Here is a 57,671-nt window from a genome sequence, read left to right as displayed (position 1 = left end):
CGGTAAATACACCTGTTTTATCCTTCGCTAAATCCGTACGCTCTAAATCACTTTTAGTCTTCACTTTATCTAAATAAGCAGCAACTGCCTCTTTTTGATCTTCAGTTGCAATTTTATCAACGAAAGGATGCTCAGGCGCTAGGACTGCATATGTTGCACCAAATAATGTATCTGGACGTGTTGTAAATACAGTGAATGTATCATCATGCCCGTCAATATTGAAGGTAACATGTGCTCCTTCACTTTTGCCAATCCAGTTTCGTTGCATTTCCTTTAAGCTATCAGGCCAATCAAGCTCCTCTAAGTCTTCAAGTAAACGATCTGCATATTTAGTGATTTTCAACACCCATTGTCTCATTGGACGACGCTCTACTGGATGACCACCACGTTCACTCTTACCATCAATGACTTCTTCATTCGCAAGGACAGTTCCTAAAGCTGGACACCAGTTAACTGCTACTTCATCTACATAAGCCAAGCCCTTTTCATATAGCTTAGTGAAAATCCATTGTGTCCATTTATAATACTTAGGATCGGTTGTATTCACTTCACGATCCCAGTCATAAGAGAAGCCAAGCTCTTTAATTTGACGGCGGAATGTGTTGATATTCATTTCCGTAAATTCAGCTGGATCATTTCCTGTATCTAATGCGTATTGCTCAGCTGGTAATCCGAAAGCATCCCAGCCCATTGGGTGAAGTACATTATACCCTTGCATTCTCTTCATTCTTGATAAAATATCTGTTGCAGTATAACCTTCAGGGTGACCAACATGTAGCCCCGCTCCTGATGGATATGGGAACATATCTAACGCGTAGAATTTACGCTTCCCTTTGTCTTCAGTCGTACGAAATGTTTTATTTTGTTCCCAATATTGCTGCCACTTTTTTTCAATATCCTGGTGTTTGTAACTCATCTTAATCCTCCTCGAACATCATGTTCAAAACTTAACTGAATATAATGGCTATTTTCGAATAAATTGTTGTTATAAAATCCGCAGCCTGAATACACTCCGCGTCCTGTGGGGTGAGCGGTGAGCCTCCTCGTCGCGGTGCTCCTGCGGGGTCTCACTTTTGCTCACGCATCCCACGGGAGTCTCCGTGTATCCAGTCTGCTAAAAACTTCACTTTCAATTAATTCATGTCTGAAAACAACAAACTTTGAAAAAACAACCAATATAAAAAACCCCTCATCCCATAAGAGGGACGAGAGGATTATGTATAGAATCTCCCGCGGTACCACCCACATTAGTGTCATCACGCCATAAGGCATGCTACACTCGCTTCATTCATCCATAACGCGGACCATACGACAAGTATTAATTAACGTAGAAACGTATTTCACACTTGTGACTCCAAGGCGAGTTCATGAACAACTAATGATTGACTTGCACCACCCGTCAACTCTCTAAACACAGTTCTTCATTACTACTCCTTATCAATGCTTTTCGCTTATTCATTATAATGTGTATTGTATAGAATTTGTCAAAAAACTGCAAGTAGTATCAAGAAAAATAGGCTTGCTCGAAATCATTTTCACCAAAATCATCCTTATTCATACTACTTTCACACCATTTTATTCCATTAGTATGATAAAATCCATACATCATACCTATTTAGGAGGCATACCATGGATTTTACATTCGATTTTTCATACAATCTCGTTTCGACAATAACAACATTATTTTCATGGGCTATCATTTTATTTCTTTTTATTATCTATTATAAAAAAAGTGAAAAACCGCCAGTTTGGAAAGCGATTATTATTTTGATTCTAGGAAGATTTTCGTTTAATTTCAATTTGAATGTCAATATGCTCATAAGCATACCGATTCTTCCGCTCGGCGTATGGATCGCTTATTGGATATTGAAAAGAAACAACCAACAAGAACGTTGGAAACGATATCGAACCTTTGCATGGCTTGGTTTTTTCAGCAATTTTGTCTTTCTTCTTATTTCGCTATTAAACGGACCTATGCAGCAGCTAATCTATCCAAACAATTCCCTTTCCACTTTTGTTTCTGATATAGATAATGCGCAGGTGATGGTGATTCATCCTTCAGGTACCGAAGTCACCCTCCAGTCTACTTATCTATTAAAGGATATTGAGAGTGGAAGTATGACTGAATTCAATGCACAACAATGGTATAACGATACGACCATGACAGGATGGGAATCCGAATCAAATGAAATGGTTGAAAAATTTCCATATCAACTTATCGGCACTAAACCAAAATCGGGAAGTGGCTTACAGACAGTAATCTACATTGAGCAGGATGGTAAAGGTCTTTTAATATCCACCCCAAAAGAACAATTGTATTATCGATTACCAAACGCAATTATTGAAGTAAAGGAGGGCTTGTAAAATGAATAGAAAAACGATGGCCCTTATAGGAATCTTGGTAATTGCAATGATTATGCTTCTTTATTGGTTCTATCCTAGTAAAGCAAAGTCTTTTTTGACTGACGAAGAACTCATTAATGAAATAAATCCCCACTTCTTAAGTGTAAAGGTAAGTGAAATTCAAGATATAGTGTACTTAGATGACAACCATGTTTTTGTTCCTTACATTACAACTGAAGGTGATTATGCGATTAGCTATTGGATCTATGAAAAGCGTAAGTGGCAAAATGCATATACAGGAACATTAGGGTCTCCACTTCATGTGAAGGTCCATTCAGAGCAGTATTTCTTATTGAACTACGATCCTCTGCAAGACTTACAGAGACTCGATTTTTATTTAATAAAAGACCGAAGCTTTCTTGTTTCAGACGGAATTCAATCCTATCAGCCAAGAATTCAATTAAAACATTCTGTTCAAGTTGCCGACTTCCCCCATTCTTATTCTGCAATAAAGCTTCCAGAGAATTGGATTGATTTAATCGGAGAATATGAACAACTCATTCAGTATAATCAGCCTGACCCGTTCTTTGGTGATATGTTCCTCCCCCCTACTGTTCAATTCGGTGTGATCGCCTATGATGAAAAAGGCGAACAAACCTACCCAGGACCTGAGAATGGTAGCGGCTATGGAGGAGGAAATAGTTCAGACGTTATAAATTATCTAGATCCGAGCCAGTTAGAGGCAGCAAAATAATAATACAAGGCTGTTTTCGTATATATTGTTGCTTTTGATACCGCAGCCTGAATACAATCCGCGTCCTGTGGGAGCCAACTAGTCCCACGGGAGTCCCCCGTGTATTCAGTATGCTAGAAATCTATTCTCAATTAATTCACTTCAAAAAACAACAAACTTTGAGAAAACAGCCTAATACAAAAAAGAGTCCAGATTGGGATGATTTCATCCTTATCTGGACTCTTTTTATAAATTAAATCTTCATGACTCCACCTGTATTAGCAGATGTAACAAGCTTGGAATAACGAGCAAGATAGCCTGTTTTCACCTTTGGCTCAAAGCCTTTCCAATTTGCCTTACGTTGTTCCCATTCTTCTTCTGGTACAACTACATCCATTGTGCGATTCTCAATATCTATTACAACATGGTCTCCGTTTTCTACAAAGGCAAGTGGTCCGCCTTCAGCTGCTTCTGGTGAAGCATGCCCAATTGAAAGTCCTCGTGAAGCTCCGGAGAAACGACCATCTGTTACAAGAGCTACCTTTGGCCCTAGTCCCATTCCTACAATCATCGATGTTGGAGAAAGCATTTCAGGCATTCCCGGTCCACCTTTAGGACCTTCATAACGGATGATGACTACATCGCCCGCTTTTACTTCGCCAGAGGAAATCCCTTTTACCGCTTCTTCTTGTGATTCGTAGACAACTGCTGGTCCTTCATGACTTGTAATCCCATTTTGAACCCCACCAGTTTTAATGATCGCACCATCTGGAGCAAGATTTCCGAATAATACAGCCAATCCGCCTTTTACAGTATGAGGATCATCTATTGGTCTGATGACATTATGATCTTGAACTTCACATCCTGCAACATTTTCACCAAGCGTTTTCCCAGTCACTGTTAGTGTATCAAGGTGAAGGGCTCCTTCTTTTTTCGATAACTCATATAACGCTGCAGAAACCCCACCTGCTTCATGCAAATCTTCAATATGGTGATCAGAGGCTGGTGCAAGCTTTGATAGATGTGGTACACGTGCAGCCACCTCGTTAATACGCTCAATTGGATAGTCAATTTCTGCCTCATGTGCAAGAGCTAATGTGTGTAGTACTGTATTTGTTGATCCACCTAAAGCCATATCAAGGGCAAATGCGTTATCAATCGCTTTTTCAGTGACGATATCACGTGGCTTAATGTCATCCTTGATTAATTCCATTAATTGAGTCGCAGACTTTTTGACGAAATCTCTACGCTCAGGTGCAACAGCTAGGATTGTTCCATTTCCAGGTAAAGCAAGTCCTAAGGCTTCTGCTAAACAATTCATTGAGTTTGCAGTAAACATTCCAGAGCAAGATCCACAGGTTGGGCAGCCAAATGCTTCTAATTCCTGAAGACCTTTTTCATCAATTTTACCAGCTTGATAGGCACCCACACCTTCAAATACGGATGATAATGAAATCTTTCTTCCATCACTTGTTGTGCCAGCCTTCATTGGTCCACCACTAACAAAAATAGTTGGAATATTGACTCGAAGTGCTGCCATCATCATTCCGGGTGTGATTTTATCACAGTTTGGAATACAGACCATACCATCAAACCAGTGAGCAGAAACCACTGTTTCAATTGAATCTGCAATAATTTCACGACTTGGTAGAGAGTAACGCATTCCAATATGCCCCATAGCAATTCCATCATCTACCCCAATTGTGTTAAATTCAAATGGAACTCCACCCGCTTCACGAATTGCATCTTTGACAATCTTTCCGAATTCTTGTAAGTGTACATGTCCTGGAACAATATCAATATATGAATTACAGACTGCGATAAAAGGCTTATCAAAGTCCTCCTCTTTTACCCCTGCTGCTCGAAGCAAGCTTCGATGTGGTGCACGATCAAAACCTTTTTTGATCATATTACTACGTAATTCTGCCATTGTTAGATTCCCCTTACCTTCAAGTAAATGAGCAATCTCTTTTTATGCTTCATTTACCATATTTTATTTTTCTAATAATATTGAATTTTGTTATTATTCGATATTACCATATTGTTCATGATTTTTCATGCTTTAAATCTCTAAAATAAAAAAGAAACCTCGAGAGCATCTCCCAAGGTTTTCATTTTATCTATGATCCAGTAACAACTACTGTTTCTTCTTTTGTTATATTTTGTTTTAACTTACGATCGTATAAGAGTGTTGTAACAACAGAGATTGCTAACAGGACAATCAAAACTCCATATAGCATACTCATCCCATGAAAGTCTACTAGAATACCACCCACAACTGGGCCTAGCATTCTACCACCGGTTGCCATACTATTAACGATTCCTTGATAAAAGCCTTCTCTCCCTTTTGGAGCTAGGTCATTTGCGATTGTTGGCACTGCTGGCCACACAAACATTTCACCGATAGTTAATATCACCATCGCAATAATAAAGCCAGTAAATTGGGTTGTATTTAAGACCACCACAAATGAGACGATGAAAATGATGATTCCAATCACGATTTGTGACTTAAGTGTTTTTGCAAAGAAACGAACCAATGCACTAACCAACGGTTGACCCAATACAATAAGTAAACCATTAATTGTCCATAGCAAACTGTATTGCTTCATACTAATCCCTAGACCTTGAGTATGAGAGGCAATCGTGGATGCCCATTGTGAATAAGCTAACCAGCATAATAAATATCCAATCGAAACAATCAGAAGAGCTGTTAGTTTCGTATAATTCTTAATCGTTTTCTTTTGTTCCAATACATTTTGTTGACTTGATTGATCAACTTTGATCGAACGGTATCCAAACACTGCTAATAATAAAAAGAAGATATACAAGACTGCGTTTGCTGTGAAAACGTATTGGAAAGAATAAGAAGCGACATATCCACCTAAAGCAGCACCTAATGCAACACCAACATTTGAACCGACATACATGGCATTAAATGCTTTTCTTCCACCTTCGGGCCATACCGAACCAGCCATTGCATACATCGCTGGGAAGACAATCCCAGAACCAAATCCGACTACTATTAATAGCAGCACATAATATGGCCATTCATTGAAAAAGACGAGTCCACCTATTGCTACCATTGAGATGAGGATTCCAATTAAGATTGATTTATATCCTCCAACCTTGTCAAATAGCGTTCCACCAACAAGGTTTCCTATCACACTAGCTCCAGAATTCAACATGAGAACAAATCCCGCTACTGTTAACGATTTTCCGAGCTGATCATGAATGTAGATTGTATTTAATGGCCACAAAAAAGAAGATCCTGTTACATTAATAATCATTCCAATCACTAACACCCAAAGCGTTCGAGGCATATTCACTCCCCCTTTTCCTACATATATATAAAAAAATGATTTCCGTTTTATTTTTGCTCCAAAAATCATTCTATTCCTTTCTTATCTATTTATCAATACAGTTGCTAATCCACATAATTTTTAGAACTTTATAGTAATAGGACATGCTTTTTTACAGACAAAAAGAGTGTGAAATCCACACTCTTTTCTTATCATTCAGGATGTTGTTTTGATTTAATTGGTTGACCTTTATTCGCATTTTTCTTTTTCACTTTTTCAACTGCACTTAGTTCTTGTCCGAACTCACTGTTATGCCCATTCTGTGTTTTTTGCTCAGGGTTATTTTGCTTTGAACGTTTTTTCATCACATATCCCCCTATTTATATTCCTGGATGATATTTTCATCTAATGTTAAATCATTTTGTAGCTGTTGAAGCTGTAATCTCATTCGATGTAATTGTTCACGTTGCTGGCCATTACAGCTAAGTGCTAAGTGAGCTAAATCATTTGTGCGTTCTTCGATCATATGAAGGGCATCTGTGTACTCAGTAGCATTATAATGCTCTTGCTGTCTTCCAGTCGTGATTTGCTCTTGTGCATAACGAATTGTATCTTCACATTGTGCTAAGAAATCTTCAACTGATTTACGAGTGGCCATTTTGTACCCCTCCTCTATTCTTTGTGAAGCAATGCCTCATCACTTGATAGTGTGTACACTGACGGTCCTATTATGTCTTATTAATGACTTCCAATTCTGTACACATTTTTTACATTTGTGAATGGTGAATTAATCATGCTACAATCGTTTAATGGACTATTTTTATAATAAAGGAGAAACCTGATTTGGATCAGAATAACCCATTTTTATACGCGTCAGATAACAAGCGTTACCATACATGGAATTATCATTTAAGACAGCATTTCGGACATAAGGTATTTAAGGTTGCACTAGATGGTGGCTTTGACTGCCCTAACCGTGATGGTACCGTAGCTCACGGCGGTTGTACGTTTTGTAGTGCAGCAGGTTCTGGTGATTTCGCTGGAGACCGTACAGAAGATCTTATTACACAATTTAATACGATCAAGGAAAAAATGCATACGAAGTGGAAAGATGGTAAATATATGGTTTACTTTCAAGCCTATACGAATACACATGCCCCAGTTGAGGTGCTACGTGAGAAATTTGAATCAGTACTCAATCAAGAAGGGGTAGTTGGAATTTCTATTGCCACTCGTCCCGATTGCTTGCCTGATGATGTGGTTGAGTATTTGGCTGAACTTAATGAACGAACCTATTTATGGGTAGAGCTTGGATTGCAAACCGTTCATGAACGAACTGCCTTATTAATAAATCGTGCTCATGATTTTCAGTGCTATATTGACGGAGTTGAGAAGCTAAGAAAGCACAATATCCGTATTTGTTCTCATCTCATTAATGGCTTACCACTTGAGACGCCTGAAATGATGATGCAAACTGCTCGAGAGGTAGCAAAGTTAGATGTACAAGGGATCAAAATTCATTTATTGCATTTATTAAAAGGTACCCCCATGGTCAAACAATATGAAAAAGGGTTGCTTGAATTTATGTCACTTGATGATTATGTATCATTAGTATGTGATCAATTAGAGGTTTTACCCCCTGAAATGATTGTTCACCGAATTACTGGAGATGGACCCATTGATTTAATGATTGGACCGATGTGGAGTGTAAATAAGTGGGAAGTGTTAAATAGCATCGACGCTGAACTTAAACGTCGCAATAGCTATCAAGGGAAGTTTTTTAAGAAGGAAGTTGAAAAGGTATGAAGCTTGATCGAATTCTCCCCTTTGCAAGAAAGCTTCTAGAATCAGCTCTATCTCCAGGAGATATGGCAGTGGATGCGACTGTTGGAAATGGTCATGACACTCTTTACTTAGCCAATTTAGTTGGAGAACGAGGGCATGTGTTTGGATTTGATATACAACATGCAGCGATCGCTCAAACCAATACAAAGCTGAGTGAACAAAAACTTCTATCTAGAGTCACATTGTTTGAAGCAAGCCACGATAAGATGAGTGAAGTACTCCCAGCAAGTGTTAATCAACGTATAAAAGCTGCCATCTTTAATTTAGGCTATTTACCTGGTGGAGACAAAGGCATCGTCACAAAACCTGACTCAACCATTTCAGCAGTAGAACAATTATTAACAGTGATGCCATCTGAAGGAATCATTATTCTCGTTGTTTATCATGGACATGAAGAAGGTGCATATGAACGAGATCAGCTTCTAAGTTATGTAACAACTATTGATCAGCAATACGCTCATGTATTAAATTATCGATTTATGAATCAACAAAACAATCCACCATTTATCATTGCTATCGAAAAAAGATAGGTGTCTGGCACCATTATCGGAACGTTTTTTGTCCCGCTGGTGGTGCCTGGCACCTTTTTTTTAGCGCCCAAAGGCTAAAGAAACTTTTTGAAAGGTTCGATATGCTCGACCATTCATGTAAAAGAATAGCGATGTTCCGCCTCCACATCTAATCATTTCTTTTGCGATTTGAGATACCTTCTTTTGTTTTCTTACTTTCTCATCAGATAAGTAGATACCGAGCAAGCCTCGATTGATTAATTTATGAAATTTTTCATTTGGCAGCCCTTTGATATGCTTGTCTGCTTCAGAAACAAAGTGCTTTAAGCGTGCAATTAGCTTCTCCTCATGTGGATAATAGAAGCAAAAATTCAAATCTCCACCCTTAATGTCCTCTTCTTGATCAATTAAATAATCTAACATGATATGAAGCCCTTGGATATAGGGGAAGTAACCACTTCTTATCCTCCCAGCCACTTCTTCATCAAATTCTGATTGGAAAGCATGAGCGACCAAACAGAAGATCCCTAGAGTAGAACCAGAACAAGCCGAAAACTCGTACCACTCCATCTCTGGTAATAATGATTTGTGATTCTCAAACCATTGCTCTAATCGAGGGACTCGTTCTTCCACTTGAACATGCTTATGAACCTGTAGGTCACAATAATAGCCAACCAGTTCATGTAAATGAGCGACGATCTTATCATAATGCTTAGCATTAGCTAAGGATTCCTGGCATGCATATACCAAATCACTTAAATAGCCACCATCATCCTGCTCATCACGATACCGATAATAATTAGTCGTCTGTTGACCAATTGTTAGTGCATGTGGCATTGATTCATGTAGAGCCCGGAAGTCAGTTGGATCTAATGATGTACTCCTGTCACAAAGATTATCCAGATAATCACTAATCGTTTGATAGGCAACAATAAATTTAATACATTCCTCCAACTCGTCATGTGCGAGGATCGCCATAATTGAACCACCTTCACAATGAAAGGATTTGGAATCGATGCTTGCTAATGCTTGATTGCGAAGCTCTTCATTTGGAATCTGTTCTGCTTTTTCACGCCAATAGGCTAAATATTTATGTACTGTTGGCAGAACTTCATTATAAACCTTCCCCATTAATGGAAAGGGATGTGTTGGTACCTTCAAAAAAATCACCACATTTCATGTTGTATTACTATATTATATTCTTTACAAATTGTAGGGCATAACGAAACACTTCATCTCTTTCTGGTTCATTAAATACCTCATGGAAAAGCTCAGGATATTCCTTATACACTTTTTCCTTATTATTTACTAAATTAAACCAGTATAGTACCGATTTCTTATTAACGATTTTATCATCTCCACCTTGAAGCACCAATAATGGGATATCAGGTAGCTTTTTAACTTGTTTATGTGCCATTTTCATTGCATGATTTAGCTCTCGATACCATCTAACTGACACTTTCTTTACATAAAGAGGGTCGATGTTTTCACTCAGTAAAACATCATTTCTAGTAGCCTTATCAATCGAAACTCCACTATCTACCCTTAATTTTGGAATGGTGATATTCAGAAATTTTGTTAAGACATCTAATCCAAATGAAGGTGGGTCGACTAATCCCAAACATGGAGAAGAAAGAATAACGCCATGTACCGGCAATTTTCTTTCTTGGAGGGTACGAATTGAAATTAATCCACCCATACTATGTCCAAGAAGAAAAGTCGGTAAATGGTAAGTAAATGCTTCCTTTACCCACTTCTCAATCTCATCAAGATACTCTTCAAAACGTTCAATATGGCCACGTTGTTTCTTAGTTACCTCTCCTTGTCCAGGAAGGTCTCCAATTAATACATGAAACCCATTATCCACCCATTGCTTTGTTAACCATTTATATCTCCCATGATGTTCATTTGCACCATGAATAATAACGACTACACCAACCGCATTTTCAGCTTCCCATTTCCACATCTGAAAAAACCTCCTTCTTTATTTGAAAATCTTTTAAATGGACAAATAAAAAAGTGATAAACTTAACTTAGATGATTTTTATTAATAATTCAACTAAAAGAGGTGGAGTTCATGATTTATCCATATAAAGATAAACACCCTACTATTTCTGACTCAGCTTTTATTGCTGACTTTGTTACCATTTCTGGAGATGTGACGATTGGAGACGAAAGCTCAATCTGGTTCAACACCGTTATTCGGGGAGATGTTGCACCAACTGTTATAGGAAATAGAGTCAATATCCAAGACAACTCTTGTCTGCATCAAAGTCCAAATAAGACTCTTCTGATTGAGGATGACGTCACGATTGGACATCAAGTAATACTACATAGTTCTATTATAAGAAAAGAAGCATTAATCGGCATGGGCTCAATTATTCTTGATGGAGCTGAAATTGGAGAAGGAGCCTTTATTGGAGCAGGAAGTCTTGTTCCTCCTGGAAAAAAGATTCCCCCTCACTCTCTAGCTCTTGGAAGACCCGCGAAAGTCGTCCGGTCATTAACAGAAGAGGATAAAAAAGATATGGATCGTATTCGTTCTGAATATGTCGAAAAGGGACAATATTATAAGTCATTACAACAATAGATTAGTTTGAATGGAGTGGGTGAAAGCTCACTCTTCCACTCATCCTATATTTTACCTTAACTTTACATCACTTTATTATTTCTTCAATATGGCTCTAGTACAATTGGGATTAAATCAACGAATTGTTTGGGGGCTAGGGAATATGTTAAGTAAATTGCTTCTTACCTGCTATACTGCAGAATGCCAGATGTTTCGCATGGTTAACAAGCATTATGATGTAAAGGGGTTAAACCTATTTTTCCGAACATTAACACATGCTGGAGGGGCTACATTTACAATCATCACATGTCTTATCATCCTTTTCCTATCAACTGATCAGCTCCGCATCACTGGTATTGGATGTGCAATTTCTTTAAGTGTAAGTCACATCCCTGTCATGATTATTAAAAAGCTATATCCCCGAACTCGACCTTATTTGACCTTAGAAAGGGCTAAGCATCAAAAGAATCCTTTAAAGGATCATTCATTTCCTTCAGGTCACACTACTGCAATCTTTTCATTAATTATTCCTATCATTTTAAGTTATCCAGTAACAACTATTTTCTTACTTCCGCTCGCATGCTTAGTTGGGATTTCTAGAGTATATCTAGGTTTACATTACCCTTCAGATGTACTAGCCGGAAGCTTACTCGGTACATCAATTGGATTTCTAGCAAATTCCTTCATCATTTCTTACCCAACTATTTTCTCGGTCTAACAACGACTTTCTTAGGAGGGGGACAATGAAAAAAATCGCGATTTTCACAGACACATTTGCTCCTGATGTTAATGGGGTGGCAAGAACATTAAAACGCTTAACAGATTATTTGGATTCTAAAGGAATTGAATATCGAGTTTTTGCACCTGAGAGTACGAATAAACCATTATTCGAGCAGCAAATCCTCCGTTTTACAAGTCTGCCATTTTTCTTGTACCCTGACTGTAGAATGGGACTACCGAATCTACCTTCCATCAAATCCGAGCTGCAAAAATTCAAACCTGATTTAATTCACATTGCAACTCCATTTAATTTAGGCTTGACTGGTTTACATTTTTCAAAAAAACTCAACATTCCGGTTGTCGGTTCTTACCATACTGATTTTGATCAATATTTAGATTTTTATGACCTGCAATTCCTCTCAAAGCTATTATGGAAATATATGCACTGGTTTCATAGGTCATTCAAAAGAATATTCGTACCTTCTAAGGAAACATTGAATCAATTAAAAAAGCATGGGTTCCTCCACTTAAGTATCTGGCCAAGAGGAATCGATTGTAATCAATTTCAACCAAAGGACACTAAATCCTTGATTTCTCAAAAGTATCATATTAACGCTCCTTACATTCTGACGTATGTAGGTCGATTAGCTCCTGAAAAAGACGTTAAGACATTGATGAAGATTACACACTCACTACCAAATTCAATCCAAAGTAAGGTTCACTGGTTGATTGTGGGTGATGGCCCATCAAAGGAAGAAATGATGAAAGACGCTCCAGCGAATATGACCTTTGCCGGGTTCTTAAACGGAGAGGAATTAGCAAATGTGTACTCAGGATCTGACGTATTCGTATTCCCATCTACAACTGAAACATTTGGCAATGTCGTTCTTGAAGCACTGGCATCTGGTACACCTGTCATCGCCGCAAATGCTGGAGGTGTGAAAAGCATTGTCCGTCACGAGACAAATGGCTTTCTTTGTACACCAGCTGAAGTTGACGAATTTTGTGTTGCAATAAGTACACTTATTAACAACGAGCAATTACGATATAAGATGGGAACTGCTGGAAGAGACTATGCACTGACACAATCATGGGAAGTCATTTTTGATGAATTATTATTGCAATACGATGATGTTATTCATTCCGAAGAAGCAATGAAATATGCGTAATTTAACTGCTAGTGCTACCTTTAAAAGGAAGCACTTTTTTTGATTGTTAAGATCGAAATCATGGTAAGATATAAGAGAACTATACCAATAAGGAGTAGTAGAATGACAATTGCTTTAGTTCTTTTATCAGGGCTCGTGACAGTAGCTCTAATTATATATATTTTAACCCAAAAAGGGACTAAGCGATTCACACGCTTGGCAACCATCTACACGATATTGTTCTTTGGGTTATTCAGTAGTCTTTTCGTCCGAAATATGGACTGGCAGTTACTCAGTACAAGCATTAACAAAAGCGGCACTCAAGTGCACGTCATTGAACCAATTGAAGCTGTCGTAGCGCACGCTGAAGCTAGAGAATCTCAGATAAAAAAATCAGTGTTGATTGATGCACCTGTCATTAAACAATTTCCTGAGCTTCCTCGCGGATGTGAAGTGACAAGCTTAGCGATGTTACTTCAACATGCAGGAGTAAAGATTGATAAAATGACACTTGCTAAGGAAGTAAAAAAGGACCCAACTCCTTATAAAAAGGAGAATGGGAAGATCTATTTTGGCAATCCTAATTTTGGCTTTGTTGGTGATATGTATTCATTTAATAATCCTGGTTTTGGAGTCTATCATCGCCCCATCGCAGTATTAGCAAATGTTTACCTACCAGATCGAATCATCGATTTAACTGGAAAGGATTTTGAAGAGGTACAAAAGCATCTTTCTGATGAAAAGCCTGTATGGGTGATTACAAATGTTCATTATAAAGAGCTTCCGTCATCACTTTTTCAAACCTGGCATACAAATGACGGTGTCATTGACATTACGTATAAAGAGCATTCAGTGTTAATTACTGGATACGATGAACATTATATCTATTTTAATGATCCACAAAAAGGGACTAAAAACAAAAAAGCACCCAAGGATGATTTCATCAAATCATGGGTGCAAATGGGAAGACAAGCAATCACGTACTATGATTAGTACGTGATTTTTTAATTGGCTTTTTGAATTTGGCTGTCAAAGATTGTTGTATTAGACATAAATAAATTGATGCATCTAGCAGATTGAATACACGGAGACTCCCGCGGGATGCGTGGCCAAAGTGAGACCCCACAGGAGCTTTAGCGACGAGGAGGCTCACCGGTCACCCCGCAGGACGCGGAGTGTATTCAATCTGCGGCTTTGCAATTAGTTATTTCATACGCCTGCTGGTGCTTTTGTTTCTTTATAGATGTCTGTGAAGTCATAGACCTTTTCGATATACACCTGATGCCAAATCATGAAGATAAGAACTGTCCATATTTTACGGCTATGGTCAAACTTTCCTTTACAATGTTCGTCTAACAGGTTTAAAATGACATTTTTATTAAACAAGTGAGAGGTATCACTTTGATTTATAATGTTCACTGCCCAATCATGCATTTCGTTTTTCAACCAATGTCTAATAGGAACAGGGAATCCAAGCTTCTTACGATCTAGCACATGATCTGGGACAATCCCTTCAACAGCTTTTCGAAGAATATACTTAGTCGTATTATTTGCTGTTTTCAACTCCGGTGCTATCTTTGATGCTACATCGAACACAGCTTTATCTAAGAAAGGAACTCGGAGCTCTAAGGAGTGGGCCATTGTCATTTTATCAGCTTTTAATAGAATATCACCTCGTAACCATGTATGAATATCGATATATTGCATCCGATTTACAGGCTCATAACCTCTTGTTTCTTGATAAAACGGAGCTGTAATATTCGTATAATCCAAACCATCCTTATATGACTTAAGTAGTTGTTTCTTTTCCTCTTCATTGAACATTTTGGCGTTCCCAATGTAACGTTCTTCCATTGGAGTAACACCACGTTCAATAAAGCTCTTACCTCTTACACCTTCAGGTAACATTCTAGCAATTTGGCGAAGCATTGCCTTACCTGGTGTGGGTATTTTGTTAAATACATCTAGTGACTGAGGTTCACGGTATATATTATACCCACCAAACAATTCATCTGCTCCTTCTCCTGAAAGAACAACTGTTACATGCTTTCTTGCTTCCCTTGCGACAAAATAGAGTGGTACTGCTGCAGGGTCTGCAAGTGGATCATCCATATGCCAAATGATTTTCGGTAATTCCTTCATATACTCTTCAGGAGTGATGTTGTAGCTAATATTCTCAACTCCTAATTTACTAGCAGTTTCTTTAGCCACATCAATTTCACTAAATCCATCACGTTCAAATCCAACGGAGAACGTTTTAATACTTGGATGGAATTCCTTCGCAATCGAAACAATGATTGACGAATCAATCCCTCCAGATAGGAATGAACCAACAGGAACATCACTTCTCATATGAATTTTCACAGAATCATAGAGGGCTTCTCGAATCTCTTTGATCAATTGAGTTTCACTTGTTTGCTTTGGCTGAAACGAAGCCTTCCAATAAGTCTTGATTTCAAGCTTTTGACCAAGTTTTTTCGTGAAATAATGACCGGGCTCTAGCTTCTTAATTCCATCTGACATGGTTTCAGGTTCTGGTACAAATTGATAAGTTAAGTAATATTGTAGAGAATCATAATTTAAGATGTCGTTTTCTAAGGCTAACAATATGCTTTTCTTTTCAGAACCAAAGTATGTCTTCCCATCGGTTTCATAATAAAAGAAAGGCTTAATTCCAAAGGGATCACGAGCTCCAAACAGAGTTTTCTCCTGTTTATCCCAAATAACAAACCCAAACATTCCTCTTAATCTCTCTACAGCTTTTTCTTTAATGTCACTATATAACGCAATGATAACTTCTGTATCACAGTGTGTAGCAAATTCAAAGCCTTTGTCGACTAGTTCTTGTCTTAGCTCGAGATAGTTGTAGATTTCACCATTGAAGATGATCCAATATCGCTCATTTTCATATGTTAATGGCTGATGTCCAGCCTCTATATCTATAATACTTAAGCGCCTAAATCCGAATTGAATATGCTCATCATTATAGTATCCCGCATCATCCGGACCACGATGAGTGATGATTGTATTCATATCTTCGAATTGTACTTTTTTCTTTTCATCAATGACAGTTTCTTGATCGTGTATACACCCTATGAAACCACACATGTTGGACTTCACCTTCTTTGTCAAAATATCATTAGTTCACATACTAATTACTTATTATTACAGTGTAACCAAGAGTAAATTGTATCATAACCAATACTAAATAAGACGAATTATTCTACAAAAAGTTACAAAAAATCTTCAACTTCTTTTATAAAAAAAGGTTGTTTTCTCAAAGTTTGTTGTTGTTTTGAGATGAATTATTGAGAATGAGATTTCTAGCAGACTGAATACACTTAAGACTCCCCTGGGATGCGTGTGTCCCCACAGGACGCGGAGTGTATTCAGGCTGCGGGTATTAAAAGCAACAATATATACGAAAACAGCCTAAAAAAAGAGTCGTACCCTGGGGGTGCAACTCTTTTGATTTTATATTATTGTAATGCTTGAGCTTTTAGTGCATCTGCTTTGTCTGTTCGTTCCCATGGTAGGTCTAAGTCTGTACGGCCGAAATGACCATATGCTGCTGTTTGCTTGTAGATTGGGCGACGAAGGTCTAACATTTTGATAATACCCGCTGGACGTAAATCAAAATTACTACGTACCACCTCTACTAGCGTTTCTTCTGACACTTTTCCAGTTCCAAATGTATCAATTGAAATTGATACTGGTTGTGCAACACCAATTGCATAGGCTAATTGAACTTCACATTTATCGGCTAATCCAGAAGCAACGATGTTTTTCGCTACATAACGAGCAGCATATGCTGCAGAACGGTCAACCTTCGTTGCATCTTTTCCTGAGAATGCTCCACCACCATGACGAGCATAGCCACCATAAGTATCTACGATGATCTTACGCCCAGTTAAGCCTGCATCCCCTTGTGGTCCACCGATAACAAAGCGTCCAGTTGGATTGATAAAATATTTAGTCTCAGAATCGATTAATTCACTAGGAACAACTGGATTAATCACATGCTCCTTAATATTACGTTGAATTTGCTCTAATGAAACCTCTGGATGATGTTGAGTTGAAATAACGATTGTATCGATTCGAACTGGTTTATCATTTTCATCATACTCAACTGTTACTTGAGTCTTTCCATCAGGACGTAGGTAAGGAAGAATATCTTCTTTACGTACTTCAGTTAATCGACGAGCTAGTTTGTGTGCTAATGAAATCGGAAGAGGCATTAGCTCTTTTGTTTCATTAATCGCAAAACCAAACATTAATCCTTGGTCCCCTGCTCCAATCGCGTCAATTTCTTCATCAGTCATTTGTCCTTCGCGAGCTTCAAGTGCTTGGTCAACCCCCATGGCGATATCTGCTGATTGCTCATCAATTGAAGTTAAAACAGCACAGGTTTCAGCATCAAATCCGTACTTAGCGCGCGTATAACCAATCCCGCGAATGGTTTCACGAACAATCTTAGGTATATCAACATATGTAGAAGTTGTAATCTCACCTGCAACTAATACTAATCCTGTAGTCACTGAAGTTTCGCAAGCTACACGTGCATTCGGATCATTTGTTAGAATCGCATCTAGGATTGAATCTGAAATTTGGTCAGAGATTTTATCCGGATGTCCCTCTGTAACTGATTCTGAAGTAAATAAACGGCGTTTTTTTGACATGTCAAACGCTTCCTCCTTTATAAATGGTGAAAATCAGCAGGACTGATTTCACATTGTTTTAGATACGGTACTCATTCCCTTAGTATTCATAACTTAATCCCATTTTATGAAGAAAACTTTGCTAAAACGCTCTAAACAAATTGCGAAAGTGAATCCTCTGCTCTAAATCATATATGTAAATCACAATGTGTCAGTATACTAGCTATCGTTTCTCTAAGAATATCTCGAAGTAAATCGCTTTTTCATGAGAATATATAAAAAACCTTTCCTTCATAGTAGGAAAGGGTTCATTCTCATGTACTCGCCTTTCACTCTTATCGCTCAAAGCGTAATGCCTTGCATCAGGTTAGCACCTTATCACTATAGAAATTCAAACATAAGATAGAAGGAATCCTACCTTTTTATTTGCACAAATAGTAATGGTTGCCGGGTTTCATAGGGCCTGTCCCTCCACCAGCTCGGGATAAGAGAGTATCCGTTCAATGACCTATCATAACGTACGAGACATACAGTGTCAACCTGAATGGTTAAAGTTTTTTGGCAACAGATTATTCGTCATTTTTTCACTTCGATACGTATAAAATGAGGAATAATTAGTATGGAATATTCCATTTAATGTGTTATACTATTTATTATCAGAAGAATATATAAGCTATTTTTCAAAGAAAAGGAAAAGGTGGTTTTTTAATGAATTCTGTAGATCTAATTAATGAGAAAATGACAACATTATTGAATCAGGAGCATTTCCATTACAATCTATCAGTTCCAAGTCTTGTTGAAAAGATTTTGTTAAGAAACGAAGGGATATTGACCTCTACAGGGGCTATTAGAGCTGAAACAGGAAAATATACAGGACGTTCCCCTAAGGATAAATACATTGTGAAGGATTCAACTACGACTGATCACGTAGATTGGGGTAAAGTAAATCAACCTTTTTCTTCTGCTAAGTTTGAGCAGCTATATCAAAAAATAGTGGAGTATTTAACACAGAAGGATGAAGCATTTGTTTTCGATGGATTTGCAGGAGCTGATTCTAGTCGAAGAATGGCTATACGAGTCATTAATGAGTATGCTTGGCATAATCTATTTGCTAGACAGCTTTTCATTCGTCCAACTGAAGAAGATCTCGCCACACACACTCCTGAATTCACAGTTATATCTGCTCCAACCTTTAAAGCAGACCCAAGAACTGATGGAACAAATTCTGAAACGTTTATCATCATTTCCTTTGAAAAAAGAATCGTCCTTATTGGTGGGACAGAATATGCTGGTGAGATGAAAAAGGCCATCTTTTCTGTTATGAACTACGTGTTACCGCAGCAGGATATCTTACCGATGCATTGTTCAGCAAATGTTGGCGCTAATGGAGATGTTGCCTTGTTTTTCGGCCTATCTGGTACTGGTAAAACAACATTGTCTGCTGACCCAGACCGCAAGCTTATCGGTGATGATGAACATGGTTGGTCTGACTCAGGAGTGTTTAATATTGAAGGTGGCTGCTATGCAAAATGTATCTCACTTTCTAAAGAAAAAGAACCGCAAATTTACAATGCCATCCGTTTTGGTTCTGTATTAGAAAATGTCATGTTAGATGGAGAAACTCGAGTTGCAGACTATGAAGATGGCTTCCTTACTGAAAATACTAGGGCGGCTTATCCAATTGACTCCATTGATAATATTGTCTCCCCAAGCGTTGGTGGGCACCCAACTTCGATTATATTTCTTACAGCAGATGCATTCGGTGTCTTACCTCCAATAAGTAAATTAACAAAAGAACAAGCCATGTATCATTTTTTGAGTGGATATACAAGTAAGTTAGCCGGGACTGAGCGAGGAGTGACTTCTCCAGAAGCAACCTTTTCAACTTGTTTTGGTTCTCCATTCTTGCCACTTCCAGCGACTACCTATGCCAACATGCTAGGAAAACTTATTGATCAACATCATGTTCAAGTCTACTTGGTTAATACGGGCTGGACTGGTGGGGAATACAGTGTTGGTGAAAGAATGAAGCTGAAATATACTCGTGCCATGGTGCATGCGGCACTAAAAGGAGAGTTACTTCAAACTGAAACGGTAAAAGGGGATATATTCGGATTGGAGATTCCTCTTCGAGTACCCGGGGTTCCTGATGACGTATTACAGCCAGCAAAAACATGGGTGGACCAGAGTGCTTATTATATAAAAGCAAAGGAGCTTGCATTGAAGTTTAAAGATAACTTTAAGCAGTTCTCCAATGTATCAGAGGAAATCAGTAAAAAGGGTGGACCACTTGTATAAGTAGAGGTAGACAAAGAAGTAAAGAGGACGATTGATCGACCAATTATAAACCTGGTCTACAATCGTCCTTTTAAAATTAATTTGTTGAATTTAACTCTATTAGTTCATAAGTTATGGTCGTTTGAGATTGCTCTAATTCTAGCTTTTTTATGATTGCTTTTCCGCTTGTTTCACTGGCTAAGGTTTTACGAACTTCTACAGGTATTTCAATCGGATATAAGCGATAACCGTCCTTTACGACTTTAAATAGGTTTTCTTCGATTCTCTTCTCTTTTCCCTTTGTAACGATTAATGTGTTAAGTTCAAGAGGCATCCCCATATTTATTCGCTCCTTTTAGATTTTGTATTACTATCATAGCATTGTTAGCCTTGTACTTTCATCCATTCGGTTAATTGTTTGACAGTTTGTCGATTTTCGAACGGGGGAAAGTAATGCGTGAACTTGTCAAAATACCAGCTTGTGACGTCCTTTCCGAGCTCCTTTAATCGTTTTTCTAAACGATATGAATGCTCAATCGAGACATTCTGATCCTTTACTCCATGAATAATGAGGACAGGAGCAGCTAGGTTTTCAAGATTATAAAGTGGAGTTCGCCATTTGTATCGGTTAGGGTATTTCGTCGGGGTGCCACCAATGACTCGTTTCATCATTCTCCTTAAATCTTTTCTTTCAACATAAGTTAGGCTCATGTCACTTACACCTCCCCAAGAAACAACAGAGCATACCTGTGGTTCATGAATCGCTGTCAAAAGAGCCATGACTCCTCCTCTTGAAAAACCGAAAACATGAATCCGATCATGGTTCACTTTTTCATAAGCTTCTAATAGCTTTAATGCTGCAATCGCATCATATCGATCATCTCCGCCAAAATCCTCATTCCCACTCCCACCTTGATTTCCACGATAAAAAGGGGCCATGACAACAAACCCTTCTGAAGCAAACTGAATAATACGTCCAATCCGTACCTTTCCTACATTTTTGATCCCTCCACGTAAATAGAGAAATCCATCATACATGCCAGCTTCCTTTGGCTCTGCTAAAAATCCTTTTATTTTTAACCCTTTGCAATAATAAGTCACTAGATATAAATCAATCTTCGTACTTGGCGAAGGATATCTTTGTTTTGAAATGATATCACCATCAGAATACAAGCATTTAGTCTCCTTTCAAACTAGAATAACTAATTTATTTTTTATAGGCATTCACACATTTTTGTCACCATTCATAGTCTACTGTATAAATCAATTTATGTATTTAAATACAGTAGGAGGAAAATTATGCGTAGAGTTTCATTACTTTTATTATCACTATTACTTATTATCCCTTTAGCCGCTTGTAATAACAATGATAGCCTGACAAAGCTAAAAGTTGGAGAGGTTGCACATACCATCTTTTATGCCCCACTTTATGTTGCCCTATCAGAAGGTTTTTTTGAAGAGGAAGGGCTAGAAATTGAATTAACAACAACCGCTGGTGGAGATAAAACAATGACAGCCATTCTATCTGATGGGATTGATATTGGTCTTGTCGGTTCCGAAACGTCCATCTATGTTGAAGCACAAGGATCAACTGATCCAATCATCAACTTTGCCCAGCTTACGCAAACAGACGGAACCTTCCTTGTTTCAAGAGAGAAGATTGACAACTTTGATTGGGAGCAACTCAGAGGGAGTACTTTCCTTGGCCAACGTAAAGGCGGGATGCCACAAATGGTAGGTGAGTACGTATTAAAGCAACATGATATCGATCCACATAATGATCTTGAGTTGATTCAAAATGTTGATTTCGCCAATATCGCTAGTGCATTTTCATCTGGTACAGGTGATTTTGTTCAGTTGTTTGAACCAACAGCAAGCATTTTTGAAGAAGAAGGAAGAGGTTACATCATTGCCTCATTTGGAGAAGAGTCAGGTCTTGTTCCTTATACGTCTTTTATGACGAAGCAAAGCACAATTGATAAAAATGGAGAAGCGATTGAAAAATTCACACGAGCGATCTATAAGGCACAGCAATGGGTTGAAGAAAATAGTCCAGAAGAAATTGCTCAGTCTATTTCAGAGCATTTCCCAGATACTTCAGTTGATTTATTAACAACTGTCGTTGACCGCTATAAGAGTCAGGGATCATTTGCTACTGACCCAATCCTTGGTGAAGAAGAATGGACTAATCTACAAAACATTATGGACGAAGCTGGAGAGCTTCCTGAGCGAATTAATCACGAAGTCCTTGTGAATACCTCTATTGCTGAAAAGGTCGTTTCTGAATAAGGAGTGAATAGAATGGACTTTTTAACGATTAGCAATGTACATCATACGTATTTTACAAAAGACACTGCAAAGACAGCTTTAGAAGATATCACGCTCGAGGTGAAGGAAGGAGAATTTGTCTCCTTTCTTGGCCCAAGTGGGTGTGGAAAAACAACTTTACTTTCTATTATAGCTGGTTTAATGCAACCAACATCTGGGAAGGTCGAAATTGAACATAAACCAGTAAATCGAGCCCAATCTTCCATTGGATATATGCTTCAAGAAGATTATCTCTTTCCTTGGAAGACGATTAAAGAGAATATTCTTGTCGGTTTAAAAATCATGAATCAATTAGATCAAGAACAAGAAGAGAATGCTTTGGCACTATTAAAAGAGATAGGATTATCAGGAGTAGAGAAATCATTCCCGAAACAATTATCAGGAGGAATGCGTCAGCGTGCAGCACTTGTTAGAACACTTGCTACCAATCCGAAAATCCTTCTCCTTGATGAACCCTTCTCTGCCCTTGATTATCAAACAAAGCTTAAGCTTGAAGACCTCGTATCAACAACATTAAAGGAGTATCGTAAAACCGCCTTGCTTGTTACTCATGATATTGGTGAGGCTATCGCGATGAGTGATCGTATATTTCTACTTTCAGCCAATCCTGGGAAGCTAGCTAGAACATTTGAAGTACCAAAATCAATAAGAGATCTAATTCCATTTGAAGCGAGGCAACACCCTGAATACTCCTCACTATTTCAAGAAATATGGAAGGAGCTGGATCAACTTGAAGCCGACTAACAAAATTGACCACCTCCATCAGCAGTATGTGAATGAATTAAAAAAAGAAAAACGAGTTGTTCGTCTATATCAGCTATTGATCTTTATTGTGTTTTTTGCAGGTTGGGAGATTGCAAGTCAAAAACATTGGATTGATCCATTGATTTTCAGTTCCCCATCAAAGATTTGGAATTTACTTATCACGAAAATAAATGATGGGTCACTTCTCCTGCACTTAAATGTAACATTATTTGAAACTGTCCTAGGATTTATATTAGGAACGTTGTTAGGCACAATCCTTGCAGCCTTATTGTGGTGGTCTCCCCGACTTAGCCATATCCTTGACCCTTATCTTGTTATCTTAAATGCAATGCCAAAGGTTGCACTTGGACCCATATTAATCGTCGCATTAGGACCTGGTTATTTCTCGATTATTGCCATGGGTGCAATTATCTCAATCATCATCACCACGATTGTTGTCTATACGTCCTTCAAAGAAGTAGATCCAAATTATTTGAAGGTGTTAAATACCTTTGGTGCCAATCGTGCACAATGTTTTTCTCAAGCGATTCTTCCTGCATCGTTTCCGACAATTATTTCTACGTTAAAAGTAAATGTAGGATTATCCTGGGTCGGTGTCATTGTTGGAGAATTCCTAGTTTCAGCAAAAGGATTAGGCTATTTAATCATCTATGGATTCCAGGTTTTTAACTTCACACTTGTTCTCCTAAGCTTATTAATCATTGCTGTTTTTGCGACTATTATGTATCAATTAGTAGAATTACTTGAGAGTCGTTTAATTAAGAATAAATAAAAGCTGTTTTCGTATAAATTGTTGCTTTTAATACCCGCAGCCTGAATACACTCCGCGTCCTGTGGGGTGACTGGTGAGCCTCCTCGTCGCTTACGCTCCTGCTCACGTCTCACTTTGGCCACGCATCCCACGGGAGTCCCCCGTGTATTCAGTCTGCTAGAAATTTATTCTCAATTAATTTATCTCAAAAACAACAAACTTTGAGAAAACAGCCTAAATAAAAACTCCTAATGAAAGGAATTGACCTCATCATAGGTCATTCTTTCTCACTTAGGAGTTTTTCTACTTGTTCTAAACTATGTATTAATACATTGTCCTTCATTATAAAGCTATATTGATTGTTCTTTTTTAAAGGTAAAGGAATATCTTGAAGAAGAATTGGACCAAATGTTTCAAAATAACTTGTTTGATTTGTTAGTGACTCTATTTCAGCAAAGTAAATGTTTTTTATGATTGTTTTACCTTTGCCAAGGACTTTATATTGCCCTAAATAGGTTAACTCACTAACGATTGCTCCTGTTTCCTCCATCACTTCACGAATGGCTGCATCATTTGCTGTTTCACCGCTTTCGACTTTCCCTCCCGGGAACTCAAGACCTCTTTCTTTATGCTTCGTTAATAACCATTGGCCATTATAACGGCATATTACCCATACATGTTTCGGGTTATTACAAAACGGATCAATAGAAAATGATAAATGAACCTCATTTTGATATAAATCTTGAAATACAAACATCTTATTCGACTCCAATATGTTGCCAATTATTTAATTTCATCTTAACACATGACGTATTATTGGTGAAATACTTCTTCATCATCGCACAAAAGGCTAACCACTCTGGTCAGCCTTCCCAATTAACTATTTAATTCTCCACCATGACCAATTGATGAGATGATTCCCATTGATTTAATATGCTCTTTTGCCTGCTCATCACCTAATTCATAAATTAGTGCGAACGCCTTTTGCATACTTTCATCATATCCATCATTTGCTTTGTCATGATGATACTCCACATACGGAATATGAGCTCTAAAAAATCCCTGCCAGTCAGAAGAATAGCCTTGATCAAAATATTCCCTTAGCTTTATGATTTCATCATCCGTAGCTTCGATTCGATAGTCCCAAGGTGAAGCGGTTTTCACTTTAGATATTTCTCCATTTGCGATTGAAATGTAGTAGGTTGCTTTTTGTTGTTCCATGCAATCTCCACTCCTGTACATCAGAATGTACTTAGCTTTTGCAGAAACCTACTTTAAATATTCATTTCTGATTTGAATCCTTCTTTTTCTCTGCTTTTTTTGATGATTTCTTTGATTTAGTTGCATCCGAATCAATATCACCTAATTTACGCAACTGCTCAATGGCCCTCTTCAAAAACCCCGGCACAGGTAAACCTACTCTGCCAGCATTTTCAATGATCGACAAGATTTCATTTACCATATAAAAAACGATTGTCGCATCTCTAATAAAATGATGATACCCTAGAACCATATCAATCATATGAGCTACGGCAACTAATGCCAAAATAAAGACTTTTTGAGTGATCCCCTTAAATCCTACCCGACTTGACAAAGTTCTCTGTATAGCCGCTGCCATAAGCCCTGAGATATAATCAATGATAATAAGAGCTAATAGTACCTTGATTAAGGAATCCAATCCTCCTAAGAGAAACGCTGTTGCCGAGCCACCTAACGAGAGAAAGGAAATGATGAGGATACTATACTTGTTATCCATGTAATACATCCTTTCATATTCTATATCTAGCACCCATCTTCATACAGATGGCTTATGTTATATCTTATGAAACAAAAAGAAATTTGACATGGACAAACATCTTTATTCGCATCATTTAACTATTTAACGCTATACTATAACTAGAGAGGTGGGAACCAATATGAAACTAATTGATGAGCTGTATGAAATGTATCGAAATAAATTAACTGGTGATGAAGAAGATGCAGATATTCTTGCCTTTTCAGTACTAGAGCAGCTTGACCGTGAGGATATGCTTCAATTAATCGCTGAATTGTCAGATCAAGAGTTATATAATCTTGTTGGTTTTTATATGATTGAAAATTTAAAAGGAAAAATGGCACGTGAGGGAATCGGACAGTCGAAAATGCTAACGATTGATCAACTTAGAAATCTACATTAACAAAGGAGAATGACAAGATTAGTCACTCTCCTTTTTTTTTATAACTTATTAATGATTTGTAGTGCTTTGTCAATTTGTTCAGAGGTTACGTCATAGTGTGTGGTAAATCGGACGACTGATGGGCCGAAGGATACAGCTTGAATACCTTGTTCAGCTAAGAGTTGGATGAACTGCTGTGAAGTAATACCCTTTTTGGCTACATCAACCAACACAATATTGGTTTCGACTTGGTTCACTACTTCTAATCCAGTGATTTCCTTTAGACCATTTGCTAATCTCTGTGCATTCTGGTGATCCTCTGATAGTCTCTCAACCATTGATGTAAGGGCAACTAATCCAGGTGCTGCGATCATCCCAACTTGTCTCAAGCCACCACCTAGTCTTTTTCTCCACTTTCTCGCTTTCTTTATAAAGGCTTGGTCACCAGCAATTATAGAACCAATTGGTGCACCAAGTCCTTTTGATAAACAAACCTGAACCGTTGTCGAATATGCTGAAAATGCATGTAGTGGTTGATTTAGAGCAACAGCTGCATTGAATAATCTTGCTCCATCTAAATGGACCGGAATTTGCTGTTGTTCTGCAATTGTATAAATATCACGCATATTTTCAAGTGGTACAATGGCTCCTCCTGCACGATTATGGGTATTCTCGATACAGATTAATCCTGTTTCTGGCACATGAATATCCTCATCACGTATCGCAGCTTCAATCTCAGTTGGGTTCATTGCTCCTCTTATACCTTTAATTGTACGAGGCTGGACACCAGCAAATGCTGAAATAGCGCCTCCCTCATAATAGAAAATATGTGAATCAGCTTCTAGCAGTACTTCATTTCCTGCTACACAATGAGAAAGAACGGCAATTTGATTTCCCTGTGTCCCACTTGTAACAAATAAGGCATCCTCTTTTCCTAACATGTCAGCTGCAACCTCTTCAAGCTTTTGCACAGTCACATCTTCTTTATATACATCATCTCCAACCTCAGCCTCGTACGCAGCCCTTCTCATTTCTTCGGTTGGTTTTGTAACGGTATCACTTCTTAAATCAATCATCATACTTCCTCCTTTTATTCAAAATTCAAAATTATAACATTGTTGCTATTATAAATCGCCAATCCTTAACTTACTAGAAAAAAGCTGTCCAACCGAAAAAAAGCCTGAATACACTCCGCATTCAGTGGGTGTATCCAGGCTACTAAAACAAGCTTAATTTATTTTCCAAGAAAAGATTTTAACATCCAAATATGCTTTTCTAGACTTTGGTGTATCGCTAATAGCATATCACCAGTTGTTTCATCGTCCACTTCTCCAGCAAGTGCCATTCCTTCTTTGAGCTCACCAGTAAGGATGGAGAAATCATCTGAGATGATCTTAACCATTTCCTCTGCACTTTCATTTCCATTTGCTTCTTTGATAGAAGCTAGGTTTAAGATTTCTGACATTGTCGCAACAGGCTTGCCATCAAGCGCTAATAAACGCTCAGCTAACTCATCGATATGAACGGAAGCCTCATTATAGAGCTCTTCAAATTTATCATGGAGTGTGAAGAATGCTGGTCCTTTTACAAACCAGTGATAGTTATGTAATTTGATGTAAAGCACACTCCAGTTTGCAATTTGCTTATTAACGGTATTAATTAATGATTGTGACATAATCAATCTCCTCCTTATACTTTTACTATTCCCAGTTACTAGCATACCAAAACCACTAATTTCTACTACAAATCGTGGGAAAGAGTTGAAATATTGTAATATTATGTTCGCTTTTTTCTTTACCATGCTAAAATAAAGATAGATAACATTTACGGGAGGTGTTTTATGTACACTATCTTAATCATTTGTATCATTATCGTCATTATTATACTCGCACTTTCATTAATCACAACATCTAAGGCCTATGATTATAAACACACAATTGACCCGATTCAAGAGGAAGATTCACACCAAAATTATCTAGACAAAAACAGTGAACAAAAAGGAGGAAATCATGAAAAATAAACGCTTAGAAGCCTTATCTAACTGGTTAATTGAAGCAACCATTAGTGATATTCAGGATAAATTTGCAACGTCTGAAATTACTTCTAAGGATTTAGTGTTAATGTATCTTGATCGAATTAGTCGATTTGATTATTCCGGATGTTCGATTAATTCAATATTAGAAGTAAATCCTGAGGCTTTACATATCGCAGCCGCGTTAGACAAAGAACGAAAAGAAAAAGGACCACGTGGCCCTCTTCATGGTATTCCTGTCCTTATTAAAGATAATATTGATACTCATGATAAAATGCATACCTCTGCAGGTTCCCTTGCACTTGCAAACTCTGTAGCAGCTAAAGACTCTCATGTGGCTACGATGCTAAGAGAAGCAGGAGCAATTATTCTTGGTAAAACAAATATGACTGAATGGGCAAACTTTATGACAACAGGGATGCCAACCGGTTATAGCTCAAGGGGTGGACAAGTCTTAAATCCTTATGGTCCTGGAAAATTCGAAGTGGGCGGATCAAGTGCTGGCTCAGGTGCTTCTATTGCAGCGAATTTCGCAACGGTGGCTGTTGGAACTGAAACATCTGGGTCTATTCTAAGCCCTGCTAGTCAAAACTCACTTGTTGGGATTAAACCAACTGTTGGCCTAATTAGTCGAAGAGGAATTATTCCCATCTCTCATAGCCAGGATACCGCTGGACCTATGACAAGAACGGTGAAGGATGCCGCTATCCTTCTAACCTCCTTAGCTTCTAAAGATGAGCAAGATCCAATTACTCTTACTAGTGGGGAGCTTGCAACGACAGATTTCAGTCAATTCCTTGATCTGAATGGGTTAAATGGAGCCAGAATAGGTATTGCAAGAGAGGGCTATTTCGATTATCTAAGTGAAGAAAAACGTGTAGTCATGGATCAAGCCATTGAAAAGCTTAAGGATCTTGGAGCAACTGTGATTGATCATGTTGTCATTCCTTCTACAAAAGCCGACTGGACACATGATGTGCTAACTTATGAATTTAAAACGGATCTGAATGCTTATTTACAAACATTAGATCCAAGTATCTCTATTCGTTCATTACAGGATGTCATTGAATTTAACCTTAAGCATGAGGAAAGAACATTAAGATATGGTCAAAAATTATTAGAAGAAGCCGAAGCAACAAGTGGAACATTAATAGAAACTACATATATTCAAGCACTTGAGAAGGATATTTATATGTCGACTGAGCAAGGGATTGATTATACTTTACTAGAACATATGCTTGATGCGATTGTTTTTCCTAACAATATTGGCGCAGGAATACCGGCTAAAGCTGGTTACCCATCCATTACGGTTCCAGCAGGATACACCCCTGAAGGTGAACCTGTTGGGATTACCTTTACGGGTACAGCTTATAGTGAACCTACATTAATCCCATTAGCCTACTCCTTTGAACAAGCAACGAAGCACCGGATTCCACCGGTTTTACATGAAGAGAAATAAGCATTAAAAAGGGTGAACACTAATGAAGTGCTCACCCTCTTTCTTATCCAAAGACCTTATGTAGGTCTTCCTTTGATGCTCCTAGCCAAAATTTCATTAAGCGCTTCGCACCTTCAAGGTCATGTAATTTTGCTTGTCCACATTGTGTTTCATTTGCCGCTGGAATCTCAGTAATTTCAATAGCATCCTTCATCGTATCTTCAAGTAAGTCAATGATTTCACTTACTGTTGGCTCACCACTTACTACTAAATAATAACCTGTTTGACAACCCATTGGTGAAATATCAATGATATCAAAATGATCATATTTCTCAGCATGTGCGCGAATGTTGAAAGCTAATAAATGTTCAAGCGTGTGAATCACATCAGGCTTCATCGCTTGTTTATTTGGCTGACAGAAGCGGATATCGAATTTATTTACGACACCGTCGCTTCCTACCTTATGAACACCACAATGTCTGACATAGGGTGCTTTAACTGCACAATGATCTAACTCAAAGCTTTCTACTGATGGCATTTGTAACACTCCCCTTTTTACTTTTCAAAATCTTCTCTACTATCATAACGTGTATTTTATAATTTTACATCAATAATGTACGAGTACCACATCTATCTTTTCTATTTTAATGATTTGGAGTATAGTGTAATTGGAAGGAGAGTGTGTGTTTTGTACTATTTTATTCAGAAGGCTTTTATAAACTTCATTCGTTTTTATCAAAAATTTATTTCTCCAGTTCTACCTCCTACTTGTCGTTTCTATCCTACATGCTCTCATTATGGAGTTGAAGCTATTTCTCGTTTTGGTCCATTAAAAGGTAGCTGGTTAACTGTGAAACGAATCCTTAAATGTCATCCTTTTCATCCTGGTGGAATGGATCCTGTTCCCCAAAAAAATGATGAAAATCATAAACATCGACACTAAAAGAACCAACTTTAATTAAAAAGCTGGTTCTTTCTCCAAGGCTGTTTTCTCAAAGTTTGTTGTTTTATGAGATAAATTAATTGAAAATAGATTTCTAGCAGCCTGAATACACGGGGGACTCCCGAGGGATGCGTTAGCTCCCACAGGACGCGGAGTGTATTCAGGCTGCGGTATTCAAAACAACAATATATACGAAAACAGCCTTCTCTAAAAACTAATGGTTATCATGATGATGTTCCTCATCTTCATCCTTCATCTCTTCATCATGATCATGTTCATGTTCGTTTAATGAAACCTCACCTACGACAAATTCTTTTTTCGGCATATTATGCATATTTCTAGCAGTCACATGAGCAACAACATAATAAGTGCCATCATGGTCAAACGTTTTTTCGATTGAATAAACACCATCACCTACATGGGGACCATCGATAAATTCATCCTCATCTTCATTTCCTTTTTCCCAAATCTGAAATTGAACCTCATTAGCATCTTCAACCACTTCATCACCATACGTGACAAATGCATTGAAAGTGACTGCTTCATTTACATCGATTGTTTCAGGTTGAATTTCAATTTCAACATTTAATGGTACTAGCTCGTTAGTTTGACTATTCTCTTCATTATTTCCACATCCCATTAATAACAAAGAAACTATCGATAACATAACAATGATTCTTTTCATATACGACACCTCATACAAATAATAAGACGATTCTTTACTGTAAAAACTCCTAACCTATAAAAAGATTAGGAGTTTTTTTCTACTTCATAACCGTTAACAACAAGATCTAATTGACCTGTAGCAGGATCAATAACCAACCCGTGAACAGGAATGTCTGCTGGTAATAATGGATGATTTGATACCATCTCAACACTATGTCTAACACTTTCTTCTACATCATCAAAGCCTCTAAACCACTTATGTAAATTTATTCCTGAGTATTTCAATGTATCAATTTTATCTTGTGGAACACCTCTGTCAACTATCTTCTTTAAGAGCTGTTCAGAGTTGATACTACTCATTCCACATTCTCTATGTCCGACAACACAGACTTCATCAGCATTTAATTCATAGACGGCGACAAGGATACTTCTCATAATACTACCAAATGGATGACTGACAATCGCACCAGCATTTTTAACAATTTTGACATCACCATTTTTCAGGTTCATCGCTTGAGGTAGTAATTCCACCAATCTTGTATCCATACAAGATAAAATCACTAATTTTTTCTCTGGGAATTTGGAGGTTTGATATTTTTCATATTCTCTCTCCTCGACAAACAGCTTATTATGTTGAAGTATTTCATCTAAAATACTCATCCAATCACCTTCTTTTTTTATCTTATTTTAACAGGGAATACATTTTTTTCACAGAAAATTAGCTCACAATATAAAAAAACTTGTAAACCTGATTACTATAATGTATTATACATGAAGTAAATCGTAATTGTTACTATTTATTTGATTATATAAAGCTGTTTATCTGGCACAATAACTTAAGACTTTAGAAATTGAGGAGATAAGAATGAAATTAAAATCAATGATATTTACATTAATTATGATTATATCTATTTTTTTATCTGGCTGTTCAGAAGAACAATCGGTATCAGATGATAAAATTTCAATATACACAACAATCTATCCACTAGAGTTTTTCACAGAGAAAATTGGTGGAGAACATATCTCTGTATCCAGCATTATTCCACCTGGAGCAGATGCTCATACCTTTGAGCCGACCGCTAGGACAATGACACAAATTGCTGAAGCAGATGGCTTTATATACACTGGAATTGGTCTTGAAGGATTTGTTGATGCTGTAACAGAATCGCTGTCAAAAGAAAAAGTAGCTTTCATTGCAGCAGGAGATGGAATTGATCTTCATAGTGAAGAAGTCGTTCAGGATCACGAAGAAGACGATCACGCTCATGAGGAGGAGAACCATGACCATGAGGAATCGGCTTCACATGATGACCATGATCATGGTGATGTGGATCCCCACGTTTGGATTGACCCTATCCTTTCGATTTCATTAGCCGAAAATATTAAAGAGGCATTGATTAAATTAGCACCAGAGCATACTGAAGAATTTGAGCAAAGCTTCCTCGCATTAAAAGAGGAATTAGAAGCATTAGACCAAGAATTCCAGCAAGCCGTTTCAAGTGCTGCTCATCATGAAATCCTTGTATCTCATGCAGCCTATGGATATTGGGAATCTCGTTATGGAATTGAACAAATCAGCGTTACAGGACTCTCACCAACTCAAGAGCCCTCACAAAGACAGTTACAAACGATTATTGAAACAGCAAAGGAACATGACATTAAATACATTCTCTTTGAACAAAACGTAACTGGAAAAGTAGCTGAAGTGGTAAAAAAGGAAATTGGTGCTGAAGCATTAATGCTGCATAACCTCGAATCATTAACAGACGATGATCTTCAGAATAACGAAGATTACTTAAGTTTGATGAGAAAAAATATTGAAACACTTCAAAAAGCAATGAAGTAAATAAGATTCATCTATCGGCTAATCTCAAAATTTTGGGATCAGCCTTTTTTTATCAAAAAATGCTTTGTATTTAATGTCTTTAGCTGCAAACAATAAATGATAATACTTAACGAAATGTACAATTTACGATTGACCTTTTTACTGTTAAAATCAAATCATTATATTTTGATGATTAACACATCTGGAGGAAAGCATAGTGAGAAAACAATTTGCTGTATTAGGATTAGGTCATTTCGGTGGAAACCTTGTTAAAGAGTTCTACGAAATGGGTGTAGAAGTATTAGCTGTCGATAAGGATGAAGAAAAAGTCAATATGTATGCCCAGTACTCCACACACGCAGTTCTTGCTAATACAATTGATGAAAATATATTGAAACAAATCGGAATTAAGAATGTTGACCATGTATTTGTGTCACTAGGAGAAAACATTGAATCGAGTATTTTAACTACTTTATTACTAAAAGAATTGGGAGTAAAGCAGGTGTGGGTTAAGGCGATTAACTCTTACCATCAAAAAGTATTGGAAAAAATCGGGGCGGATAAAGTTATTCATCCAGAAAGAGATATGGCAAAACGAATTGCTCATCATATCGTTTCAGAAAAAATAGTGGACTATATAGAGCTATCGAAGGAATATAGTATTGTTGAGATCATTGCAAGTGAGAAGATTCATAACAAAACTTTGGATGAGCTCAGTATCTCACATAAATTCGGTTGTAATATTGTCGGGATTCAATCAAATGAGGAAATCAAAATCTCTCCAAAACCTGACGAGGTGATAAGTAAAGGCGATATTCTAATCATGATTGGGAAAAACAAAGATTTAAACAGATTTGAGGAAATTGGCGTGTAAGGAGCATGTTACCATGAAAAAACTCAAAGCAATCATTAATTCCCTTTCCCCCGCTCAATTGATTGTCTCATTTTACATTTTGGCAGTGCTTATTTCTATTTGTTTATTAAGTCTTCCAATCGCCCTGAAGCCCGGGGTTTCATGGGAATTTATTGATGTTGTTTTTACAGCTGTCAGTGCAATTAGCGTTACTGGTTTATCGGTAGTCTCTACTCCTGACACCTTCAGCATTCCAGGAATCTTTATCTTAATGTTCATATTACAATTCGGGGGAATTGGGATTATGACATTAGGTACCTTCTTCTGGATTCTTATTGGTAAGAAAATTGGATTAAAAGAGCGACGTCTCATTATGACAGATCAAAATCGTACGAACCTGTCTGGCTTAGTAAGTTTAATGAAACAAATTCTCTTAATCATTGTCATCATTGAATTGATTGGAGCAGCCATTCTCGGTACATATTTTATGAAGTATTTCCCTACTTGGCAGGAAGCCTATTTACAAGGATTATTTGCATCAGTTAGTGCAACAACAAATGCTGGGTTTGATATCACAGGAAATTCTTTAATTCCATTTGCACAAGATTACTTTGTTCAGTTTATTAATATTATTTTATTAACATTAGGTGCAATTGGTTTCCCTGTCCTTATTGAAGTTAAGGATTATATACTAAATAAAGAAAAAACTGGAAAGACTCATTTTTCTTTGTATACAAAGATTACAACTATAACCTTTTTCTCATTAATGGCCTTCGGAACTATCGCTATTCTCCTATTCGAATGGGATGCTTTCTTTGCTAATAAATCCTGGCATGAATCGTTTTTTTATGCCTTCTTTCAGTCATCAACAACTAGAAATGGTGGATTGGCAACCATGGATATGAATTTATTTACAGAACCGACTTTACTTGTAATCTGCTTTTTAATGTTTATTGGTGCATCTCCTAGTTCTGTTGGTGGTGGAGTTAGAACGACCACATTTGCTCTAAATTTATTATTTCTATTAAATTTTGCTCGCGGAAATAAATCGATTAAGATTTTCAGAAGAGAGTTACATCCAGATGATGTACAACGTTCTTTAGCAGTTACCATGATGGCAGGACTTCTCTGCTTCGTTTCTGTGATCTTGTTAAAGGTAACGGAGCCTTTCTCTACCGTTCAAATTTTATTTGAAGTGACTTCTGCGTTTGGAACAACTGGACTTTCCATGGGGATTACACCTGAATTAAGTACCATTGGAAAGGAAATCATTATCGCCCTTATGTTTATCGGACGAATTGGAATCTTATCATTTATCTTTTTAATAAATCGTGGCGAATCAGAAGTAAATTATCATCTTCCAAAAGAACGGATTATTATTGGATAATATAAAAATAGAAAGTCCCTGAAGTAAGATCCAAGGGACTTTCTTCATCTCACTATTTCAAAATGACTTCAATCGAAGCTAATTCCTCTTGTGAGAATTCTAAATTCTCTAATGCCTTTACATTTTCTTCAATTTGGCTGACCTTACTTGCCCCTATAAGAGCCGTTGTAATCCTGCCCTCTCTTAGGACCCAAGCAAGTGCCATTTGAGCAAGACTTTGTCCCCGCTGCTCTGCTAATTCATTTAATTGTTGCACTTTTGTAAGGGTTTCTTCTGTTATTTGAGAATCATTCAAAAACACAGAAGCACTAGCAGCACGTGAATCTTTTGGAACTCCAGATAAATACTTATTGGTTAAAAGCCCCTGTGCTAATGGACAAAAGGCAATCGAGCCCACGCCATTCTCATGAAGCACTTCCTGAAGCCCATCCTCAACCCAACGATTAAACATTGAATAAGATGGCTGATGTATCAAAAGAGGTGTCCCTAATTCATTAAGAATTCTAACTGCTTCTTCTGTTTGTTCGGCATTATAGTTAGAAATACCAACATACAATGCTTTTCCTTGACGAACAATTAAATCAAGCGCTCTCATCGTTTCTTCTAAAGGTGTATTAGGATCAGGACGATGTGAATAAAAAATATCGACATAATCAAGTCCCATACGCTTTAAACTTTGGTCAAGACTTGAAATTAGGTTCTTCTTAGAACCCCATTCACCATATGGACCATCCCACATAAAATATCCCGCTTTTGTTGAAATAATCATCTCATCTCGATATGGAGCAAAATCAGATTTCAACATCTTTCCAAACATCTCTTCTGCTGAGCCTGGAGGTGGTCCATAATTATTGGCAAGATCAAAGTGAGTAATTCCTAAATCAAATGCTCGTCTTAACATAGCACGACCATTTTCAAACGAGTCCACCCCACCAAAATTATGCCATAACCCTAGTGAAATGGCGGGTAATAATAATCCTGAATTTCCACATCTGTTATATTTCATTGCTTCGTATCGTTTTTCATTAGCTCTATAAGTCATATATGTACCTCTCTTTATCATAGTCACCTTTATTATAACAAGAAGCGGTAAAATAATGGTAGCGTTTCCAAACGAAAGATACATTTTTAGAACTTTTGAGGAGATACTAAAGGAGTAAGTTCAATCTTTCATATGAGGTGATTTGCGATGGCAAAGGATGTACTATGTGAAGTAAACAACTGTACATTTTGGGAAAGAGGAAATAAATGTGGTGCTGAGGCCATTTATGTCGTTAGTCACTCTGGCAAAACAGCCTCTGACAGTGCTGAAACAGATTGTAAAACCTTCGAACCAGAAACTAGTATGTAACTCTATGGAGAACAGTCGAACTCGTCGGCTGTTCTTTCTTCTTTTATTATTGATAATAATAATCATTTTTATTCAATCATTAATTCTTTTTTGCATTGGTTAAATAAAATCTGTGCATTCCTGAGATAATAGTACCGTATCATTACATAAGTAAAGGGGTGTTTTACACATGGTCAACAAGGATAGCTTAATCGATGCGTTAAAGCAAGGTGTAAAAGGTGCAGATGAGACAACATTTCCGATATGTGTAGATTCCTTTACGAATCTATGGCAATATGAATTCGGATCTCTAGATGACCTGCCTCAAGATGTTGATGACATTATTGCCAATCGAGCAGTTGAGCTTGGCTTAATTGAATTAGAATAACAAAGCATGTGCCAGTTCCGAAACTACGGATACTGGCACTATTGTTTTACGATTTCTTTCTTTTGTTTCATTACTTCACTTATTCGATTAAGATTAATTGAAAAGCCAATACCAGGAGCCGTCGGAACACTAATATAGCCCTCCTCAACACATACCTCTGGAATTGTAATATCCTCTTCCCAATATCTAGATGATGCTGAGATATCACCAGGAATGGTGAAGTTTGCTAATGAGGCTAAAGCGATATTAACCGCTCTTGATATTCCCATCTCAAGCATTCCTCCACACCAAACTGGAACACCATGTTCTTGACAAAGATTATGAATTCTTATCGCTTCAGTTAACCCACCAACTCTTCCTACTTTTATATTGATGACTTTACAGCTTCCCATTTCTATTGCTCTTCTTGCATCCTCATATGTCACAATGCTTTCGTCCAAACAAATCGGAGTATGAAGCTCTCTTTGTACCTTTGCGTGATCAATAATATCGTCAGAGGCTAAAGGCTGTTCAATCATTAGTAAGTGATAGGGATCTAAAGCCTTTAGATCGTCAATTTGATCAAGGCTGTAGGAAGAATTTGCATCTACCATTAATGGTAGATTAGGAAATCTTTCTCTGATTCTCCTTATAATAGCAATGTCTTTTCCAGGCTTAATCTTTATTTTCACTCTTTGATATCCATCTAGAACATGCTTTTCAATTGTTGCTAACATCTGATTGGGATCATCTATTCCGACGACAACCCCTGAAGGAATCACGTTCCTGGTTCCTCCAATCAAGGTAGAGAGTGACTTATCTTGTCGTTTAGAATATAGATCCCACAATGCTGTTTCCAAACCAGCCTTCGCCATCTGATTTCTCTTAATTCCATTAAATAATAATGTACATTCAGATGGGTGTGTAATTTGATTACTAAGAACTAGTGGTGCTAAAAAATCCTCAATCATATGCCAGCACGTCTTCACCGTTTCCTCTGTATACCAAGGTGATGAGAATGCGACTACCTCTCCCCAGCCCTCATAGCCTTCTTCATCCAGTAAATGAACGAGAATACTCTCTCTTGTCTCTACTCTTTCTAAGCTAGTAACAAATGGTGTTTTTAATGTTTGCTCTACTAGATAGAGAGTTATTTTTTTTATCTCCAACATACTCACCCTTTAGGAAGGAATATAATCATATAGCTTTTTCCGCATTAATTTATTTGCACCATTCCGAGGCATTTCATTGATAAAATATATTTGCTTTGGTAGCTTGTATTTACCAAGTCTGTCCTTGCAATAGTCGAAAATTTCTTCAATGGTCACCTCTCCTTTTGCGACTACAAATGCAATAGGTGATTGACCCCATTCATCATCGTCCACACCGATAACTCCTGCTTCAGCGATCTTTGAATAGGATAAAAGAACAGACTCAATCTCAGCAGGATAGATATTCTCCCCTCCTGAAATGATCAGATCCGATCTACGATCAAGTACGTACAAGAAACCCTCTTCGTCTAAGTAACCTTGATCCCCAGTATAAAACCAACCATCTTTAATCGATTTGTTTGTCGCTTCTTCTCTATTAAGATATCCAATCGTTACATTTGGTCCCTTCACTACAATTTCACCGTGCTGATGAGGTTCTAATATGTGTCCGTCTTGTTCTATTCTCAATTGAGATGGAAATAAAGGTTTGCCTGCAGACCCTAATTTACTAAGACTAAATTCAGGTGAGAGTGTCACAATTTGCGATGAGGTTTCAGTCATCCCGTAGGTTTGGTAGACTGGAATGTACTTCGTCTTACATTCCTCTAATAATGGTTTAGGAGCTGGTCCACCACCTAATAACATACAGCGAAAACTAGAAGGATAAGAGCGATTTCCAAGATCCTCAAGCATTTCTGTAAGCATTTTACTGACAACTGACACAATCGTTGCTTCTTCCTCAATAATCGCCTGATTTGCTTTAGTAGCAGAGAACTTATCATGTAGGATAATTGGAATCCCATATACAACACTTCTTACTAAAATCGATAAACCACTAATATGAAAGAAAGGTACCATTGTTAACCAACAGTCATTTTCTTTCAACCCTAAATTCAGAGCAGAGCCGACTGCACTCCACCAATGATTTCCATAGGTTTGCATGACACCTTTTGGCTTACCAGTAGTACCAGAGGTGTACATAATCGTATCAATCTTATCTAATTGGAACTCTTTGATATATGAGAATTCTTTTGTAGGTCCTGTTAAAAGTTCTTCAATCAATAAATATTCGTGAGCACTTTCTTTTTCCCTTAATTCTAATGTTTGGATAAATTTATCTTCAGTTACAATGAGTCTTGAGCCAGAATCCTCCATTTGCCATAAAAGCTCTTGGCTTGTTAATCGAGCATTTAGCATCACGGTTCTAGCACCAATATATTTAAGGGCGTGTATCACTTGAACCATTTCAAGACTATTTGTCATTAGAAGTGAAACAGTGTCTTCTTCCTTTACTCCTGCAAAGACTAACTGCTTAGCTGTTTTTAATACCTTTTGATGTAACTCACCAAAAGTGATCTCGGCATTATTTGACTTTATAGCAATTCGATTTGGTGTTAAATATGCTCGATTTGCTAGCCAGTTTGGAATCTCTATCATAGGATATCATCACTACCTTTATTCAATTTGTACCAAACTTCTTAAAAAAAGGCGTTCCAAAAGTATCTGACTAACACCATTGATGTATAAGTCATCTACTTTATGGAACACCTATTTATACAAATCGATTTAAGGGAAACGAGGGAACTGTTTAAAGTCTGGCTGACGTTTTTCCTTAAATGAATCTCTGCCTTCTTTTGCTTCGTCTGTTGTATAATACAATAACGTTGCATCTCCAGCAAATTGCTGTAAACCAGCTAATCCATCTGTATCAGCATTGAATGCTGCCTTTAAGAAACGAAGAGCAGTTGGACTCTTTTCAAGCATTTCTTCACACCATTGAATCGTTTCTTCTTCTAATTTCTCTAACGGAACAACCGTATTAACTAATCCCATGTCAAGAGCTTCCTGCGCATTGTATTGGCGGCATAGGAACCAAATTTCACGAGCTTTTTTATGACCAACTATACGTGCTAAATAACCTGAACCATATCCAGCGTCAAAGCTTCCCACTTTAGGACCAGTTTGTCCAAAAATTGCATTGTCCGCAGCAATTGTTAAGTCACAAACGATATGTAAAACATGTCCTCCACCAATGGCATAACCAGAAACCATTGCTACAACAGGCTTCGGAATCACACGAATTAGGCGTTGAAGGTCTAATACATTTAGTCGTGGAATTTGATCTTCACCAACATATCCACCATGTCCTCTTACCTTTTGATCTCCACCTGAACAGAACGCTTCATCACCAGCACCCGCTAAAACAATCACACCAATAGTAGAATCATCTCTTGCATATGCAAAAGCATCTATTAATTCCATTACTGTTTTTGGGCGAAAAGCATTTCGTACTTCTGGACGGTTAATCGTAATTTTAGCAATTCCATTATATGTTTCATATAGAATATCCTCGTATTTACGTTCTGCAATCCATTCTACAGTCATAAACTTGTCCTCATCCCTTCATCATCTAATTTAATGTCTCTTTACTAGCTAGAAAGAAACACACTTACTATTTTACCAAAATTCTCTGGTTGTTCCATATGAATTGCATGTCCAGCACCATTAAATTTTTCAATTCTTGCATTCGTCAATAGAGTAGCCATTTTCTCAGCAATCATACAGAATTTTTGATCTTGTTCACCACAGACCAAAAGAGTAGGAATCTTAACTTCATTCAGTCGGTTCCAATACGATGGTTGAGCACCTGTCCCCATCCCTCGAAGACTATTTGCTAGTCCAAGTTCGTTATTTTCCATGCGTTGTTCATGTAAGTACTCTTGCTTCCTTTGATCCATTTCTCTTTGTGTGCTAAAGAGTGGAATCCCTTCCCAATGGTTCACAAAAGCTTCTAGGCCTTCCTTTTCAATAAATGAAGCAAGTGCTAAATCGGCTTTCACTCTCTCGTCACGTCCAGATTGTGTTTCTATCCCTGGAGAACTACTTTCTAGCACAAGCTTATGAAACCTTTTTGGATAATCAACTGCTAAAGCAAGTGCCAATCTTCCACCCATTGAATAGCCAACAAGACTAGTGGAATCAATTTTTAGCTGATCTAGAATTTGGATGAAATCATCTTTCACACGATTAAAGTGATAATACTCTATTTCATCAGGATGATCTGATTTCCCATGACCTATATGATCAATCAATACAAGCTGATGGTTTTCTTGTACATATGGAATCACTTCATGCCAATTTCCGATACTACCTGTAAAACCATGTAGAAATACGATTGGATCCCCTTCTCCGATGATTTCCACATGATATTTCACTCCATGTACTGAAATAAACATATTATCAATGTCCTTTTGTAAGATAATCGTTTATTTCCTGGGAAACACGATTCCACAAATTCTGATGATATCCTACATTTTCTAGTCTATTTGTTTTCAATTCAATTACTGATAAGCCTTTACTATGGATTGACTTTTCCACTGCTTCTGTAAATCCAGCCCAAGATTCTGGGTTCATATAATGACCATTGTACATGTTGATTGCATGTTCAAATTCAATCCCTGATGGAGTTCCAAATAGGTATTCAAAATGCTTCTCTTCCCTTGATTGCGGTAGAAATGAGAATATTCCTCCACCATCATTATTAATAAGGATCACAGTTAAATCTAGCTCATTAAGTTTTGCTGCAAGTAGTCCATTCAAATCATGATAGAAGGATAAATCACCGATAACTAATACAGTGTTTCTGCCAGATGTACTCGCTCCAATTGCTGATGAGACGACTCCATCTATTCCATTAGCACCGCGATTAGCCATAAGCTGTATATCTTTTTCTGTCGTTATAAAGAAAGAATCCAAATCTCTTATTGGCATGCTATTTCCGACAAACATTAAGGAATGTTCAGGTAAAGCAAATTGAAGCTCTTGAATAACTCTTCCTTCAAAAAGGCTATGTTCTTCAACTCGTTCTCCTAAATGTTTTTTTGTCAGTTGGTTTATTTCTAGCCAAGAAGTGGACCATTTCGTTGCAGCTTTCTCTGGTAAATGATTTACTAGCGTTTGACAGAAACTCGTTTCTTGACAGAAAATCATTTCATCTGCTAATAATGTCGGTTCACGCCATCCTCCATCACCATCAATGACAAATTGAAGAACATCTGGATGCTTTTTCAGATACAATAATAATGCTTTTGAAACTGGCATTGCCCCAAAGCGAATAATAATTTCTGGTACAAATGCTGTTGTAAATTCCTGATTGCGTAAGAATGCATCATAGCTATCTATGATCATTTCTTTAGAATGAGTGCCACTACGTAATTGTGACAAAGGGTCCGCTAATATTGGAAATTGTAGCTTCTCTGCCAACATCGTGACAGAATGAGCAAATTCATCGTCATATAATTCCCCACAAATGATGATCCCTTTTTTCCTCATTTCAAGTACTGCTACTATTTCACTTAATTGTGTTTCTTCTAACTCTGAAGTCCCCAAGACAACATTCACTTGTTTATTATGTAATTTACGCCCCTGTGTAAATAAATCAGGTAGTGTAAGATTTGGGACTAATGGTTCTCTTAGAGGAACATTCAAGTGTACTGGTCCTGCAGGAGCACTCATGGCTTTACCCGCTGCTCTAGCAGCAACCGTTCGAACATAACGATTCATCTCATTCGTTTCCTCAGGGAGAGCCAAATCAACAAACCATTTTACGTGCTTTCCATACAAATGTGTTTGATCAATGGCTTGTGGTGCACCAACATCCCTTAACTCATGCGGACGATCTGCTGTGATGACGATTAATGGTATTCTTGAATAATGAGCCTCAACAATGGCTGGATAATAGTTGGCTGCTGCTGTTCCAGAAGTACATAATAGGGCCACTGGTTTTTGCTGAGACTTTGCCATTCCTAAGGCAAAAAAAGCAGCTGATCTCTCATCAATATTCATATACGTTTTCATTTCATCATGCTCCGCCATTAAGATGGCGATTGGAGTTGATCTTGAACCAGGACTTATAACGACATTCTCAACTCCTACTCGAACGAGCTCGTCCACAAAGGCACCAATATAATTAGTCAACTTATCGGTTGTTTTCATCTTCTAATCCTCCTAATGCAGATAGCATAGGTTTAAACTTGATGTTCGTTTCAGAATACTCACTAATTGGCTCTGAATCTGCTACGATTCCACAGCCAGCAAACAGTGAAGCCTCTTTTTCACGTAATAAGCCAGAACGAATTGCAACAGCAAATTCACCATTGTCATTTCCATCCACCCATCCTATTGGGGCAGCATACCATCCTCGATCTAGCAACTCTACTTCTCTTATCTTTTCCAATGCTTTATCAGAAGGAAATCCACCTAGAGCTGGAGTTGGATGAAGCTTTTCTACCATCGCTAATAAAGTAACACCTGACTTTGCTTCACCCTTAATAGGAGTATACAAATGCTGAATATGCCTCATTTTTAAGAGCTGTGGCTCATCAGGCGAAGCAATTGTTTCACAGGATTCAATCATCGCGTCCTTAATCATCGATACAACTACTTCATGTTCAATCAGATTCTTTTGGTCATGGAGTAGTTCGTCCCCAAGCTTTTGATCAATCTCCATTGTATTACCTCTACCAATTGAACCCGCTAAACATGTTGATTTAATTGTACTATTCTTCTTTTTAACTAGTCTTTCTGGAGAAGCACCTATGAAACAAGCATTTTTATGCTCAAAGGCAAATAAATAGCTCATTGGTTGTTGCTCTTTCAAATTAAATAATACTTCTTCCGTACTAATTTCTTCAGTAAAAGTCAAATTCATTTCTCTTGCAAGCACGACCTTTTCGACTTCACCATTTTTAATTTCATCTACAACATCCTGAACCGACTTCATCCAGCGCTCTGGATTCACTTCAGATTTCTCATACTTCAAGTCCTTTTGAGTATGACAAATCTGTTTTGGGATTTGTTTCACAATCTGATTGCTAAGTCTTTCCAGATTAGCTAATGATTCTTTATCACCAACTGTACTTACATGATTAAATGTAAAATAACATTTTCCATTGACGACAGATAAAAGAATTTTCGGGAGTACAAAAGTCGCATCTGAAAATTCATTCCACAGGGCTGTTCTACTTCTTAGCGGATCAAAAGAAAATCCGCCGAATAAAATAGGGCCAGTCCCATATTTCATTGTCCCTTTATCATTTACCTGACTAACTAATCTCTTCCAATCAGATTCTACCTCTTGAAAGCGATTAGAAGAACCATTTACTTCAATTTCATATGCTCTTCCAAAACCAACTAATATTGTATTTAAAGATGGGTCAGCCCAGTATGTGCGCTCGCCCTTAAATAAACTTTTCCCGGCTACAAAGAACAAAAGGGGATCAATCTCTTGAGTCTCAATTACTCGACTTTCAAGAACATTATTCATTTGTTTATCATGAGTAAGAGAGTGCTTCTTACCAACCAATTCTCTCATACTGCCGCTCTGCTTCAGTACCAAACCTAATCCCCCCGAATTAATTACTAACTATATCATACTAAAAATAGTATTTTTTAGAAAAAGAAAGCGCTGCTTTTTTTCAATTAAAATGTTATTAATAAAATGATTTGTATCCTATATATTATATCATTATTTCAAACTGTTACTACCTTTTACCTTTACTTTCGACACACGAATTACTTATTTAACATACATCTTTCTAATTTACACTGTCAATTATCTCGCTTATAGTTAATCCCTGCTTTAATTGGAAATAAGTTTTCCCACTATAGAGGTGAAAAACGTTGACACTTTATGTTGAATTCTCTAAACTTATTTTGTGACTTTAGAAGCCATATATGCCATACATTATCATAAATAGCATGTATGAAAGGAGAAAACATATATGCAACCTAATTTACAAACACAAACTTCTACTGAACTTCAAAAATCAACAGGATGGAAGGTTTGGTGGAAATTAACTCGTCCTCATACTTTATCAGCTGCATTTGTTCCTGTATTCATTGGAACAGCTCTTGCAAGATTAGAGACAAGCATTAACATTCCGTTATTTCTTGTCATGATGGTAGCATGTCTTATTATTCAAGCTGCAACAAACATGATTAATGAATATTATGATTATAAGCGTGGACTAGATCATGCAGAGTCCGTTGGAATTGGTGGAGCGATTGTACGTGATGGAATCAAGCCCAGTACAGTCATTCGTCTAGCCTTTATCCTATTTGGTATTGCTGTCCTATTAGGCGTCTATATTTGTATGAATAGCAATTGGTGGATTGCTGCAATCGGTACTGGTTGTATGTTAGTCGCATACCTTTATACAGGTGGACCTTTCCCAATTGCCTATACTCCATTCGGCGAACTGTTTGCCGGTATTTTCATGGGCCTTATTATTATTTTAATATCCTTCTATATTCAAACTGGCACGGTTACAACTTCAAGTATTCTTATTTCTATTCCAATCGTTATCCTAGTCGGAGCGATTCTAATGGCAAATAATATTCGTGATCTAGATGGAGACAAAGAAAATGGTCGAAAAACACTTGCGATTCTTCTTGGACGTAGAAATGCAATTCGTTTCTTAGGTGGAATGTTTACCGTTTCTTACCTCTGGCTGATTGCACTAATTTTTACAAATCATGTTTCTTTCTGGGTATTACTCGTTTTAATCAGTATTCCAAAAGCAGTTAATGCCATTAAAGGGTTTATTGGAAAAACCTTACCGATTCAGATGGCACCTGCAATGAAAGCAACTGCACAAACAAATACCATTTTTGGATTTTTATTATCTATTGGTTTATTTATTAGCTATTGGCTATAAAAAGAAAGGTCGAATTTACTCGACCTTTCTTTTTTTGTTTAAATTTTTACCATCATTTTTTTAACGATTATAGTTGATAATACTTTTATAACATGATTTTTTGACTTAAAAGGAAGGAGTGCTTTATATGCTAACAAAGGAGCAATTATCAACCTTCCGTTCACAGTTGATAAAAGCAAAAAAAGATGTGGAGGAACAACTGAAGGAAGGTGACCATTTTGATTTAGAACAAGGTCATTTCCATGAATCGGTTGGCGAATTATCCAGTTATGATAACCACCCAGGTGATGAAGCAACAGAACTCTATGAACGTGAGAAAGATATTGCCTTAAATGAACATATGGAAAAAGAGTTAAAAGACATTAATCATGCACTTACTGCAATTGATGAGGGTACCTATGGAGTATGTGAAACCTGTGGAAAAGAAATCCCCTTCGACCGACTTGATGCAATCCCTACAACTACTTACTGTAAGGAACATAGTCCGACTCAAATTGTCTCTCATAACAGACCAATTGAAGAAGGAGTTCTGATGAGTCCTTTTGGTAAGTTTGAATTTGATGGAGAGCCAGATGAAGTTGAAGCTTATGATGCTGAGGATTCATGGCAGGATGTAGCACGATATGGAACTTCAGAAACCCCTGCTGATTTGACAGACAGTGTTGACCATTATAATGAAACTTATATCGAATCAGACGATCAAGTTGGTTATGTGGAAGAATATGAAAACTTCGTCGGAACTGATATTGAAGGAAAAGAAATTATTGTTTTTCCTAATAATCAACATGAAAAATATGAGGACGATTTAGACGAAGAAGGAATTATGACGATGTTTGGTGATTTACCACCATATGAAAAAGATCCATATACAGAAGATTAAAGAATAACGTCCACGTTTAACGTGGATGTTTTCTTTTTTCGACAGCGTTATTTTCATACTTTTGTTAAATAGTAGATGTAAAATAAAGGAGGAATTTAGATGAATGAAGAATATCTAAAGAAACTAAAAAGGATGGTGAAAGGTCATGAATGCACATGAGATTGACTTTAAGTTACATGGAGATGATATGCAATTTGTTGAAATTGAACTAGATCCAGGTGAAAGTGCAATAGCTGAGGCTGGTGGAATGATGTACATGGATCAGGGAATTGAAATGGAAACGATCTTCGGTGATGGTGGTAGTTCAAGCAAAGGGATTCTAGGAAAGCTTATGGGTGCGGGGAAACGAGTGCTAACTGGAGAAAGCTTATTCATGACAGTCTTCACAAATAAAGGGATGGGGAAAAAACAGGTATCCTTTGCAGCACCGTATCCTGGGAAAATCATTCCTGTGGACTTAAGTGAGATGGGCGGAAAAGTCATTTGTCAAAAGGATGCCTTTCTTTGTGCTGCAAAAGGCGTTTCCATTGGCATTGATTTTCAACGTAAGCTTGGAGCTGGATTTTTTGGAGGTGAGGGCTTCATCATGCAAAAATTAGAAGGAAATGGACTCGCATTTTTGCATGCAGGGGGGACAATCATTAGGCGTGATCTTCAAGCAGGAGAAAAGCTAAGAATTGATACAGGGTGCTTAGTAGCTCTAACAAGAGATGTTGATTACTCTATTGAGTATGTTGGTAAAGTCAAGACAGCTTTCTTTGGTGGGGAGGGCTTATTCTTTGCAACGGTGCAAGGACCTGGTTCAGTCTGGATTCAATCCCTACCATTTAGTCGATTAGCTGATCGTATATTTGCAAGCGCACCAAGTGCTGGGGGAGCTTCGAAAGGTGAAGGGAGTATTCTGGGTGGTCTTGGCGATTTCTTAAATGGAGATAATCGATAATTTCGAGTTAAAAAAGAGGAGGGAACCTCCCTCCTCTTCACTTTAAAACCGAACCGGCTGAATATCCCAAATATCTTGAGCATATTCGGTAATTGTTCGATCACTTGAGAATTTCCCAGAATGGGCAATATTGATAATGCTTTTCTCAAGCCAATCACCTTGATTTCCGTATGCTGCATTCACCCGCTCTTGAGCCTCAACATACGCCCCGAAATCTCTTAGCACAAAATATTGATCGTTCTCCATTAACAGTGAGTCATAAATCGCATCAAAATGATCAGCTGTATCTGGGAAATAGCCATTTGTCAATTGTTCGAGAACTTGGCGAATCCGCTTATCATGATGGAAATATTCATGTGAGTGGTATCCACCATGCTGATAGAAATGTAGAACCTCTTCTGAAGTTAAGCCAAATGTAAAGATATTTTCTTGACCCACCTCTTCTAAAATTTCTATATTGGCCCCGTCCAATGTCCCAAGTGTTAACGCACCGTTCATCATAAACTTCATATTCCCAGTACCAGATGCTTCCTTACTCGCTGTTGAAATTTGCTCACTCACATCTGCTGCTGGAAAGATATCCTCTGCCAAAGATACTCGGTAATTCTCAAGAAAAATCACCTTCAAACGGTCCCGAGTTTTTTTGTCATTATTCACCTTATCCGCTAGTGAGTTAATTAATTTTATAATCTTCTTTGCATAGTGATATCCTGGTGATGCCTTTGCACCAAAGATAAATGTCCTAGGATGAATATTGAAAGTAGAGTCTTCTTTTAATCGATTATACAGGTACATAATATGAAGGACATTCAAGAGCTGCCTTTTATAAGCATGAAGTCGCTTTACTTGCACATCAAAAATTGACGATACATCAATTGTTACCCCTGTCTGTTCTTTTATTCTTGCTGCAAGGATTTGTTTTCGAAGATTCTTCACTCTTGAAACCTCTGATTTGAAACTTGAATCCTTGCTAAAGGTCTTAAGGTTAATTAAATCCTTTGGTTTTTCAATCCAACTCTGTCCAATCGATTCGTTAATCAAGTTAGTTAATTGCGGATTTGCCTTTAACAACCAACGTCGATGGGTAATCCCATTTGTTTTGTTATTGAATCGTTCTGGATAAACCTCATAGAAATTCTTCATTTCACGGTGCTTTAAAATCTCAGAATGGATTTGTGCTACTCCATTCGTGCTATGAGTCCCGACAATTGCCAAATGAGCCATTTTGACAAGATTATGGGCAATTATCGCCATATCCTCAATCCTTTTCCAATCACCGGGAAACTTATCCCAAAGCTCCTGACAAAACCGTTCGTTAATTTCATTCACAATCATAAAAATTCTTGGTAATAATGGTTGAAAGATGTGTACTGGCCATTTCTCTAATGCTTCAGATAAAGTTGTATGATTTGTGTAGGAGATGGTATTGGTCGTGATATCCCATGCCTGCTCCCAGCTCATTCCTTCCTCATCAAGTAGAATTCGCATTAATTCAGGAATCGCTAACACCGGATGAGTATCATTCACATGAATCGCTACATGGTGATGAAGATCACTTAATGATCCATGTTTGGCCCTGTAACTTCTTAAAATACTTTGTAAGCTAGCTGAGACAAGAAAATATTGTTGTTTTAACCTGAGTATTTTACCCTCATCATGTGTATCATCTGGGTATAAAAACTCCGAAACAGCTTCAGTTTCTCGTTTATAAACTAATACATCCTTCCCAGCAGGATATCTTGATGGCTCAGCATTCCATAGCCTTAACGTATTCACAGTAGTTGTTTCAAATCCGACAACTGGAATATCATACGGAACCGCAGTGATTTTCTCGGCATCTACATGTCTAAACGTGTATTTGCCGTTTCTTTCGATTGTTTCGATTTCACCCCAGAATCCAACCTCTACAGCTTGATCAGACTTGCGGACTTCCCACACATTCCCATGCCGCAACCATTGCTCGGGTAATTCCACTTGGTATCCATCCACAATCTTTTGATCAAACAAACCATGCTTATAGCGGATCCCACAACCATGGCCAGGTAAATTAAGTGAAGCAAGTGAATCCAAGAAACATGCGGCCAATCGGCCAAGACCACCATTTCCCAAACCAGCATCTGCTTCACTTTCTTCGATATCCTCTAATCTGATTCCAAGATCCTGAAGTCCTTCTTCGACCGTTTCAAGTATCCCTAAATTTAACAAATTACTCCCTAACAAGCGTCCAAGTAGAAATTCGATTGACAAATAATAGACTTGCTTATGATCTCCTGAACGCTGTGTTTCATTTGTTTGAATCCAGTTAGAGCTAATATACTCTCTTACCATATTGCCAAGTGTATTATATTGATCTCTCGGTGTAGACTCCCGAAATGTTTTCCCATACATCATTTCGAGTTTATTTAAAAATGCTCGCTTGAAGGTTTCCTTGTTAGTAAACATGAACTCCACTCCTAGTAGCTAATCCAGCATATAGCTGGTTATATCTGAAGGCAGATTGAGCCCAGCTATAATCTCGGGTCATTGCCTCATTTACTATATGATTCCAGCACTCCTTTTTATGATAAAAATGAATTGCTCTTTTAATTGTATGCATCATATCGTGGGCATTGTAGTTCGTAAAACTAAAACCATTTCCCTCATTCGTAAATTCATTATAAGATTGGACCGTATCATTAAGTCCGCCTGTTTCTCTAACAATTGGTATAGTGCCATATCGCATCGCAATTAATTGTCCTAATCCACATGGCTCAAACTTAGATGGCATTAAAAACAAATCAGAACCAGCATAAATCTTACGTGCCATCGATTCGCTAAATCCGATATATACTCTTACTTTTTCAGTATATTTGTTCTGTAAATAATTGAAAAAGTGTTCATATTCACTGTCACCTGTACCCAAAACGACAAATTGTATATCTTCAGAATAGAGCAGTTCATCTAATACTCGATTTACAAGATCCAAGCCTTTTTGTGAAGTTAGTCTTGAAACAATTGAGATGAGAGGAACATCTGAATTTACAGGAAGTCCAAAATACTCTTGGAGCGCTTGTTTATTTTGATATTTCCCTTCTATATGATTAGCATCATACAGATAATCAATGGCATCATCTGTTGCTGGATTGTATTCCTCATCATCAATTCCATTTAAGATTCCGATCAAAGAACTGCTTCTCGCTCTTAATAATCCATCTAGCTTCTCTCCAAAATACTCCGTTTGAACCTCATTTCGATAGGTAGGGCTTACTGTTGTAATCACATTCGACGAAACCAAAGCAGCTTTCATAAAGTTCACATTGCCATAGAATTCAAGCTGATTGATGTTCAAATAGGAATCTGTTATACCAAGCAGATCATGTGTAATGGACGGTGGAAAGATCCCTTGAAATTGTAAATTATGAATCGTAAACACAGAGCGAATCGATGCATATCTTTCATCATGCTTATACTCGTTATGTAATAGAAAATTAACCATGCCTGTGTGCCAATCATGACAATGTATCACATCAGGAATTTGTTCTAGCTGTGGAATGGCATCCAAAACAGCTCTACAAAAGAAGGAAAATCTCTCTGCATCATCATAATGACCATATAAAGAATCTCTATTGAAATAATATTCATTGTCGATAAAGTAATAGGTTATTCCTTTATAGACAAGCTTTTCAATCCCACAATATTGTTCTCTCCAGCCAACATTTACAGTGATTTCAGCAATTTTTTCCATTTGATCTCGATAGGTAGAAGCAATTAGCCCATATTTGGGTAGAATCACCTCAACGTTTGTGCCTAAACGGACTAATTCTTTCGGCAAAGCTCCCGCCACATCGGCTAATCCACCAGATTTAATAAAAGGTACACATTCTGAAGCTACAAACAAAACATTCACGAATTCATCAACGCCCCTTGTATAGTTCCTTTTCTTAATACATTCGGTAAATTTTCTGTTCCATGTAAGTGAACACCGTTTTCGATTCTAACATCTTTATCTAAGATGACCGCATCTAATTCACAGTTCTCACCAATTTGTGACTTTTGCATAATGACACTATTTTTAACAACCGTTCCTTTACCAATCTTAACTCCTCTAAAAAGTATACAATTTTCCACATGACCTTCAATCACACACCCATTGGCAATCATTGAATTTTTCACAATTGCACCTTTGTTATAACGAGTTGGTGGCTCATCCTTTACTTTCGTATAAATTGGTCGTTCTTTTAGGAATAATTGCTTCCAAATGTCTGGTGTAATAACCTCTAAACTATGTTTATAGTATTTTTCAATAGAGGTGATCATTGCTGCATAACCTATATATTCATATTCACTAATCTTATATTGATGACTTTTATCTTTCACAACATCAACGATACTTCTATATCCAGTTGATTCATGATTGTTCACTAAATCAACTAATAGTGAAGTTCCAACGATAAACATTTCTAATGTTTTTCCTTGATGACGAATCTCTGTAATATCACTATTTGTCTTAATATGTCTCTTAAGAATGGCATCATAATCTATATTACAAACCGTATGACAGTTAGAGATAAGGGCATATTTTCGATTACTTCTATAAAAATAGTCGATATTTTGCTTAAACTGCTTGAAGCTTCCTAATTGCTCACTATTTGGGTCTTTAAGTGGTGAAGGAAAGAAGAATAAACCATCACGTTTTCGATTTAAATCCCACTCTCTCCCTGAACCTAAATGATCCATTAAAGACCGATTCTGATAACCATGGAAGACCGCAACACTCTCTATTCCTGAATTCACCATACTAGATAATACAAAGTCTATTAGTCTATAACGGCCTGCAAATGGAATGGCTGACATGGAACGCTTAACAATAAGATCTTCTATACTCTGTTTATGCGTTGTCGCATCAATAACCCCCAAGAGTTTGTTATACATACTTTTGTTCATCCTCTCACTATTTTTGTGTATTTGAATGCTCTGTGGATTTGATTTAGAACAGAGTAGAATTGGCCACTCCGTTGATTTCTTTCATATATCTTATCCAATCAATAGACTTTCTTCTGTTATTAACTTAATTTCATCTGAATCCTTATCCGCACTAATGACAGTATTATCAGGAATATGCATGCCCTCTGGGACAATCGCATTTTCTATAAATACGTTTTTCCCAATGATAGCATCTGGCATAATAACAGAATCTTTAATCACAGAGAATTCACTTACATGAACTCCTTGAAATATCACTGAATGATTAATCTCACCTTCAATGATACAGCCTTCATTAATAAGGGATTCATTCACAATTGCTGTAGGAGCAATATACTGAGGAGGTTGATTTGGATTCACAGAATAGACTCTCCATGAATAATCAAACAGGTTTAATCCTGAACTTTCTTCTAATAAATCCATATTGGCTTCCCATAGACTTTTAACTGTTCCGACATCTTTCCAATAGCCTTTAAAAGGATAAGCCAAAATCCTTTTCTTTTCTTCTAATAATAATGGAATCACATCTTTTCCGAAGTCATGGCTCGAATCTGGGTTTCGGTCATCCATATCAAGATATTCCTTCAAGATAGAGTATTTAAATATATAAATCCCCATAGACGCTAAATTATTTTTAGGATAGAGGGGCTTCTCTTCAAATTTAGTAATCTCTAAGTCTTTATTTGTATTCATGATTCCAAATCGGCTTGCTTCTTCCCAAGGTACTTCAATGACAGAAATAGAGACATCCGCATCTTGCTCAATGTGGAATTGCAGCATTTCATCATAATCCATCTTATAAATATGATCTCCTGACAAGATGAGCACATACTCAGGATCATATTGTTTTAAATAAGGCATATTTTGATAAATCGCACTTGCCGTACCTGTATACCATTTCACACCCGAAGATTCAGTGTAAGGTGGTAGAACTGTTACTCCACCATGCCTACGGTCTAGGTCCCACGCACTTCCAATCCCAATATAAGAATGAAGCAATAATGGTTGATATTGAGTTAATACTCCAACCGTATCTATCCCTGAATTCGTACAGTTACTTAGTGTGAAATCGATTATTCGATATTTACCACCAAATGGTACTGCTGGTTTTGCTAAACTTTTTGTTAATGAGCTTAATCGACTTCCTTTACCCCCTGCTAATAACATTGCTACGCACTTTTTTCGTACCATTCTTTCTAGTCTCCCCTCTTTTTTTGACTGGTCGTAAAATCGATATTCCAAATGGTGGAATGGTCATTGATATATGATACGGCCTACCATGGAAAGGCTCGTTCACAGCTTCGATTGTTTTTTTATTTATTTGATCTGAGCCACCATACTTAGATGCATCGCTATTTAGTATTTCTTTGTATGAAGTCTCAACAGGTACTCCTACTTTGAAATCATTGTAGACAACTTGTGAAAAATTACAAACAATAATCACGAAATCTTCTTCATTCTCTCCCCTTCTAATAAAAGAGAAGATACACTGTTCATTATTATTTGCATCAATCCATTCAAATCCAGAATAATGATGATCATTTTGATTGAGAGACTTTTGTTTTGTATAGATCTTCATTAAATCTTGGAAATATACTCTTACATTTCTATGCATCTCGTAATCATCTAACATCCAATCTAATTCACCTAAATCCTTCCATTCATCGAATTGTCCAAACTCCCCACCCATAAACAGCAGTTTTTTTCCGGGATGTGCGATAAAAAAACCATAAAAGAGTCGTAACTGAGCAAATTTACTCCAGTAATCTCCAGGCATTTTATTTAATAAGGATTTTTTTCCGTGGACGACCTCGTCATGGGATAAAGGTAAGATAAATTGTTCTGAAAAAGCATATAGAAGAGAAAATGTAACATGATGATGCAAATGAACTCGATCTTGTGGGTTTGCTTCCATGTACTTTAACATATCGTTCATCCAACCCATATTCCACTTATAAGTAAATCCTAAGCCCCCATCCTTCACTGGAGTTGTGACCTTAGGCCAATCTGTAGAATCCTCAGCAATCATTAGTACGGTTGGGTCATGGGATGAAACTGCTTGGTTTAGCTTTTTTAGAAATTCAACAGCCAAATGATTTTTATGAAGCTGATCATTCTGATTTGGCCAATAAAGCATGTTTGCAACTGCATCTACTCTAAATCCATCAATATGGAAATGATCAACCCAAAACAATGCATTAGATATTAAAAAACTATGTACTTCTGCTTTACCTAAATCAAAATTTGCAGTTCCCCATACTCTGTTTTCTCTATCATTTTCTTTTTTGTAATCATAGGTTGGTTCACCATCAAACATATAAAGGCCATGTGCATCCTTACAAAAGTGACCTGGTACCCAGTCTAATATGACGCCAATATCTTGTTGATGACATTGATCAATAAAGTACATCAAATCATGAGGTGTTCCAAAACGGCTAGTAGCTGAGAAATAACCAGTTCCCTGATACCCCCAAGACCTATCGAGCGGATGTTCAACTAATGGCAATAGTTCAATATGAGTAAAACCATGTTCCTTTACATAAGGAATGATTTCACTCGCCACTTCTTCATAGCTTAGTAAACTTCCATCATCTTTCAATCTCCAGGAACCTAAATGACACTCATAAATCATAAAGGGACGTTCTTTTATTGGCTTTTTCTTTTTTTGTTTTCTCCACTTCTCATCGTTCCATTGATAATCGTACAAATTATAGACAATTGAGGCAGTATTTGGTCTTACCTCAGAATAGAAGGCAAATGGATCTGATTTTAATAGAATATCTCCAGTAGCTGATACGATTTCATACTTATATAAATCACCTTCAGAAATATTATTGAAAAATCCACTCCATATCCCTTCATTATTTATTTTAGTTAATGAATATCCTATGCTATTCCAATGATTAAAATCACCAACTACTCTAACTTCTCGTGCATGTGGAGCCCACACACTGAAACGAGTTCCTTTTACATTATCAACTATTTGCATGTGTGCACCGAATAAGTTATAACTTTTAAAAAGGTTTCCTTCATGAAATAAATGGATGTCGTATTCAGTTGGGGAAGTCAGAACCACTCTCTTCATCCTTTCTTCTATTAAAATATTATTTATCATATATTTTAATTCTACCTAACTATTTATTGTAAATGGTAATAAATAGTATGACATTCTTCGACAGTTTTTCTATATTAGTGTAACTTTAATTATTTCACTATAATATTCAGAAAAACTAAGTGTTTGTTTATCCGTTCAAAATGTTGAACTATTTTTAAATAGTTCTATTTATATAAATATATACTAAATTTTCAGATATTTCAAACATAAAAGCATACACTTTTACTTATTTTCACTAAGTAATTTTAAAAGAGATTAGCTCTGATATTTTTGTTATAAAGTAATAAATGTCGACAATTATTTATTATCCTTTTCGTTAGTGCTATAAAAATAGACAGAAAAAAAACTACGATTAAATCGTAGTTTTTTTGAGATGACCCGTACGGGATTCGAACCCGTGTTACCGCCGTGAAAGGGCGGTGTCTTAACCGCTTGACCAACGGGCCTTATTATTCATATATGATGGCGGAGAAGGAGGGATTTGAACCCTCGCGCCGCTCGCGCGACCTACACCCTTAGCAGGGGCGCCTCTTCAGCCACTTGAGTACTTCCCCAATAAAAATGGCTCCACAGGTAGGACTCGAACCTACGACCGATCGGTTAACAGCCGATAGCTCTACCACTGAGCTACTGTGGAATAAAAATGGTGGGCCTAAATGGACTCGAACCATCGACCTCACGCTTATCAGGCGTGCGCTCTAACCAGCTGAGCTATAGGCCCATTTTTATGGAGCGGGTGATGAGAATCGAACTCACGACATCAGCTTGGAAGGCTGAGGTTTTACCATTAAACTACACCCGCAATGAATTTGATATAATGGGGCGACTGATGGGAATCGAACCCACGAATGTCGGAACCACAATCCGATGCGTTAACCACTTCGCCACAACCGCCATAATATCTAAATATTATTAATTATTATTAATTTTAAAGGTGGCTCGGGACGGAATCGAACCGCCGACACATGGATTTTCAGTCCATTGCTCTACCGACTGAGCTACCGAGCCAATATTCAAATGGCGGTCCCGACCGGGATCGAACCGGCGATCTCCTGCGTGACAGGCAGGCATGTTAACCGCTACACCACGGGACCAATGTTTTTCAAGTTCACTTGAAAATGACTATCTTTTTGGTTGCGGGGACAGGATTTGAACCTGCGACCTTCGGGTTATGAGCCCGACGAGCTACCAGACTGCTCCACCCCGCGATAATAAAAAGTATTTATTTTAATCGCAACACCTTAATTAAAGACTGTCCCAATCTCAAAGAGCTAATTCAAGAAGCTGTTCGATTGGTACAACTCGCAAGTAATTCATGAAGTAACGCTCGTTGCTCCACCCCGCGGTAATAAAAAGGATTTATTTTAATCGCTACACCTTAGTTAAAGGCTGTCCCAATATAAATCATATGGCGGAGGAAGAGGGATTCGAACCCCCGCGGGCTTTAACACCCCTGTCGGTTTTCAAGACCGATCCCTTCAGCCGGACTTGGGTATTCCTCCGTATGATATATAAATGGTGGACCTTGTAGGACTCGAACCTACGACCGGACGGTTATGAGCCGTCTGCTCTAACCAACTGAGCTAAAGGTCCAATCTAATTAAATTATAATATGGTAGCGGCGGAGGGAGTCGAACCCACGACCTCACGGGTATGAACCGTACGCTCTAGCCAGCTGAGCTACACCGCCATAGTATCATTTAATTTAAGATTGGTGGAGCCTAGCGGGATCGAACCGCTGACCTCCTGCGTGCAAGGCAGGCGCTCTCCCAGCTGAGCTAAGGCCCCATTTTTTGGAATGGTCGGGAAGACAGGATTCGAACCTGCGACCCCTTGGTCCCAAACCAAGTGCTCTACCAAGCTGAGCTACTTCCCGATATATGGCGCGCCCGAAAGGAGT

General features: G+C 37.5%; 55 protein-coding genes, 14 tRNA genes, 1 riboswitch and 1 other annotated feature (1 of these 71 running past the window's edge). Of the genes, 24 read left to right on the top strand and 45 right to left on the bottom strand.

What is annotated here, in order from left to right:
- On the bottom strand, nucleotides 1-916 hold the start of the coding sequence (leuS, locus tag F7888_RS06350) for a leucine--tRNA ligase (RefSeq protein WP_191778345.1). The gene continues 1,496 nt to the left of window position 1, outside the view; the window shows 916 of its 2,412 coding nt (coding positions 1-916); it begins with the start codon at nucleotides 914-916; the stop codon falls past the left edge of the window.
- Between the two features lie 282 nt (nucleotides 917-1,198).
- Nucleotides 1,199-1,450: a binding site (T-box leader), on the bottom strand.
- A gap of 179 nt (nucleotides 1,451-1,629) precedes the next feature.
- On the opposite strand from leuS, the gene F7888_RS06345 reads away from it, so the two are divergent.
- Nucleotides 1,630-2,364 (top strand): hypothetical protein, encoded by a 735-nt coding sequence (locus tag F7888_RS06345; protein ID WP_191778344.1) that lies wholly within the window; start codon nucleotides 1,630-1,632, stop codon nucleotides 2,362-2,364.
- A 1-nt stretch (nucleotide 2,365) separates the two neighbouring features.
- Complete coding sequence (locus tag F7888_RS06340) at nucleotides 2,366-3,097, top strand: hypothetical protein (protein WP_191778343.1); 732 nt, start codon at nucleotides 2,366-2,368, stop codon at nucleotides 3,095-3,097.
- Between the two features lie 232 nt (nucleotides 3,098-3,329).
- Here F7888_RS06340 and ilvD read toward each other — a convergent pair whose 3' ends face one another.
- The 4 genes from ilvD to F7888_RS06320 form a co-directional block, all read right to left on the bottom strand.
- Nucleotides 3,330-5,006 carry a dihydroxy-acid dehydratase gene (gene ilvD, locus F7888_RS06335; protein ID WP_191778342.1) on the bottom strand — a complete coding sequence of 559 codons (1,677 nt, stop codon included), beginning with the start codon at nucleotides 5,004-5,006 and terminating at the stop codon, nucleotides 3,330-3,332.
- Between the two features lie 190 nt (nucleotides 5,007-5,196).
- Nucleotides 5,197-6,396 (bottom strand): MDR family MFS transporter, encoded by a 1,200-nt coding sequence (locus F7888_RS06330; protein WP_191778341.1) that lies wholly within the window; start codon nucleotides 6,394-6,396, stop codon nucleotides 5,197-5,199.
- A gap of 191 nt (nucleotides 6,397-6,587) precedes the next feature.
- Nucleotides 6,588-6,740: a glycogen biosynthesis protein GlgD gene (locus F7888_RS06325; protein WP_191778338.1), complete on the bottom strand. Its 153-nt coding sequence runs from the start codon at nucleotides 6,738-6,740 to the stop codon at nucleotides 6,588-6,590.
- Nucleotides 6,741-6,751: 11 nt separating this feature from the next.
- Nucleotides 6,752-7,033 (bottom strand): YtzC family protein, encoded by a 282-nt coding sequence (locus F7888_RS06320; RefSeq protein WP_191778336.1) that lies wholly within the window; start codon nucleotides 7,031-7,033, stop codon nucleotides 6,752-6,754.
- Between the two features lie 185 nt (nucleotides 7,034-7,218).
- Here F7888_RS06320 and mnmL point away from each other — a divergent pair, with 185 nt between their 5' ends.
- Both mnmL and mnmM read left to right on the top strand, forming a co-directional pair.
- The gene (mnmL, locus tag F7888_RS06315) at nucleotides 7,219-8,181 is read left to right on the top strand and encodes a tRNA modification radical SAM protein MnmL/YtqA (RefSeq protein ID WP_191778334.1); all 963 of its coding nucleotides are present in this window, start codon (nucleotides 7,219-7,221) and stop codon (nucleotides 8,179-8,181) included.
- Nucleotides 8,178-8,750 carry a tRNA 5-(aminomethyl)-2-thiouridylate-methyltransferase MnmM gene (gene mnmM / locus F7888_RS06310; RefSeq protein WP_191778332.1) on the top strand — a complete coding sequence of 191 codons (573 nt, stop codon included), beginning with the start codon at nucleotides 8,178-8,180 and terminating at the stop codon, nucleotides 8,748-8,750. Before mnmL ends, mnmM begins: the two co-directional genes overlap by 4 nt.
- Nucleotides 8,751-8,810: 60 nt before the next feature.
- Here mnmM and F7888_RS06305 read toward each other — a convergent pair whose 3' ends face one another.
- Nucleotides 8,811-9,890 carry a tetraprenyl-beta-curcumene synthase family protein gene (locus F7888_RS06305; protein ID WP_191778329.1) on the bottom strand — a complete coding sequence of 360 codons (1,080 nt, stop codon included), beginning with the start codon at nucleotides 9,888-9,890 and terminating at the stop codon, nucleotides 8,811-8,813.
- Between the two features lie 28 nt (nucleotides 9,891-9,918).
- Nucleotides 9,919-10,695, bottom strand: coding sequence for an alpha/beta hydrolase (locus tag F7888_RS06300; protein ID WP_191778327.1), 777 nt, complete (start codon nucleotides 10,693-10,695; stop codon nucleotides 9,919-9,921).
- A gap of 111 nt (nucleotides 10,696-10,806) precedes the next feature.
- On the opposite strand from F7888_RS06300, the gene F7888_RS06295 reads away from it, so the two are divergent.
- The 4 genes from F7888_RS06295 to F7888_RS06280 all read left to right on the top strand — a co-directional run bounded on the left by F7888_RS06295 (nucleotide 10,807) and on the right by F7888_RS06280 (nucleotide 14,159).
- Nucleotides 10,807-11,319: a gamma carbonic anhydrase gene (locus F7888_RS06295; RefSeq protein ID WP_191778325.1), complete on the top strand. Its 513-nt coding sequence runs from the start codon at nucleotides 10,807-10,809 to the stop codon at nucleotides 11,317-11,319.
- A 142-nt stretch (nucleotides 11,320-11,461) separates the two neighbouring features.
- On the top strand, nucleotides 11,462-12,016 hold the full coding sequence (locus tag F7888_RS06290) for a phosphatase PAP2 family protein (protein ID WP_191778323.1): 555 nt from the start codon (nucleotides 11,462-11,464) through the stop codon (nucleotides 12,014-12,016).
- A gap of 25 nt (nucleotides 12,017-12,041) precedes the next feature.
- Complete coding sequence (locus tag F7888_RS06285) at nucleotides 12,042-13,187, top strand: glycosyltransferase family 4 protein (protein ID WP_191778321.1); 1,146 nt, start codon at nucleotides 12,042-12,044, stop codon at nucleotides 13,185-13,187.
- Between the two features lie 108 nt (nucleotides 13,188-13,295).
- On the top strand, nucleotides 13,296-14,159 hold the full coding sequence (locus F7888_RS06280) for a C39 family peptidase (RefSeq protein WP_412095982.1): 864 nt from the start codon (nucleotides 13,296-13,298) through the stop codon (nucleotides 14,157-14,159).
- Nucleotides 14,160-14,375: 216 nt separating this feature from the next.
- Here F7888_RS06280 and asnB read toward each other — a convergent pair whose 3' ends face one another.
- Together asnB and metK are read right to left on the bottom strand one after the other, a co-directional pair.
- On the bottom strand, nucleotides 14,376-16,274 hold the full coding sequence (asnB, locus tag F7888_RS06275) for an asparagine synthase (glutamine-hydrolyzing) (RefSeq protein WP_191778317.1): 1,899 nt from the start codon (nucleotides 16,272-16,274) through the stop codon (nucleotides 14,376-14,378).
- Nucleotides 16,275-16,645: 371 nt separating this feature from the next.
- Nucleotides 16,646-17,845 carry a methionine adenosyltransferase gene (gene metK, locus F7888_RS06270; protein WP_191778315.1) on the bottom strand — a complete coding sequence of 400 codons (1,200 nt, stop codon included), beginning with the start codon at nucleotides 17,843-17,845 and terminating at the stop codon, nucleotides 16,646-16,648.
- A 311-nt stretch (nucleotides 17,846-18,156) separates the two neighbouring features.
- Nucleotides 18,157-18,315: riboswitch (SAM riboswitch) on the bottom strand.
- A 217-nt stretch (nucleotides 18,316-18,532) separates the two neighbouring features.
- Between metK and pckA the strand changes: the two genes are divergently transcribed.
- Nucleotides 18,533-20,122, top strand: coding sequence for a phosphoenolpyruvate carboxykinase (ATP) (pckA, locus tag F7888_RS06265; RefSeq protein ID WP_191778313.1), 1,590 nt, complete (start codon nucleotides 18,533-18,535; stop codon nucleotides 20,120-20,122).
- Between the two features lie 76 nt (nucleotides 20,123-20,198).
- Here pckA and F7888_RS06260 read toward each other — a convergent pair whose 3' ends face one another.
- On the bottom strand, nucleotides 20,199-20,441 hold the full coding sequence (locus F7888_RS06260) for a DUF2584 domain-containing protein (RefSeq protein ID WP_191778311.1): 243 nt from the start codon (nucleotides 20,439-20,441) through the stop codon (nucleotides 20,199-20,201).
- A gap of 44 nt (nucleotides 20,442-20,485) precedes the next feature.
- Complete coding sequence (locus F7888_RS06255; protein ID WP_191778308.1) at nucleotides 20,486-21,274, bottom strand: alpha/beta hydrolase family protein; 789 nt, start codon at nucleotides 21,272-21,274, stop codon at nucleotides 20,486-20,488.
- A 126-nt stretch (nucleotides 21,275-21,400) separates the two neighbouring features.
- On the opposite strand from F7888_RS06255, the gene F7888_RS06250 reads away from it, so the two are divergent.
- From F7888_RS06250 to F7888_RS06240, 3 genes are read left to right on the top strand one after another with little or no spacing between them, the layout of a single operon-like run.
- Nucleotides 21,401-22,390, top strand: coding sequence for an ABC transporter substrate-binding protein (locus tag F7888_RS06250; protein ID WP_191778306.1), 990 nt, complete (start codon nucleotides 21,401-21,403; stop codon nucleotides 22,388-22,390).
- A gap of 12 nt (nucleotides 22,391-22,402) precedes the next feature.
- On the top strand, nucleotides 22,403-23,173 hold the full coding sequence (locus F7888_RS06245) for an ABC transporter ATP-binding protein (protein ID WP_191778303.1): 771 nt from the start codon (nucleotides 22,403-22,405) through the stop codon (nucleotides 23,171-23,173).
- A complete protein-coding gene (locus F7888_RS06240; RefSeq protein ID WP_191778301.1) occupies nucleotides 23,160-23,966 on the top strand; it encodes an ABC transporter permease in 807 nt (268 codons plus the stop codon). Before F7888_RS06245 ends, F7888_RS06240 begins: the two co-directional genes overlap by 14 nt.
- 256 nt (nucleotides 23,967-24,222) lie before the next feature.
- Here F7888_RS06240 and ytkD read toward each other — a convergent pair whose 3' ends face one another.
- From ytkD to F7888_RS06225, 3 genes are all read right to left on the bottom strand, one after another.
- Entirely contained in the window at nucleotides 24,223-24,702 is a 480-nt protein-coding gene (gene ytkD / locus F7888_RS06235) for an RNA deprotection pyrophosphohydrolase (RefSeq protein WP_191778299.1), read from the bottom strand.
- 119 nt (nucleotides 24,703-24,821) lie between these two features.
- Nucleotides 24,822-25,166: a hydrolase gene (locus F7888_RS06230; RefSeq protein ID WP_191778296.1), complete on the bottom strand. Its 345-nt coding sequence runs from the start codon at nucleotides 25,164-25,166 to the stop codon at nucleotides 24,822-24,824.
- A 61-nt stretch (nucleotides 25,167-25,227) separates the two neighbouring features.
- The gene (locus F7888_RS06225) at nucleotides 25,228-25,701 is read right to left on the bottom strand and encodes a phage holin family protein (protein WP_191778294.1); all 474 of its coding nucleotides are present in this window, start codon (nucleotides 25,699-25,701) and stop codon (nucleotides 25,228-25,230) included.
- Nucleotides 25,702-25,861: 160 nt separating this feature from the next.
- Between F7888_RS06225 and F7888_RS06220 the strand changes: the two genes are divergently transcribed.
- Complete coding sequence (locus F7888_RS06220; protein WP_191778292.1) at nucleotides 25,862-26,122, top strand: DUF6154 family protein; 261 nt, start codon at nucleotides 25,862-25,864, stop codon at nucleotides 26,120-26,122.
- 38 nt (nucleotides 26,123-26,160) lie between these two features.
- Here F7888_RS06220 and F7888_RS06215 read toward each other — a convergent pair whose 3' ends face one another.
- Together F7888_RS06215 and F7888_RS06210 are read right to left on the bottom strand one after the other, a co-directional pair.
- Complete coding sequence (locus tag F7888_RS06215; protein WP_191778290.1) at nucleotides 26,161-27,177, bottom strand: threonine aldolase family protein; 1,017 nt, start codon at nucleotides 27,175-27,177, stop codon at nucleotides 26,161-26,163.
- 158 nt (nucleotides 27,178-27,335) lie between these two features.
- On the bottom strand, nucleotides 27,336-27,776 hold the full coding sequence (locus F7888_RS06210) for a Dps family protein (protein ID WP_191778288.1): 441 nt from the start codon (nucleotides 27,774-27,776) through the stop codon (nucleotides 27,336-27,338).
- 165 nt (nucleotides 27,777-27,941) lie between these two features.
- Here F7888_RS06210 and ytzI point away from each other — a divergent pair, with 165 nt between their 5' ends.
- Complete coding sequence (ytzI, locus tag F7888_RS06205; protein ID WP_191778286.1) at nucleotides 27,942-28,121, top strand: YtzI protein; 180 nt, start codon at nucleotides 27,942-27,944, stop codon at nucleotides 28,119-28,121.
- Nucleotides 28,111-29,592: an amidase family protein gene (locus tag F7888_RS06200; RefSeq protein WP_191778284.1), complete on the top strand. Its 1,482-nt coding sequence runs from the start codon at nucleotides 28,111-28,113 to the stop codon at nucleotides 29,590-29,592. The genes ytzI and F7888_RS06200 overlap by 11 nt, the downstream gene beginning before the upstream one ends.
- Before the next feature lie 43 nt (nucleotides 29,593-29,635).
- Here the strand turns inward: F7888_RS06200 and F7888_RS06195 are convergent, their stop codons facing one another.
- Nucleotides 29,636-30,109: an S-ribosylhomocysteine lyase gene (locus tag F7888_RS06195; protein ID WP_191778282.1), complete on the bottom strand. Its 474-nt coding sequence runs from the start codon at nucleotides 30,107-30,109 to the stop codon at nucleotides 29,636-29,638.
- Nucleotides 30,110-30,259: 150 nt separating this feature from the next.
- Here F7888_RS06195 and yidD point away from each other — a divergent pair, with 150 nt between their 5' ends.
- Nucleotides 30,260-30,514: a membrane protein insertion efficiency factor YidD gene (gene yidD / locus F7888_RS06190; protein WP_225228627.1), complete on the top strand. Its 255-nt coding sequence runs from the start codon at nucleotides 30,260-30,262 to the stop codon at nucleotides 30,512-30,514.
- 214 nt (nucleotides 30,515-30,728) lie between these two features.
- Here the strand turns inward: yidD and F7888_RS06185 are convergent, their stop codons facing one another.
- Entirely contained in the window at nucleotides 30,729-31,199 is a 471-nt protein-coding gene (locus F7888_RS06185; protein WP_191778281.1) for a FixH family protein, read from the bottom strand.
- 65 nt (nucleotides 31,200-31,264) lie between these two features.
- Complete coding sequence (locus F7888_RS06180) at nucleotides 31,265-31,840, bottom strand: beta-class carbonic anhydrase (RefSeq protein WP_191778279.1); 576 nt, start codon at nucleotides 31,838-31,840, stop codon at nucleotides 31,265-31,267.
- Nucleotides 31,841-32,045: 205 nt separating this feature from the next.
- Here F7888_RS06180 and F7888_RS06175 point away from each other — a divergent pair, with 205 nt between their 5' ends.
- From F7888_RS06175 to F7888_RS06165, 3 genes are all read left to right on the top strand, one after another.
- A complete protein-coding gene (locus tag F7888_RS06175) occupies nucleotides 32,046-33,026 on the top strand; it encodes a metal ABC transporter solute-binding protein, Zn/Mn family (protein WP_191778277.1) in 981 nt (326 codons plus the stop codon).
- A gap of 196 nt (nucleotides 33,027-33,222) precedes the next feature.
- The gene (locus F7888_RS06170; protein ID WP_191778275.1) at nucleotides 33,223-33,879 is read left to right on the top strand and encodes a potassium channel family protein; all 657 of its coding nucleotides are present in this window, start codon (nucleotides 33,223-33,225) and stop codon (nucleotides 33,877-33,879) included.
- Between the two features lie 13 nt (nucleotides 33,880-33,892).
- Entirely contained in the window at nucleotides 33,893-35,245 is a 1,353-nt protein-coding gene (locus F7888_RS06165; RefSeq protein WP_191778272.1) for a TrkH family potassium uptake protein, read from the top strand.
- Between the two features lie 52 nt (nucleotides 35,246-35,297).
- On the opposite strand, the gene mgrA is transcribed toward F7888_RS06165, so the two are convergent.
- Nucleotides 35,298-36,287, bottom strand: coding sequence for an L-glyceraldehyde 3-phosphate reductase (gene mgrA, locus F7888_RS06160; protein WP_191778270.1), 990 nt, complete (start codon nucleotides 36,285-36,287; stop codon nucleotides 35,298-35,300).
- Nucleotides 36,288-36,434: 147 nt separating this feature from the next.
- Between mgrA and F7888_RS06155 the strand changes: the two genes are divergently transcribed.
- Together F7888_RS06155 and F7888_RS06150 are read left to right on the top strand one after the other, a co-directional pair.
- Entirely contained in the window at nucleotides 36,435-36,596 is a 162-nt protein-coding gene (locus F7888_RS06155) for a DUF1540 domain-containing protein (RefSeq protein WP_191778267.1), read from the top strand.
- 169 nt (nucleotides 36,597-36,765) lie between these two features.
- Nucleotides 36,766-36,963 (top strand): hypothetical protein, encoded by a 198-nt coding sequence (locus F7888_RS06150; RefSeq protein ID WP_191778264.1) that lies wholly within the window; start codon nucleotides 36,766-36,768, stop codon nucleotides 36,961-36,963.
- 38 nt (nucleotides 36,964-37,001) lie between these two features.
- On the opposite strand, the gene menC is transcribed toward F7888_RS06150, so the two are convergent.
- The 6 genes from menC to F7888_RS06120 form a co-directional block, all read right to left on the bottom strand.
- Entirely contained in the window at nucleotides 37,002-38,114 is a 1,113-nt protein-coding gene (gene menC / locus F7888_RS06145) for an o-succinylbenzoate synthase (RefSeq protein WP_191778262.1), read from the bottom strand.
- Between the two features lie 9 nt (nucleotides 38,115-38,123).
- Nucleotides 38,124-39,590 carry an o-succinylbenzoate--CoA ligase gene (locus tag F7888_RS06140; RefSeq protein WP_191778260.1) on the bottom strand — a complete coding sequence of 489 codons (1,467 nt, stop codon included), beginning with the start codon at nucleotides 39,588-39,590 and terminating at the stop codon, nucleotides 38,124-38,126.
- A 129-nt stretch (nucleotides 39,591-39,719) separates the two neighbouring features.
- A complete protein-coding gene (gene menB, locus F7888_RS06135) occupies nucleotides 39,720-40,538 on the bottom strand; it encodes a 1,4-dihydroxy-2-naphthoyl-CoA synthase (RefSeq protein ID WP_191778257.1) in 819 nt (272 codons plus the stop codon).
- A 44-nt stretch (nucleotides 40,539-40,582) separates the two neighbouring features.
- Nucleotides 40,583-41,389, bottom strand: coding sequence for a 2-succinyl-6-hydroxy-2,4-cyclohexadiene-1-carboxylate synthase (menH, locus tag F7888_RS06130; RefSeq protein ID WP_191778255.1), 807 nt, complete (start codon nucleotides 41,387-41,389; stop codon nucleotides 40,583-40,585).
- A gap of 4 nt (nucleotides 41,390-41,393) precedes the next feature.
- Nucleotides 41,394-43,148 carry a 2-succinyl-5-enolpyruvyl-6-hydroxy-3-cyclohexene-1-carboxylic-acid synthase gene (menD, locus tag F7888_RS06125; protein WP_191778253.1) on the bottom strand — a complete coding sequence of 585 codons (1,755 nt, stop codon included), beginning with the start codon at nucleotides 43,146-43,148 and terminating at the stop codon, nucleotides 41,394-41,396.
- On the bottom strand, nucleotides 43,132-44,550 hold the full coding sequence (locus F7888_RS06120) for an isochorismate synthase (RefSeq protein ID WP_225228626.1): 1,419 nt from the start codon (nucleotides 44,548-44,550) through the stop codon (nucleotides 43,132-43,134). The genes menD and F7888_RS06120 overlap by 17 nt, the downstream gene beginning before the upstream one ends.
- A 385-nt stretch (nucleotides 44,551-44,935) precedes the next feature.
- Between F7888_RS06120 and F7888_RS06115 the strand changes: the two genes are divergently transcribed.
- The 3 genes from F7888_RS06115 (at nucleotide 44,936) to F7888_RS06105 (ending at nucleotide 47,694) form a co-directional block, all read left to right on the top strand.
- Nucleotides 44,936-45,871, top strand: coding sequence for a 1,4-dihydroxy-2-naphthoate polyprenyltransferase (locus F7888_RS06115; RefSeq protein ID WP_191778251.1), 936 nt, complete (start codon nucleotides 44,936-44,938; stop codon nucleotides 45,869-45,871).
- A gap of 127 nt (nucleotides 45,872-45,998) precedes the next feature.
- Entirely contained in the window at nucleotides 45,999-46,751 is a 753-nt protein-coding gene (locus F7888_RS06110; RefSeq protein ID WP_191778249.1) for a yteA family sporulation protein, read from the top strand.
- A gap of 145 nt (nucleotides 46,752-46,896) precedes the next feature.
- Nucleotides 46,897-47,694 (top strand): TIGR00266 family protein, encoded by a 798-nt coding sequence (locus tag F7888_RS06105; RefSeq protein ID WP_191778247.1) that lies wholly within the window; start codon nucleotides 46,897-46,899, stop codon nucleotides 47,692-47,694.
- Nucleotides 47,695-47,736: 42 nt separating this feature from the next.
- On the opposite strand, the gene F7888_RS06100 is transcribed toward F7888_RS06105, so the two are convergent.
- The 19 genes from F7888_RS06100 to F7888_RS06010 form a co-directional block, all read right to left on the bottom strand.
- Nucleotides 47,737-50,136 carry a glycogen/starch/alpha-glucan phosphorylase gene (locus tag F7888_RS06100; RefSeq protein WP_191778244.1) on the bottom strand — a complete coding sequence of 800 codons (2,400 nt, stop codon included), beginning with the start codon at nucleotides 50,134-50,136 and terminating at the stop codon, nucleotides 47,737-47,739.
- A complete protein-coding gene (glgA, locus tag F7888_RS06095; RefSeq protein WP_191778243.1) occupies nucleotides 50,126-51,580 on the bottom strand; it encodes a glycogen synthase GlgA in 1,455 nt (484 codons plus the stop codon). Before glgA ends, F7888_RS06100 begins: the two co-directional genes overlap by 11 nt.
- The gene (locus F7888_RS06090; RefSeq protein WP_191778240.1) at nucleotides 51,577-52,605 is read right to left on the bottom strand and encodes a GlgC family sugar phosphate nucleotidyltransferase; all 1,029 of its coding nucleotides are present in this window, start codon (nucleotides 52,603-52,605) and stop codon (nucleotides 51,577-51,579) included. The genes glgA and F7888_RS06090 overlap by 4 nt, the downstream gene beginning before the upstream one ends.
- A 102-nt stretch (nucleotides 52,606-52,707) precedes the next feature.
- Nucleotides 52,708-53,847, bottom strand: coding sequence for a glucose-1-phosphate adenylyltransferase (locus tag F7888_RS06085; protein WP_191778238.1), 1,140 nt, complete (start codon nucleotides 53,845-53,847; stop codon nucleotides 52,708-52,710).
- A complete protein-coding gene (gene glgB / locus F7888_RS06080) occupies nucleotides 53,804-55,771 on the bottom strand; it encodes a 1,4-alpha-glucan branching enzyme (protein ID WP_225228625.1) in 1,968 nt (655 codons plus the stop codon). The genes F7888_RS06085 and glgB overlap by 44 nt, the downstream gene beginning before the upstream one ends.
- 374 nt (nucleotides 55,772-56,145) lie before the next feature.
- A tRNA-Glu gene (locus F7888_RS06075) sits at nucleotides 56,146-56,217 on the bottom strand.
- 17 nt (nucleotides 56,218-56,234) lie between these two features.
- A tRNA-Ser gene (locus F7888_RS06070) sits at nucleotides 56,235-56,325 on the bottom strand.
- A gap of 8 nt (nucleotides 56,326-56,333) precedes the next feature.
- Nucleotides 56,334-56,408 (bottom strand) — tRNA-Asn (locus F7888_RS06065).
- A 7-nt stretch (nucleotides 56,409-56,415) separates the two neighbouring features.
- Nucleotides 56,416-56,492 (bottom strand) — tRNA-Ile (locus F7888_RS06060).
- Nucleotides 56,493-56,499: 7 nt separating this feature from the next.
- Nucleotides 56,500-56,573: transfer RNA gene (locus F7888_RS06055), tRNA-Gly, on the bottom strand.
- 16 nt (nucleotides 56,574-56,589) lie between these two features.
- Nucleotides 56,590-56,665: transfer RNA gene (locus F7888_RS06050), tRNA-His, on the bottom strand.
- Between the two features lie 41 nt (nucleotides 56,666-56,706).
- Nucleotides 56,707-56,779 (bottom strand) — tRNA-Phe (locus tag F7888_RS06045).
- A gap of 10 nt (nucleotides 56,780-56,789) precedes the next feature.
- Nucleotides 56,790-56,865 (bottom strand) — tRNA-Asp (locus tag F7888_RS06040).
- A gap of 37 nt (nucleotides 56,866-56,902) precedes the next feature.
- A tRNA-Met gene (locus tag F7888_RS06035) sits at nucleotides 56,903-56,979 on the bottom strand.
- Between the two features lie 201 nt (nucleotides 56,980-57,180).
- A tRNA-Ser gene (locus F7888_RS06030) sits at nucleotides 57,181-57,273 on the bottom strand.
- Nucleotides 57,274-57,287: 14 nt separating this feature from the next.
- Nucleotides 57,288-57,364 (bottom strand) — tRNA-Ile (locus F7888_RS06025).
- A 20-nt stretch (nucleotides 57,365-57,384) separates the two neighbouring features.
- Nucleotides 57,385-57,461, bottom strand: a tRNA-Met gene (locus tag F7888_RS06020).
- A gap of 22 nt (nucleotides 57,462-57,483) precedes the next feature.
- Nucleotides 57,484-57,559 (bottom strand) — tRNA-Ala (locus F7888_RS06015).
- An 11-nt stretch (nucleotides 57,560-57,570) separates the two neighbouring features.
- Nucleotides 57,571-57,647, bottom strand: a tRNA-Pro gene (locus tag F7888_RS06010).
- Between the last annotated feature and the right edge of the window lie 24 nt (nucleotides 57,648-57,671).

The sequence above is a fragment of the Litchfieldia stipae genome (assembly GCF_014837155.1).
In the GTDB taxonomy this organism is placed as follows: Bacteria; Bacillota; Bacilli; order Bacillales; family Bacillaceae_L; genus Litchfieldia.
The sequence above is the reverse complement of the archived record's forward strand: the minus strand, read 5'-3'. Positions and strand labels throughout refer to the sequence as shown.

Bases quoted from the DNA above. Each gene is read 5' to 3' on its own strand.
- F7888_RS06100 (WP_191778244.1), bottom strand. From the start codon at position 50,136: ATGTTTACTAACAAGGAAACCTTCAAGCGAGCATTTTTAAATAAACTC.
- F7888_RS06285 (WP_191778321.1), top strand. From the start codon at position 12,042: ATGAAAAAAATCGCGATTTTCACAGACACATTTGCTCCTGATGTTAAT.
- F7888_RS06230 (WP_191778296.1), bottom strand. From the start codon at position 25,166: ATGGAACAACAAAAAGCAACCTACTACATTTCAATCGCAAATGGAGAA.
- F7888_RS06090 (WP_191778240.1), bottom strand. From the start codon at position 52,605: ATGTATAACAAACTCTTGGGGGTTATTGATGCGACAACGCATAAACAG.
- F7888_RS06340 (WP_191778343.1), top strand. From the start codon at position 2,366: ATGAATAGAAAAACGATGGCCCTTATAGGAATCTTGGTAATTGCAATG.
- menH (WP_191778255.1), bottom strand. From the start codon at position 41,389: ATGTTTATTTCAGTACATGGAGTGAAATATCATGTGGAAATCATCGGA.
- F7888_RS06290 (WP_191778323.1), top strand. From the start codon at position 11,462: ATGTTAAGTAAATTGCTTCTTACCTGCTATACTGCAGAATGCCAGATG.
- F7888_RS06155 (WP_191778267.1), top strand. From the start codon at position 36,435: ATGGCAAAGGATGTACTATGTGAAGTAAACAACTGTACATTTTGGGAA.
- F7888_RS06150 (WP_191778264.1), top strand. From the start codon at position 36,766: ATGGTCAACAAGGATAGCTTAATCGATGCGTTAAAGCAAGGTGTAAAA.
- asnB (WP_191778317.1), bottom strand. From the start codon at position 16,274: ATGTGTGGTTTCATAGGGTGTATACACGATCAAGAAACTGTCATTGAT.
- mnmM (WP_191778332.1), top strand. From the start codon at position 8,178: ATGAAGCTTGATCGAATTCTCCCCTTTGCAAGAAAGCTTCTAGAATCA.
- mgrA (WP_191778270.1), bottom strand. From the start codon at position 36,287: ATGACTTATAGAGCTAATGAAAAACGATACGAAGCAATGAAATATAAC.
- F7888_RS06320 (WP_191778336.1), bottom strand. From the start codon at position 7,033: ATGGCCACTCGTAAATCAGTTGAAGATTTCTTAGCACAATGTGAAGAT.
- F7888_RS06245 (WP_191778303.1), top strand. From the start codon at position 22,403: ATGGACTTTTTAACGATTAGCAATGTACATCATACGTATTTTACAAAA.
- menC (WP_191778262.1), bottom strand. From the start codon at position 38,114: ATGTTGGAGATAAAAAAAATAACTCTCTATCTAGTAGAGCAAACATTA.
- F7888_RS06200 (WP_191778284.1), top strand. From the start codon at position 28,111: ATGAAAAATAAACGCTTAGAAGCCTTATCTAACTGGTTAATTGAAGCA.
- F7888_RS06295 (WP_191778325.1), top strand. From the start codon at position 10,807: ATGATTTATCCATATAAAGATAAACACCCTACTATTTCTGACTCAGCT.
- glgB (WP_225228625.1), bottom strand. From the start codon at position 55,771: ATGATAAATAATATTTTAATAGAAGAAAGGATGAAGAGAGTGGTTCTG.
- F7888_RS06180 (WP_191778279.1), bottom strand. From the start codon at position 31,840: ATGAGTATTTTAGATGAAATACTTCAACATAATAAGCTGTTTGTCGAG.
- F7888_RS06325 (WP_191778338.1), bottom strand. From the start codon at position 6,740: ATGAAAAAACGTTCAAAGCAAAATAACCCTGAGCAAAAAACACAGAAT.
- ilvD (WP_191778342.1), bottom strand. From the start codon at position 5,006: ATGGCAGAATTACGTAGTAATATGATCAAAAAAGGTTTTGATCGTGCA.
- F7888_RS06220 (WP_191778292.1), top strand. From the start codon at position 25,862: ATGAAACTAATTGATGAGCTGTATGAAATGTATCGAAATAAATTAACT.
- F7888_RS06175 (WP_191778277.1), top strand. From the start codon at position 32,046: ATGAAATTAAAATCAATGATATTTACATTAATTATGATTATATCTATT.
- pckA (WP_191778313.1), top strand. From the start codon at position 18,533: ATGAATTCTGTAGATCTAATTAATGAGAAAATGACAACATTATTGAAT.
- F7888_RS06165 (WP_191778272.1), top strand. From the start codon at position 33,893: ATGAAAAAACTCAAAGCAATCATTAATTCCCTTTCCCCCGCTCAATTG.
- F7888_RS06115 (WP_191778251.1), top strand. From the start codon at position 44,936: ATGCAACCTAATTTACAAACACAAACTTCTACTGAACTTCAAAAATCA.
- F7888_RS06105 (WP_191778247.1), top strand. From the start codon at position 46,897: ATGAATGCACATGAGATTGACTTTAAGTTACATGGAGATGATATGCAA.
- F7888_RS06140 (WP_191778260.1), bottom strand. From the start codon at position 39,590: ATGATAGAGATTCCAAACTGGCTAGCAAATCGAGCATATTTAACACCA.
- menD (WP_191778253.1), bottom strand. From the start codon at position 43,148: ATGAAAACAACCGATAAGTTGACTAATTATATTGGTGCCTTTGTGGAC.
- F7888_RS06330 (WP_191778341.1), bottom strand. From the start codon at position 6,396: ATGCCTCGAACGCTTTGGGTGTTAGTGATTGGAATGATTATTAATGTA.
- F7888_RS06300 (WP_191778327.1), bottom strand. From the start codon at position 10,695: ATGTGGAAATGGGAAGCTGAAAATGCGGTTGGTGTAGTCGTTATTATT.
- F7888_RS06225 (WP_191778294.1), bottom strand. From the start codon at position 25,701: ATGGATAACAAGTATAGTATCCTCATCATTTCCTTTCTCTCGTTAGGT.
- F7888_RS06250 (WP_191778306.1), top strand. From the start codon at position 21,401: ATGCGTAGAGTTTCATTACTTTTATTATCACTATTACTTATTATCCCT.
- F7888_RS06195 (WP_191778282.1), bottom strand. From the start codon at position 30,109: ATGCCATCAGTAGAAAGCTTTGAGTTAGATCATTGTGCAGTTAAAGCA.
- F7888_RS06185 (WP_191778281.1), bottom strand. From the start codon at position 31,199: ATGAAAAGAATCATTGTTATGTTATCGATAGTTTCTTTGTTATTAATG.
- F7888_RS06085 (WP_191778238.1), bottom strand. From the start codon at position 53,847: ATGGTACGAAAAAAGTGCGTAGCAATGTTATTAGCAGGGGGTAAAGGA.
- metK (WP_191778315.1), bottom strand. From the start codon at position 17,845: ATGTCAAAAAAACGCCGTTTATTTACTTCAGAATCAGTTACAGAGGGA.
- F7888_RS06260 (WP_191778311.1), bottom strand. From the start codon at position 20,441: ATGGGGATGCCTCTTGAACTTAACACATTAATCGTTACAAAGGGAAAA.
- F7888_RS06345 (WP_191778344.1), top strand. From the start codon at position 1,630: ATGGATTTTACATTCGATTTTTCATACAATCTCGTTTCGACAATAACA.
- F7888_RS06215 (WP_191778290.1), bottom strand. From the start codon at position 27,177: ATGATTGATTTAAGAAGTGATACCGTTACAAAACCAACCGAAGAAATG.
- ytzI (WP_191778286.1), top strand. From the start codon at position 27,942: ATGTACACTATCTTAATCATTTGTATCATTATCGTCATTATTATACTC.
- F7888_RS06110 (WP_191778249.1), top strand. From the start codon at position 45,999: ATGCTAACAAAGGAGCAATTATCAACCTTCCGTTCACAGTTGATAAAA.
- menB (WP_191778257.1), bottom strand. From the start codon at position 40,538: ATGACTGTAGAATGGATTGCAGAACGTAAATACGAGGATATTCTATAT.
- F7888_RS06210 (WP_191778288.1), bottom strand. From the start codon at position 27,776: ATGTCACAATCATTAATTAATACCGTTAATAAGCAAATTGCAAACTGG.
- ytkD (WP_191778299.1), bottom strand. From the start codon at position 24,702: ATGTTTGTATTTCAAGATTTATATCAAAATGAGGTTCATTTATCATTT.